The sequence below is a fragment of the Kitasatospora sp. NPDC088160 genome (assembly GCF_044741445.1).
In the GTDB taxonomy this organism is placed as follows: domain Bacteria; phylum Actinomycetota; class Actinomycetes; order Streptomycetales; family Streptomycetaceae; genus Kitasatospora.
Window position 1 is genome coordinate 1 of record NZ_JBIUSS010000035.1, and the last position, 57,671, is coordinate 57,671.

A 57,671-nucleotide genomic window follows, 5' to 3' on the forward strand; every position below is an offset into this window, starting at 1 on the left:
ACAGCACCGGGCGCTTGGCGCCCACCAGCATCTTCGCGGCCTCGCGGATCTGCTTGGCGTGCGGCTTGGTGACCGGCCGGTAGCCGGGCAGCGAGAGCTCGACCGGCCAGCGGAACGTGGTGGTGGCCTGGAGCGCGTCCTTGGCGATGTCGACGAGGACGGGGCCGGGGCGGCCGGTGGCGGCGATGTGGAACGCCTCGGCGATCACCCGGGGGATCTCGGAGGGGTCGGTGACCAGGTAGTTGTGCTTGGTGATCGGCATCGTGATGCCGCAGATGTCCGCCTCCTGGAAGGCGTCGGTGCCGATCGCCTTGGAGGAGACCTGGCCGGTGATCGCGACCATCGGCACGGAGTCCATGTAGGCGTCGGCGATCGGGGTCACCAGGTTGGTCGCGCCCGGGCCGGAGGTGGCCATGCAGACCCCGACCCGGCCGGTGGCCTGGGCGTAGCCGGTGGCGGCGTGGCCGGCGCCCTGCTCGTGCCGGACCAGGATGTGGCGCACCTTGGCCGAGTCCATCAGCGGGTCGTACGCGGGAAGGATGGCCCCGCCCGGGATGCCGAAGACGGTGTCCGCGCCCACGGCCTCCAGCGAGCGGATGAGCGACTGGGCGCCGGTCATGGTTTCGACGACGTGCTGGGGAGCGGGAGCGTGGGCGGCCGTGGTGTCCCCGCGGCGGGGGGATGCGGCGTGCTCAGTCATCTGCCTGTCTCTTCTCGGAATGTGCCGACCCGGTAATTACGGGCCCCGGTGGTGCGAGGGTGGGGTCCCGGTTGCGGGCCGATCGCTGGCTCTGCCCCAATCGTCCCGCTTCCTCCCCGGGAATCGGGGCGGATCGGGCGGTCGGAGCCAGGGGTCTTGCGGTGGTGGAACAGCGTCAGTGCAACAAAAAACCCCTCGTGCCAAGGGCATGCGAGGGGTGGCGCGTCGGTCTGTCACAAGCGGGGCGTGTGAGCCCGCTCAGCCGACGCGCCCGCCAAGTACGAGAATTCGGGTGCGCATGGCAACGACCCTCCTCCTGTCCGGGGGCGTGTGTCAAGCAGGTGGGATGACCGTCTCGCCATGCGGACCCGGCCCTGGACCGGTCACCGCGCGGCGTTCGGGCAGGTCGGGGGCACCGTGGTGATGCACGACACGCCCCCCGCCGCCCTCCCCGCGGCCACCCGTCCGGGCCTCCGCGGCCAGGTACGCGCGCCGGGCCGAGACCGAGCCGAGCGGCCTGGGCAGCGGGTAGCCCCGGCGCACCAGCGCCCGGCGCAGCCGGGTCTCGTCCAGCGGCGGCGCGAAGGCCGAACCCTGGCCCTGCCGGCAGCCCAGCTCCTGGAGCGCGGCGACCTGGCGGGGCAGGTCCACCCCCTCGGCGCCGGTGACCAGACCGAGGTCGTGGCCGAGCCGCAGGGCGTGCCCGGCGAGCGTGCGGCTGAGCGCGGACTCCCCGAGGTCCTGCACCAGTGTGCGGTCCAGCTTGAGGCCGTCCAGGGGCAGCCGGGCCAGCTCGCCGAGCGAGCCGCTGCCGGCGCCGTAGCCGGCCAGCACGGTGGTCACCCCGAGCCGGCGCAACGCGGCCAGCCGGCGGCCGAGTTCGTCGGCGAGCGAGTCCGGGCCCATCCGGGCCACCTCGATCACCAGCTCGCCGGCCGGCAGTCGGCTGTCGCGCAGCGCCGCAGCCACCGTCTCGTACAGACCGGGCGAGCACAGCCGCTCGGTGGAGAGCCGGACCGCGACCGGGACGGGCGCGGGGCCGCTGCGGCTGCGGCCGGACTGGCCGCGCCGGTTGGCCGCGGCCGTCACCGCCTCCTGGACCAGCCAGCGGGAGAACCGGGTGGCCGCGTCGCCGTGGTCGGCCGAGCGCAGGAACTCGGCCGGGGTGAGCAGCAGGCCGCCCGCCGAGCGCCAGCGGGCCTGCGCCTCGACGCCGGTCACCGCGCCGCTGGCGAGGTCCACCACGGGCTGGTGGAGCAGGGTGAAGCCGCCCTCGCGGACGGCGGCCCGCAGCCGCTCCTCCAGTTCGGTGCGGCGCTCCAGATCGGCCCGCATCGCGGGGTTGTAGAGCACCACCCGGCCCTTGCCCTCGGACTTGGCCCGGTACATCGCGAGGTCGGCGTTGCGCATCAGCTCGTCGGTGGCCGCCCTCGGGTCGGCGGCCGGGCCGCGTTCGGGGGTGCCGAAGGCGATGCCGATGCTGGCGGCGACACCGAGTTCGGCGCCGCCGATCCAGTACGGCTCGGAGAGCGCGACCCGCAGCCGCTCGGCGAGCTCCTGGACCTGGAGCCGGCCGAGCGGGCCGCAGACCAGCGCGGCGAACTCGTCGCCGCCGAACCGGGCGACGGTGTCCCCGCAGCGGACGGCCCCCTGGAGCCGGCGGGCCGCCTGCACCAGCAGTTCGTCGCCCACCTGGTGGCCGGCCGTGTCGTTGACCGCCTTGAAGCCGTCCAGGTCGAGGAAGAGCACCGCGACCCCGGCGCCGCCCTCGCCCTGCTGGCCGCGGGCGCCGAGGGCGGCCCGCAGCCGCTGGGCGAACAGCGCCCGGTTGGGCAGGTCGGTGAGCGGGTCGTGGAAGGCGTTGTGCTGCAACTGGGCCTGGAGTATCACGCGTTCGGTCACGTCCCGGCTGTTGAGGATGAGGCCGTCGCGGTGCCGGCTGACCGTCGACTCGACGTGCAGCCACTCGCCGCCGCCGGAGCTGATCCGGCACTCCACCCGGGCGGACGGCTCGGCGGTGCCCGGGGAGCGGTGGGCGGTGAGCCGGACCCTCGCCAGGTAGCGGCGGACCTCGGCGAGCACCCGGTCCACGTCCTCCGGGTGGACCAGGTCCAGCAGGTTGCCGCCGACCAGTTCCTCCGGGTCCCGCCCGTAGACGCCGAGCGCGGCCGGGGAGACGTAGGAGAGCACGCCGTTGGCACCGGCGATCATGATGACGTCGCTGGAGCCCTGCACCAGGGAGCGGAAGTGCGCCTCCTTGTGGGCGAGTTCCTGGGCGAGCGAGAGGTTGTCGAGCAGCATCACGCCCTGGCGCAGGATGAGCGCCAGGCCGACGGTGCAGGCCGCCGCGGCCACCACCCGGTCCAACTCCCGCCCGCCGAGGGCGTTGTAGAGGATCCCGGCGGTGCACACCGCGGCGGCCGCGTACGGGGTGAGCGCGCTGAAGGTGGTGGCCACCCGGCGGCGCGGCAGGCCTCCGGCCGAGGGGTGCTCGCGCAGCGGGCGGCGCCAGCGCGGCGACCACGGCGCCCAGGCCAGCAGCAGGCTGCCGGAGAACCAGCCGGCGTCCAGCAGTTCGCCCGAGCGGTAGCTGCTGCGCAGCTCCGGGGAGGTGAACAGGGCGTCGCACAGGACGGTGACGGCCAGCGCCACCATCGCGGTGTGCACGGCCGCCCGGTTGCCGTCCCGGCCGCCGAAGCGCAGCCCGACGACCAGGCTGACCAGCAGGATGTCCAGGACCGGGTAGGCCAGGTTGAGGGCCAGCCGCAGCGGCGAGCCGGCCTCGCCGGCGGCGATCCGGCCGAGCGCCAGGCTCCAGCTGAGGGTGAACAGCGAGCCGGCGATCAGCCAGCCGTCGAGCAGCAGGCAGAGCCAGCCGGCGGCCGAGCGCGGGCGCTGGGCGAGCACCAGCACACCGGTGATGGCGAGCGGGGAGAACAGCAGGAAGGCGTACTCGGCGAGCGAGTCCTGCGGCAGCGGGCTGCGGGCGACCAGTTCGTACCAGCCCCAGGTGCCGTTGCCGCAGGCCACCATGAGCGAGGAGAGGCCGAACAGCAGCCAGGCCGGGCGGGCGCGCCCGCCGGCCGTGCAGCCGTACACCAGGCAGGACAGCGCGGCCGCGAGCGCCGCCGCGGCCAGGCCGAAGTCGCCCATGAAGATGGAGAGTTGGAAAGAGCCCCAGCCGGTGGCGGCACCCAGGGCGTAGGCCAGGCAGAGCGCGCCGAGGACGAGGCCGGGCAGCGTCCGGCTCTCCCGGAGCCGGCACAGCGGGCCGCGCCGGCCGGGGGCGGACGCGCCGGCTGCGGCTGCGCCGGGCGTGGACGCGTCGGGCTCGGACGCGTCGGCGGGTGGCACGCCCGGCCGTCCGGCCCCGGGCAGCACCGTATCGGTGGAGCTCACTCGGCCTCTCCCCCTCCGGCCCGGGGCCTGGCGCCCCGGCCACGGGCCACCGGCCGCGCGCCTCTTGGCCGTACGCGGTGGCCTGGCGCCCCGTCAGGACGGAGGCCCAGGGGGTGGGCGGCCTTCCGGTCACCACACCGCACCGATGTTCCCGATCGGGACCCTACACCAAATCCGTCACTCAATGACACATGCACTCAACTTAGAGTAATGGCGACGGGGTGGGGAAATGCACCCGATTCCGGCGGATCGGCCCGGTTGGCGGCGGCGCGCGGCCGGGGGCTCACGCGGCGCGCACGGGAGCACGCGACGGCGCCCGGCCCCGGGCCACCCGGACCGGAGACGGTCGGGGGCCCGGCGCCGGGCGCACGGGTCATCGGGAGGCCCGGGCCGGACACGGCCCAGGTCCTGTCCGGCCTAAGCCGGATCGTCCGGGAACAGCCGCAACCGGTGCGCCAGCGCCGCCGCCTCACCCCGGCCGGTGACCGCGAGCTTGCCCAGGATGTTGGAAACGTGCACGCTCGCGGTCTTCGGAGAGATGTACAGCTCCTCCGCGATCTGCCGGTTGCTCCAGCCGCGCGCCAGCAACCGGAGCACGTCCCGCTCACGGGGGGTGAGGCCGAAGGACTCCCCGACGGGCGGGGTCGCGGCCGGCCCGGCGGCCGGGCGCGCGGCCGCCACCGGGGTCAGCGTCAGCCCGGCCCGGTCGGCCAGGCCCGCGACCTCCGCCAGCAGCGGACGGTCGCCCCGGACGGTGGCCAGTTCCCGAGCCTCGCGCAGCAGTTCGGCCCCGGCCTCGCGCCGCCCGGCCAGCACCTCGGCCTCGCCGGCCCGCAGCAGGGCGACCGCCAGCGGGTACGGCAGCCCGGTCGGGCGCAGCGCGGCGACCGCGGCGGCCCACTGCTCCGGGGTGTCGGCGGCCTCGGCGCGGGCCAGTTCGCCCTCCAGCAGCCGGGCCCAGCCGTGGTGCACCGGCGCCCGCGGCCGCAGCCGGGCCGCCCGCGCGGCGATCGCGGCCAGCGCCTCGGCCCGGCCCGCCGCGGCCTCCGGCAGGCCCCGGCTGTCCGCCTCCACCGTGGCGGCCTCGACCAGCAGCGGGTACACGTCGGACTCGTGGCCGAGCCGCCCCTCCTCCGCCAGCGCGGCGAGCAGTTCCTCCCGGGCCTCCATCGGCCGGCCGGCGAGCGCGGCGATCCGCACCGCCAGCCGACTGATCGGCACGCTGTGCTGGAGCTGGCCGACCCGGTTGGCCGACCGGGCCTGCGCCAGCATGGTCGCCGCGCCGGCCAGGTCCCCGCGCAGCAGCGCGAGGTCGCCGCGCATCCGGTCCAGGAACTCGGCGTGGGTGCCGGTCAGGCTGGTCAGCTCGCAGGCGTCGAGCACCTCGGCGGCCTCCCGGATCCGCCCCAGGTCGGTCAGCGCCTCGGCCAGGTTGCCGGTCAGGATGGTGCCGATGTTGCGCAGCAGGCCGTTGCCGTCCGCGTAGACCAGGCCCTCGCGGGCCAGCACCACCGCCTCCTCGGCCCGGCCCACCCCGCGCTGCATGCTGGCCAGGTTGTTGACGCCGCGCAGCAGCAGGTCGGGCACGCCCAGCCGGCGGGCCGCCTCGACCGCCCCGGCCAGTTCGGCCAGCCCGCCGTCGGCGTCGCCGTGCACGTCGTAGCGCAGGCCGCCGAGCGTCATCCGGGCGTGCACCTCGACGGAGTGCGCGCCGACCTCCTGGGCGATCCGGATCGCCCGCTCGGCCAGCTCGATGTGCTCGGGGCCGGGCTTCTTGAGCATCGCCACCCCGGCGCCGAGCGCGAACACCTCGGCCTGGACGGCGGACGGCGGCAGGTGGTCGACCAGCCGGTGCGCGTGGAGGATCTCCTCGTCGTCACCGGAGCGGCGCAGATTGCCCAGCATCCGGGCCCGGTTGATCCGGAACCAGGCCGCGCGCACCGGGTGCACGGCCTCGTCGACCAGCCGCAGCCCCCGCCTGGCGAGGCTCAGGCCGCGCTCGCGGTCGCCGCAGCGCCGGGCCGCGACCACTGCCTCGGCCAGCACGTCGACCAGCTGGATCCGGTCGCAGTCCCCGTCGGCGGTGCCGTGGTCGCAGGAGCCGGGCGGATAGGTCTCGGCCCAGTCGTACGGGCGCAGGGTGTGCGCCAGCACCTCCTCGGAGACCATGTCCCACAGCTCCAGGGCCCGTTCCAGCATGCCCAGTTGCTCGGCGAAGGCGTTGCGGCGGCGGGCCGCCCGGGCGGCGTCCAGGGCGGTCGGCAGGGCGCGGGCCGGGTCGTGCGCGTGGTACCAGTAGTTGGCCAGCCGGGCGGGCAGGGCGTCGCAGGAGACCAGCTGCGGCTTCGCCTCCACGGCGAGCGCGAACTTGCGGTTGATCCGGTGCCGTTCACCGGGCAGCAGGTCGTCCGAGACCGCCTCGCGGACCAGCGCGTGCCGGAAGCGGTAGCCCTCGCCCTCGCCGTCCGGGCGCAGGATGTTGGCGCCGACGGCCGCCCGCAGCGCCTCGATCAGCGCCTCCTCGTCGTCGTGCAGGACGGCCGCCAGCAGGGCGTGCTCGACGTGCGAGCCCCCCTCGGCGGCGATCCGCACCACTCGCTGGGCCTCCTCGTCCAGGCTCTCCACCCGGACCAGCAGGATGTCGCGCAGCGAGTCGGTGAGCCCGGCACCGCAGCCGTCCTCGAAGGCGGTGGCCAGCTCCTCGACGAAGAACGGATTCCCCTCGGAGCGGCGGTGGATGCGGTCCACCAGCTTCCGGTCGGGGTCGGCGGTGCCGAGGATGCCGGCCAGCTGGGCGGCGACCTCGCCGCGGCCGAACCGCTCCAGCTCCAGCCGCTGGACGGTGCGCAGTCGTTCGAGCTCGGCCAGGAAGGGGCGCAGCGGGTGGCGGCGGTGCAGGTCGTCGGAGCGGTAGGTGGCGACCAGCAGCACCCGGGACCGGTGCAGGGTGCGGACCAGGAAGGCGAGCAGTTCGCGGGTGGAGCGGTCGGACCAGTGCAGGTCCTCGACGGCGAACACGAGGGTACGCTCCGCGCCGAGCCGCTCGAACAGCCTCGCGGTGTGCTCGAACAGCCGGGCCCGGCCGTACTCGTCGTTGGGTTCGCCGTCGGCCTCGCCGAACTCGGGCAGCAGCCGGGCCAGGTGCCCCTCGCTGCCGGCCGCCGCGGCCTCCAGCTCGGCGCCCAGCGAGCGGTGCAGCCGGCGCAGCGCCGCGGCCAGCGGGGCGTACGGCAGGCCCTCGGCGCCGATCTCCAGGCAGCCGCCGAGCGTGGTGACCGCTCCCCCGGCGGCGGCCCGCTGCAGGAACTCCTCCAGCAGCCGGGTCTTGCCGACGCCCGCCTCGCCGCCGATCAGCACGGCCTGCGGGCTGCCGGAGCCCGCCCGGCGCAGCGCGTCGGTCAGTTCGGTGATCTCGCTGCCGCGGCCGACGAAGACGGGACTCACCGATATCTGCTGCATGGAGGCGAGCATGCCATAGCCGGAGGTGGCGGGCCGAGGGGTTATCTCCCCTGGCGAACGCCCGGAGGGGGAGGCGCTCCCCTGCTGCGCCTCCCCCTCCGAAACTCCCTCGGCACCGTCGTGGTGCCGGTCCGTCAGCATTCGCGCTGGCGCGCGGGGCGCCGCTGGAAGCGGGCGGCCACCGGACGCTGCCGCAGGCGGCGTCCCTCCTTGGCCTCCCGGACCAGGCGCTCGTGCTCGGCGCGGACGGCCAGCTCGTGGGCGTGCTGCTGGATGAGCTCGTACTCGATCACTTTCGGTTCCCCCTGTGGGTTTCACTGCGTTTCGCTGTCGAGTAAGAGCTTCCTCTCCCAGCGGGGGGTGCCGCATCGGAAGCCCTACCGATCTTCCGGGCCCCGGATGCCTTAGATCGGGGCCCCGGGAACGACAAAGGCCCGGTCTTACCTCGTTTTCGAGGTGAGACCGGGCCTTAGGCCTTACTTAGAGTGCCTTAGACGCCTTAGACGCCTTAGGACCTCAGGCAAAGACGCCCAGATTCTCTGGGTTGTGCTTACTGCCCCTCGACGGCGAGCCGCTCCAGGATCAGGTCCTTGACGCGGGCCGCGTCGGCCTGGCCGCGGGTGGCCTTCATGACCGCACCGACCAGCGCGCCGACCGCGGCGACCTTGCCGTCACGGATCTTGGCGGCGATCGCCTCGTTCTCGGCGATGGCCTGGTCGACGGCCGCACCGAGCGCGGAGTCGTCCGAGACGACGGCCAGGCCGCGCTTCTCGACGACCTCGTCCGGCTCGCCCTCGCCGGCCAGCACGGCCTCGATGACCTGGCGGGCCAGCTTGTCGTTCAGCTTGCCCTCGGCGACCAGCGCGGTGACCCGGGCGACCTGCGCCGGGGTGATCGGCTGCTCGCTCAGCTCGGTGCCGGTCTCGTTGGCCCGGCGGGCCAGCTCGCCCATCCACCACTTGCGGGCCTGGTCGGCCGGGGCGCCGGCGGCGATGGTCTCCTGGATCGGCTCGACGGCGCCGGCGTTCAGCACCGACTGCATGTCCTTGTCGGACAGGCCCCATTCGGCCTGCAGCCGGGCCCGGCGCACCCGCGGCAGCTCGGGCAGGCCTGCGCGCAGCTCCTCGACCCAGGCGCGGGCGGGGGCGATCGGCACCAGGTCCGGCTCGGGGAAGTAGCGGTAGTCCTCGGCGTTGTCCTTGATCCGGCCCGAGGTGGTGCTGCCGTCCTCCTCGTGGAAGTGCCGGGTCTCCTGGATGATCGTGCCGCCGTCGGTCAGCACCGTGGCGTGCCGCTGGATCTCGAACCGGGCGGCCCGCTCCACGCTGCGCAGCGAGTTGACGTTCTTGGTCTCCGAACGGGTGCCGAAGGTCTCGGTGCCGTTGGGGCGCAGCGACAGGTTGACGTCGCAGCGCATCTGGCCCTTGTCCATCCGCGCCTCGGAGACGCCCAGCGCCTTGATCAGCTCGCGCAGCTCGGCGACGTACGCCTTGGCGACCTCGGGGGCGCGCTCGCCGGCCCCGACGATCGGCTTGGTGACGATCTCGATCAGCGGGATGCCGGCCCGGTTGTAGTCGAGCAGCGAGTGAGTGGCCCCGTGGATGCGGCCGGTGGCGCCACCGACGTGGCTGGACTTGCCGGTGTCCTCCTCCATGTGGGCGCGCTCGATCTCCACGCGGAAGGTCGAGCCGTCCTCCAACTGCACGTCGAGGTAGCCGTTGAAGGCGATCGGCTCGTCGTACTGCGAGGTCTGGAAGTTCTTGGGCATGTCCGGGTAGAAGTAGTTCTTCCGCGCGAATCGGCACCACTCGGCGATCTCGCAGTTCAGCGCCAGGCCGATCTTGACGGCCGACTCCACGCCGATCTCGTTGACCACCGGCAGCGAGCCGGGCAGGCCCAGGCAGGTCGGGCAGGTCTGGCTGTTCGGCTCGGCACCCAACTCGGTCGAGCAACCGCAGAACATCTTGGTCTTGGTGCCCAGCTCGACGTGGACCTCAAGGCCCATCACCGGGTCGTACGACGCGAGAGCGTCCTCGTAGGAGACCAGGTTCATGACGCTCACAGCGTCCCCTTCACTAAAAGACTTGGGAGGTACGGGCCCGGCCGCCGCTCGCGCGGGGCCGGGCCGGGGCGCTCAGCTCAGCCCAGCAGGACGTCGTCGGAGCCGAGCTGGCGCAGCTCGCGCACCAGCAGGGCGGTACCGGTGATCAGCGCGGCGGCGCCGACCAGGGCGTTGACCAGCTTGAGGGTGTCGCTCTCCTCGCGGGCCTTCCGGACGTCCTTGACGACCGAGACCGCGCCGAAGGCGCTGGTGCCGATGGACAGCCACAGGCCCGGCTTGCTGTGCTTGAAGCCCTTCAGGGACGACGGTGCCTTGAGGGACGACGGGGCCTTGGCCTTCTCGATCCTGCTCACAGTGCCGGTGCCTCCTCCAGCAGGGTGTGCCCCCACTTGTCGTTGAGTGCGGCCTCGACGGCGCCGCCCACCCGGTACAGGCGGTCGTCCGCCATCGCGGGTGCGATGATCTGCAGGCCGACCGGGAGATTGTCCTCCGGGGCCAGACCGCAGGGCAGCGACATGGCCGCGTTGCCCGCGAGGTTCGACGGAATCGTGCAGAGGTCGGCCAGGTACATCGCCATCGGGTCGTCGGCGCGCTCGCCGATCGGGAAGGCGGTGGTCGGCGTGGTCGGCGAGACCAGCACGTCCACGCCCGCGAAGGCGGCGTCGAAGTCGCGCGAGATGAGCGTGCGGACCTTCTGGGCCGAGCCGTAGTAGGCGTCGTAGTAGCCCGAGGAGAGGGCGTAGGTGCCGAGGATGATGCGGCGCTTGACCTCGGGGCCGAAGCCGGCCTCGCGGGTCAGGGCGGTGACGTCCTCGGCCGAGCGGGAGCCGTCGTCGCCGACCCGCAGGCCGTAGCGCATCGCGTCGAAGCGGGCCAGGTTGGACGAGGCCTCGCTGGGCGCGATCAGGTAGTACGCGGGCAGCGCCAGGGTGAAGGACGGGCAGGAGACCTCGACGACCTCGGCGCCCAGCTCGCGCAGCAGCTCCACCGACTCGTTGAAGCGCTCCATCACGCCGGCCTGGTAGCCCTCGCCGGCGAACTCCTTGACCACGCCGATCCGCATGCCGCGCACGTCGCGCAGCTTGGCGGCCTCGACCACGGCCGGGACGGGCGCGTCGATCGAGGTGGAGTCCAGCGGGTCGTGCCCGGCGATGGCCTCGTGCAGCAGCGCCGCGTCCAGCACGGTGCGGGCGCACGGGCCGCCCTGGTCCAGCGAGGACGAGAAGGCGACCAGGCCGTAGCGGGAGACCGAGCCGTAGGTCGGCTTGACGCCGACGGTGCCGGTGACGGCGCCGGGCTGGCGGATCGAGCCGCCGGTGTCGGTGCCGATCGCCAGCGGGGCCTCGAAGGCGGCCAGCGCGGCGGCCGAACCGCCGCCGGAGCCGCCGGGGATGCGGGAGAGGTCCCACGGGTTGCCGGTCGTGCCGTAGGCGGAGTTCTCGGTGGAGGAGCCCATCGCGAACTCGTCCATGTTGGTCTTGCCGAGGATGACCACGCCGGCGTCCTTGAGACGGGTGGTCAGCGTGGCGTCGTACGGCGGGATCCAGCCTTCGAGGATCTTGGAGCCGCAGGTGGTCGGCACGCCCTTGGTGGTGAAGACGTCCTTCAGCGCGAGCGGGACACCGGCCAGCGGGCCCAGTTCCTCGCCCTTGGCACGCTTCTCGTCGACGGCCCTGGCGGCGTTCAGCGCGCCCTCGGTGTCGACGTGCAGGAAGGCGTTGACCTTCTTGTCGACGGCGCCGATGCGGTCCAGGTGCGCCTGCGCCACCTCGACGGCGGACACCTCGCCCCTGGCGATGGCGGAGGCCGTCTCAGCGGCGGTGTACTTGATCAACTCGGTCATCTCGGTCAGTCCTCCCCGAGGATCTGCGGCACACGGAAACGCTGCTCCTCGGCGGCGGGGGCGCCGGACAGCGCCTGCTCCGGGGTGAGCGACGGCCGCACCTCGTCCGCGCGCATCACGTTGGTCAGCGGGAGCGGGTGGGAGGTCGGCGGGACGTCCTGTCCGGCGACCTCGGAAACGCGGGCGACCGCGCCGATGATCACGTCGAGCTGCTCGGCGAAGTGGTCCAGCTCTTCGGGCTTCAGCTCAAGACGCGACAGCCGGGCGAGGTGGGCGACCTCCTCGCGCGTGATGCCAGGCATGCAGCGATCCTCAGGGTGAGTTCTGGTGAGGCCCGGCGCCGCGCGCAGGCGGTGCCGGGCCCGGGCAGGAGCAACCGGTCCGGTGCTCCGTCCTCGTGGTCTTTGGACCCCATCCTATGGGGCCCGGCCCGGCCACCGGCCAACGAGTGAGCGAGCGCGCCCGTCACTGCGGCCTGGTGCGGGCCCAACTCTGCGCGCCCGGCGCCTTGATCTCGATCTGCGCGGCCGACACGGGCTGGGGCGCGGGCACGGCCTGGACCGTCTGAACGGCCTGCACGGCCTGCGGGAGGGTCGGGGGCAGCACGGGGGGCAGCACCGACGGGAGGGTCGGGGGCAGCACCGGCGCGATGGCCTGCTGGACCACCGGCTGGACGGCCTGCGGCAGCACCGGCTGGACCGGCAGGCCCTGGCCCCCCTGCACCGCGTGGAGGGCCGACGGCAGCCGGCCCGGCGGGGGGACCAGCCGCTCCACCGGCGGGGCGCCGGTGCGGTGCACCCGCAGCCAGGCGGTGGCCTGCTCGGCCGGCAGCGCCGCCGACACCAGCCAGCCCTGGACGGCGTCCACCCCCATGCAGTGCAGCCGCTCCCAGGTCTCGTCGTCCTCGACGCCCTCGGCGACCACGGTCAGGCCCAGCGAGTGGGCGAGCTCCACCGAGCAGCGCACCACCGCCGCGTCGTGGTCGTCGGCGACCATCCGGGAGACGAAGGAACGGTCGATCTTCAGCTCGCCGACCGGCAGGCTGCGCAGCCGCACCAGCGAGGAGTGGCCGGTGCCGAAGTCGTCCAGGGACATCCCGACGCCGTAGCCGCGCAGTTCGGCGAGGGTGTCGGCGGCCCGGCGGGAGTCGTCCAGCAGCAGCCGTTCGGTGATCTCCAGCTGGAGCGCGTGGGCCGGCACCTGGTGGCGGACGAGGTGGCCGGCGACGCGCTGGGCGAAGCCGGGGTTGAGCACGTCGCGCGGGGAGACGTTGACCGCGACCTGCACCTGGAGGCCCTGTTCCCGCCAGTAGGCGAGCTGCCCGACGGCGGCCTCCAGCACGTAGTCGGTGAGCCGGGGCATCAGGCCGCTGGACTCGGCGAGCCCGACGAACTCGTCCGGCGAGACCCGGCCCTGGCCGGGGCGCTCCCAGCGCAGCAGCGCCTCCAGGCCGACCACCCGGCCGTCGAAGGCCACCTTGGGCTGGTAGTGCAGCTGCACCTCGCCGGTCTCCAGCGCCCGCCGCAGGTCGCCGAGCAGCCCTATCCGGTACGGCGTGTCGGCGTCCTGGGTCTCGTCGTACTGCGCGACGCCGCTGCAACCGCGCTGGGCGTGGCCCATCGCCACGTCGGCGCGGCGCAGCAGCGCCTCGGCGTCCTGGGCGTGCTGCGGGTAGACGCAGACGCCGGCGCTGGCCTCCAGCACGAGCAGCAGCCCGTCCAGCCGGATCGGCGCGGCGAGTTCGGCGATCAGCGCCTTGGCGACCCGCTCCAGGCTGTCCGGGCAGTTGATGCCGGGCAGCAGCACGGCGAACTCGTCGCCGCCCATCCGGGCCACCATCGGACGGCCGCGCCGGTAGTTCCGGGGCAGGCCGGCGAAGACGTCGTCGATGGACTCCCGGGTGGCGCTGCCGGCCGGGCCTCCGGAGCGCAGCGCGCGGTGCAGCCGGCGGGCGATGTGCACCAGCAGCCGGTCGCCGGCGGTGTGACCGAGGGTGTCGTTGAGCGATCGGAAGCGATCGAGATCGAGCAGGATGAGACCGACGCTGTAACCTTCCGCGCGCTCCGCGATCGCCTCCTGGGCGGCCATCAACAGGGCCTGACGGTTGGGCAGATCCGTCAGCGGGTCGGTCAGCTGGTCACGGGCGCGGTCGCGGGCGATCCGCCAGGCGGCGACCAGCACCGCCAGCGGCACCGCGAACAGCGGCAGCAGTTCGGGCTCGTACCGGTAGACCAGGACGGCCAGCGGGATGAGCGGCGCGGCGCCGGCCAGCAGCACGCCGAGCAGCAGGACCGCACCTGCCACCCCCTGCGGCGGGCGTGTGGGCGCACCGCCGGTCGTACGATCCATAAGCCCTGTCCTCCGTCGGGCCCGCCCCGTCAGGCCGCCTTACGGTGAGGCACCGTGCCGGTACCGACAGCTGCCGGGCATGGAGCGACCCCGCGGAGCACCGGCTCAGCCGGTGCCCCCACCCCTGCTGACACTCTGTTGCGCTCCAGGGTATGCCGGGGTCCACCCGGTGGGCAGACTTTCGGACAACCGGAAACGCGCCACCGCGCCCGGGTGTCGCACAGTGACACAATGCCCGCTTCCACGGCGCGACACCCGGTGACGTTGCATCAGGACGATAACAAGACGGGCTCGGTCACGCTCCGCTCGGGTCGGCCTCCGGAGCGGCCTCGGCGGGGGCCTCCCCGACCTCGGGCAGGCCGAGGTGGGCACGGGCCGCGGCCGGTCCGTCGGCGAGCAGCACGGCGAAGCCGGCGTCGTCCAGGACCGGCAGTCCGAGCTGAACGGCCTTGTCGTACTTGGACCCGGGGTTGTCACCGGCCACAACAAAATCTGTCTTCTTCGATACCGAACCGGTCACCTTCGCGCCGCGCGAGGTCAGCGCCTCCTTGGCCCCGTCCCGGGTGTGCCCGGCCAGGGTGCCGGTGACCACGACGGTCAGGCCCTCCAGCGGGCGCTCCGCCTCCTCCTCGTCGGCGGGCTCCTCGGTGAAGCGGACGCCGGCCGCGCGCCACTTCTCCAGGATCCCCCGGTGCCACTCCTCCTGGTACCACTCGACGACGGAGCGGGCGATGATCGGTCCGACCCCCTCGACGGCGGCCAGCTCCTCCTCGGTGGCCGAGAAGATCCGGTCGAGGTCCCGGAACTCCCGTGCCAGCTCCTGCGCCGCGACCGGCCCGACGTGCCGGATCGAGAGGCCGTTGAGGAAGCGCCACAGCGGACGTTCCTTCACCCTCTCCAGATTCTCCAGCAGCACGCCCGCCGTCTTCTTGGGCTCGCCCTTCTGGTTCGCGAAGAAGGTGGCCTTCTTCTCCTTGCCGGTGCGGTCGTCCAGCTTGGGCATGCCCGTCTTCTGGTCGCGGACCAGCACCTCGATCGGCAGCAACTGCTCCATCGTCAGGCCGAAGATGTCGCCCTCGTCCCGCACCGGCGCCTCTGCCGGCTCCAGCGGCTGGGTCAGCGCGGTCGCCGCGACATAGCCCAGGCCCTCGATGTCCAGCGAGGAACGGCCGCCCAGGAAGGCGATCCGCTCGCGGATCTGCGCCGGGCAGAACTGCGCGTTGGGGCAGCGCAGATCGATGTCCCCCTCGGACATCGGGCGCAGCTCGGCCCCGCACTCGTGGCAGTGCGAGGGCATCACGAACTCCTGCTCGGTGCCGTCCCGCAGGCTCTCCACCGGGCCGAGGATCTCCGGGATGACGTCACCGGCCTTGCGCAGCACGATGGTGTCGCCGAGCAGCACGCCCTTGGCCTTGACGACCTGCTGGTTGTGCAGCGTCGCGTACTGCACCATCGAGCCGGCCACCTTCACCGGCTCGGCCAGCACCGCGTACGGGGTGGCCCGGCCGGTGCGGCCGATGCCGACCTTGATCGCGGCCAGCTTGCCGGTGACCTCCTCCGGCGGGTACTTCCAGGCGATCGCCCAGCGCGGGGACTTGGAGGTGGAACCGAGCCGCCCCTGCAGGGCGATCTCGTCCACCTTGACCACGACGCCGTCGATCTCGTGCTCGACCGAGTGCCGCTGCTCGCCGAAGTGCTCGATGAACGCCCGCACCTCGTCGAGCGTCCCGACCACCTTGTTGTGCCGGGCCGTCGGCAGGCCCCACGCGCGCAGCAGGTCGTAGGCGTGCGACTGGCAGTCGATGTCGAAGCCGACCCGGGCGCCGATGCCGTGCACCACCATGTGCAGCGGACGGGACGCGGTGACCAGCGGGTCCTTCTGGCGCAGCGAACCGGCGGCGGCGTTGCGGGGGTTGGCGAACAGGTGGACCAGCGCCTGCGGACGCCTGCCCTCCTTCGCGCGCTCCTCGTTCTCCGCCCGGCGGCGCTCGTTCTCCGCCGCCAGCGAGGCGTTCAGCTCCTCGAAGGCCTCGGTCGGCAGGTAGACCTCGCCGCGGATCTCGACCAGCTCGGGCAGGTCGTCGCCGGTGAGCTGCTGCGGGATCTCCTTGATGGTGCGGACGTTGGCGGTGATGTCCTCGCCGACCCGGCCGGTGCCCCGGGTCGCGGCGAGGACCAACTGGCCGCGCTCGTAGGTGAGGTTGACGGCCAGGCCGTCCACCTTGAGCTCGCACAGGTAGTGGTAGTCGATGCCGTCCAGCTCGCGGGCGACCCGGTCCGCCCAGGCCGCCAGCTCCTCGTCGTCCATGGCGTTGTCGAGGCTGAGCAGCCGCTCGCGGTGCTCGACCTTGGTGAAGCCTTCCGCGACGTCGCCGCCGACCTCCTGCGTCGGCGAGTCCGGCGTCACCAGGGCCGGGTGCGCGGCCTCGATCGCCTCCAGCTCGCGCATCAGGACGTCGAACTCGGCGTCGCTGACGACCGGGGCGTCCTGCACGTAGTACCGGGCGCGGTGCTCGGTGATCTCCACGACCAGCTCGGCGTGCCGCCTGCGCACCTCCGCAGGGACGTCCTCCCAGCCCTCGACAGCCACCACCGCAAGCCCTCCTACGTTCTCATTCCGGGTTGTCCACCAGGCTCTGCGCCGCCCGCGCCGCAAGCGACAGCGCCTTGCGCGCGTACGCCGGGGACGCCCCGGCCAGCCCGCAGGTCGGCGTCACCAGCACGCGGCGGCCCAGCAGCTCCGGGGCGAACCCGAGCCTGCGCCACAAGGTCCTGACACCCTGGACACTACCGGCCGGGTCGGACACCGCCTGGTCAGTGGAGGGCACGACACCAGCGAGGATCGCCGTGCCCGCCTCGACCGCCTCGCCCAGGTCGTCGTCGTCCCGCTCGGTCAGCAGTGAGAAGTCCAGCGAGACCCCGGCCACACCGGCCCGGCGCAGCAGCGGGATCGGCACGTCCGGCGCGCAGCAGTGCACGACGACGGGCACGTCCAGGCCCCGGATGACCTCGCGCAGCACCTCCTCGGCGACCTGCCGGTCCACCGAGCGCAGCCGCTGGAAGCCGCTGGCGGTCTTCACCGAACCAGCCAGCACGGCGGGCAGCGAGGGCTCGTCGAGCTGGAGGACCAGCTGGGCGCCCGGGACCCGACTGCGGACGTCGGCGAGGTGGCGGCGCAGGCCCTCGGTGAGCGAACCGGCGATGTCCCGGCAGGCGCCGGGGTCGGAGAGCGCCTTCTCGCCGTACTTGAGCTCGATCGAGGCGGCCAGCGTCCACGGCCCGACGGCCTGCAGCTTGAGCGCGCCCTGGTAGCCCTGGGTGAACTCCTCCAGCGCGTCCAGGTCCTCGCGCAGCCAGGAGTGGGCGCGCCGGGTGTCCCGGCCGGGGCGGTCGGCGAAGCGCCAGCCGCTCGGCTCGGTCTGCGCGAACAGCTCGACCAGCAGGCCGGCGCCACGGCCGATCATGTCGGCACCCGGCCCGCGGGCGGGCAGTTCGGGCAGGAACGGCAACTGCTCCAACGCCCCGGTGGAGGTCTTGGCGGCCTCCCGGGCGTCGGTGCCGGGCAGCGAACCGACGCCGGTGGCGGCGCCGCGCAGGTCGGGGAAGGGCTGTGGGGTGCTCACCCGCCCGAGCCTAGTGCGCGGCGCCGCGCGCGTTTCAGCGCCCCGGGCGGACGGTGATGTCGGTGAGCTCCGCGTCACGGGAGGCGTCGAGGGCGGCGAGGATCGCCTTGGCCACCGACTCGGGGGCGATCCAGCGGTCCTCGTCGTAGGCCTTGCCCTCCTGCTGGTGCACCTTGGCCTGCATCGCGGTGGCGGTGCGGCCCGGGTAGACCGAGGTGACCCGGACGCCGTTCGGGTGCTCCTCCTGGCGCAGCGCGTCGGCCAGCGCCTTGAGGCCGTGCTTGCTCGCCGCGTAGGCCGACCACTCGGCATGGGCGGACAGCCCGGCACCGGAGTTGACGAACACCACGTGCCCCTTGACCAGGCGCAGCGAGGGCAGCAGGAGCCGGGTCAGCTCGGCGGGGGCGACCAGGTTGACGTTCAGCGTCTCCTGCCAGGCCTTGACCGACAGGTCGCCGACCGTGCCCAGCTCGACCATGCCCGCGACGTGCAGCACGGAGTCCAGCTCGACGGGCAGCGCCTGGTGGCCGAAGGCCCAGGAGAGCTTGGCCGGGTCGCCGAGGTCCCCGACCAGGGTCTTCGCCCCGGGGAAGCGCTCGCGCAGTTCGGCGGCGCGGCGGGCGTCGCGGGCCAGCAGCCAGAGGTCGTCCCCGCGCTCGGCGAGGCGTTCGGCGAGGACGGCGCCGATGCCGGAGCCGGCGCCGGTGATCAGATGAGTGGCCATGGTGGTGATCCTCTCAGGCCTTGAGCTGCGCGAAGACCTCGGCCGGGGTGTCGGCGAACCGGATCAGCTCGGCGAGCGGGCGGGGCAGGAAGCCCTCGGCGTCCATCCGCTCCATCTGCGTGCGCAGGCCCGTGTAGAAGCCCTCGGTGTCCAGGACGATCACCGGCTTGTCGAACATGCCGTGCTTCTTGAGCTCCAGCACCTCGGTCACCTCGTCGAGGGTGCCCAGCCCGCCCACGAGCACGACGATCGCGTCCGCCCGGGCCGCCAGCTCCGCCTTCCGCTCGGCCAGGTCACGGGTCATGACGAGCTCGTCGGCGCCGACGTACCCCTTGTGCTTGAGCATCTCGACCAGCACCCCGACCAGCTTCCCGCCGGCCGCCTTCACCTCGTCGGCCAGCAGCCCCATCAGCCCGGCGTTGGACCCGCCCCACACCAGGGTGTGGCCACCTTCGCCGAGGAGCCGCGCGAACTCGGCGGCGGGGGCGGTGTAGCGGTCGTCGAGCGAGTACGCGGAGCAGAAGACTGTGATGTTCATAGTGCCATCTGGTCTATCACGCCCCGGCGCACTCACTCACCGGCTTTAGGCCTCGGCCAGCCTCCTCCGAGCATCATGCCGTCCTCTCCGGAGGGTGTGCCGGCGGCCGCGGCGAGTTGCCGATTCGGCCTTCGGGCTGCTGAGAGCTGGTAGCAGTCCACCTCCCGGGCCCGGGCAGTCACGTTGTCCCGTGCGAGGAAGCCGCGCAGCCGACACTCCGAGTATGCCAGGAGCGTTCGATCCGGCCGGGTCGACAGGGTGATCGTCCCCCTTGGCCGGCACTGCTGCTCACGCGCAGGAGGGCAGGAGCCCCCGGCCCGGGTGGGCGTGTCGGTCCGAGAGGACACCCAGGACGGCGACCAGACCGGCTGCGAGACGGTCCGCGGGGTCGGCGCCGGGCGTGTTCTCGGGCCGGTGGGACGCCAGGCGGGCGGCCAGCCAACCCGGGGACGCCCAGCCCGCCCGGACGGCCATGGTGGTGAACCGGCGCAGCAGGTCGTCCTCCGGGACGGCGCGGGCAGGCTCCTGGAGGTCGGGCGGCAGGTGCTCGGTCATCCGCTCCCAGCCCGTGGGGTCGGGCGGCGGCGGCAGCGGTGCCGGTGCGGGCTGTTCGCTCGCGCGCGGAGTGGTACCCGTCACTACAACAGCAACCATCTTCTTGTCCTGGTAAGGGACTTCCTGGTTGCGTCCGCACGTGCGGAGCGACGAGCCCGCACGTGCGGATTTGTCCGGCTCCGCACGTGCGGACTTCCGTTCGCCGCAGCGCGGCCTCGGCAGCGCCGCAGGTGCGGACTTCACCGACTCCGCACGTGCGGACTTACCGGCGGCGCAGCGGAGTTGCTCCTGCTTGACGCGCCGGGCGTCGGCGCGCAGGACGGCGAGGGCGGCGTCCCAGTCGGGGACGCCGCCCAGGGGCACGGTGACGGCGTAGCCGCGAACCCGGGTGCCGGAGGGGCCGTGGACGAGGGCCATGACCCCGGCCGCCTCGGCGGCCCGGTAGAAGCCGGGGACGGAGTCCTTGGAGACCCGGCAGGCCCGGGAGAACCAGAGGTTGGACGGCGGGCAGTGGAGGTTGGTCCCGTCCGCGTCGGCCTTCTGCGCGGCGTGCATGAGGAAGAGGACGAAGGACGGCCCGAGGGACTTCCAGGGCCCACCGGTCGGGACGCTCTGCATCCACTGCCCGATGCGGACCCGGAACTCGTTGGCGGGCGGGGTGCCGGTGGGGCGGGAGAGGGCGAGGGCTTCGGTGGTGACGGCGACGGGCACGTTCGGCCTTTCGTGGCCGATATGCGAGCCGGAGCGCGTCCGGGCTGGCATACTGGCCGAGGTGTTATGCGCGTGCGCCGGAACCGCCAAGTTTACGGGCGTACGCGGGAATGGCCACCGCCCAACTGGGCGGTGGCCATTGCAGTTTACGCCGACAGATCAGCGGATTTGACGGACAGTCATGAATTCACTGCGGCGAGTGCTCGCGCATGAGTTCGGGATGCACGCTACGCGAGGTAGGCCTGCTGCCACTCCAGCGAGGTCATCGACAGTGCCGCCTCGGCGAGTTGGCGGGCGGACTCGGTCTTGAGGCTGCCGAGACTGCTGTCGATCCACAGGAGTGCTCCGCGATGGTCTCGGGATCCTTCACCCCGGCGATCCACCAGCCCGACCGCTTCGCCCGCTTGAGCATCCCCGCCTCGAAGAGGTACCCGCCGCGCCCTTTGCCTGCCGTTCTCAACCATGGCCGTCCTTCTCCTGTCCCGGATCCATCACCACGTCTCCACCCCGTCCCGCAGATACCGTGAGCCGCCATCCGCGATCGCTCTCACAGCCGCGTTCAGCCGGTTCCGCTGGCGGGTTCGCAGCCGGTCGGCGGCCTCCGGCGCGGACAGGAAGACGGCCTCGGACAGTTCGTCGTCGTGCGGCCGCACCCGCGCGGCCAGGTCGGACGAGAGGGTGCCCGCGTCGAAGATGAACGCGATCTGGTCGTCCCACGGGCCGTGCGGGGCAACCCAGTCCACGACCAGCAGGCGGTGGACCGTGATCTCCAGGCCCAGTTCCTCGCGCAGTTCCCGCACTGCGGCCTCGTCCGGCGACTCATTGGCCTCAGCCATCCCTCCGGGCAGGTCCCAACCCTCCTTGTAGGTCGGGTTGACGGTCAGGATGCGACCAGCCTGGTCGCGCAGGATCACGTCCGCAGAGACGCGCTTGCGAGCCTGCCGGGCATTGCCCTCGGCGAGGTAGGCGTGCCAGGCATCGGTGTCGGTGGGTGCGGGTCTCACGTTGAACCTCCCCGAGGCGACGGGATGATGTCGGCGAGCAGGAGCAGCCGGGCTCTGCGCGCCTCATCGAATCGTGCCAGGTATTCACGCACCGGGCCGTACTCGCGGTACCGCCCGAAGAGTTCACCGAGGCCATCCATCTGATGGACGACTCGGACGGACCCGAGGGTCGGGCTGGTGGTCAGAAGTTCTGTTCCGACGCCGATTGCGGCGTCCAAGTCTCCGCAATCGGCGTGGATGCGTGCGAGGGTGATGCGGCTGAATGTGAGCGAACGCGCGCGGCCTTCTTCCCGTAGGACCACAGCCTGCTCACCGCATCGAAGGGCAAGCTCGGAGCGGCCCAGGTCGCTGAACGCCAACGCGGACTCGCTGGCGAGGGTAGCGTCGTCGAAAGGGCTCAACCACGGATGCTCGTCATCAGCTCCAACCGCAAGTGCGGTGTGAGCGTGGTCGAGTGCCCGCGCCGCCGGACCGTGCTGCCGAGAGGCTGCCAACGCTCGGGCCATCATGGCGTTCAGCCGAGCCATGAGGCCTGGCAGATGCGGGCCCTGGCAGGCCATTTCGATGCCGACGGTAGCCCAGTGCACGGCCTCCGCCGAATCGCCGGCCTGGAGGGAAAGGTGGCTGGTGCTGGCTGCTACGTGTGCCATCAACGGCAGATCGCCGGAGGCGCGGGCGAGAGGGAGCGCGCGAGCGAAGTGCCGGGCAGCCAGGTCGTCACGGCCGGAGTCGTGGGCCATCCAGCCGGCCATCTCAGTGAGCGCAGCGGCGGCAGCGAACACCTGCGGGCCGCTCGCAACATCGACCAGACGCGGCGCAACCTTGCCGGAGAGATGGTGAACCACAGCCGAGTACAGGCGTCCACCTCCCGCCTGCCGATCCGCACGGCGAAAGGCATCCACGGTGGCCAGGTCGTCGCCGTCGGCTTCCGGTAAAGCCTGCGCAAGGGGCGAGGGTCCAGGAGTGGCGTCCGGCTCCCATGACCTGCGGGCAAGACCGAGCAGTTGCCCCGGAATGTGGAAGGCGTCGGCGATCTGCTCGAACAACGCCAACTTCTCGACCCTGGTCTTGCCGTTCATGTAGTCGTAAAGCCGTCCCTGGCTGATCTCCACAGCGGCTGCAATCCGCCGGGTACTGATGCCGCGCGCGTTGAGGAGCCGGAATACGGCGCCCATGTCGCGGGTCGCACACGCTCGCAGCAGACGCTCGTCCTGGAGTAGCCCAGCGGCCACTTCACGCACACTTGGCTGAACACCCATGGTCTCGCTCCCCTTACAGCGTGTACTGATCGTAGGTCCACGGTGCCAGCCCTGACTCCGATTTGGAGTCACCGGATCGGAGTCTCCTGCGACCGCAACGTGACCGTTGAATGAACATCAGCCGCCCTGATCCATCCACGGGAGCGAATCTTGATGTCTCCACTCACCGCTTTGCCGACCAACGTGATCGGCTGCACTGGGGAAACGCTGCTGACTGCCGTCGCTACACCGGATACCGCTCGCTTCACCACACCGGCGACCATCCGCCTGCCGTACCAGGCCGAGTCGGTGGGCGCCGCGCGTCGGTTCGTCGTGGCGAAGCTTCGGGAGTGGGGGTTGGACGATCTGGTGGACGATGCCTCCCTGATCGCCAGCGAGTTGGCCACCAACGCCGTCAGGACCGGCTGTCAGACACGCATGATTGTCGCCGTGCGCCGCCCGAGCGACCGAATCATCCGCATCCTCGTCGGTGACGGCTCTTGCTCGATGCCCGTGATGATCCAGGCCGGGCCCGACGCCACGTCGGGTCGAGGCTTGGCGATGGTCCACCGGCTCACCCAGGGCCGTTGGGGCGCCAGCCCCCGCCCGTTCGGGAAGGTCGTGCACGCCGACCTCCCGACGCCCAAGCCGACCTCTCCGTGAGCCGGCAGCCGCCGGACGACGGTTTCGATCCCGAAGACGCGCCGCCGTCCGTTTCCGACCCCGATCCCGATCCCGATCCCGATCCCGATCCCGATCCCGATCCCGATCCCGATCCCGACCGAGTCTGGGCTGCCCTGGGGGTGTCCGCCGCTGCCGGGCTGCACATCGTCGTTGCGGCCCTGATTCTGATCAACCGCTCCCACTGAAACCCCCGCCCGTGCCGCCGGGCCAGCGGCACGGGCGGCAGGCAGTAACCCCACCGGCTCCCGCCGTCCGGCGAAGTGGCAATCCACGGTCGACAGCGGAGGCATCCCCGAGGGCGGTCGCGCGCCCTCGGGGAGCTGCCGCCCGGTATACCCGAGGCGGCTGAGCATCACCCGGCAGGCATCCGCCTGTCGCAACCAACCAGCACACGGAGGTACAGAGATGGGTAAGCGCAGCGGCGGCTCCGGCGACGGCCAGGGCGGCAAGCAGCAGGACGACTCCAACAAGGGCGCCGGACACGGCGGCGGGGGCTCCGACGAAGGCGGCAACAGCAGCGACGGCAAGGCCCCGGCGGAGTGACCGGCGAAACGCACCAGGAGGCGGGCCCCCAGGGGCTCGCCTCCGCGCTGGTGGCCGGCGGCGCACTCTCCTCGGACTGGCTCCCCTCCTTCAACGCGGTACCCCGCGAGCTGTTCGTCCCGGACCGCATCTGGCCGGGCATCGCGGACGGCACCCGCCAGAACCCCGTGCTGTACCGGTCACAGGACCCCGAGGCGTGGCGCAGGGCCGTCTACTCGGACATCCCGCTGACCACCCAGTGGGACGACGGCAACCACCAGGGCGACGGGCTCGGCACCACCCCGAGTTCCTCCAACTCCATGCCGACCATGGTGTTCTCGATGCTCCAGGACCTCGACGTCCGCCCGGGCCACAAGGTGTTGGAGGTCGGAGCCGGCACCGGCTGGAACGCGGGCCTCCTCGCCCACCGCCTGGGCAACCACAACGTGGTGACCGTCGAGTACGACCCTCACGTCGCACGCGGCGCCCGCGAGAACCTGCACCGGGCCGGACTCGCACCGACCGTGATCGAGGGCGACGGACGCCACGGCTGGCCGGACGACACCCCCTACAGCCGGATCATCGCCACCTGCTCCCTGCTGGAGATCCCTCCCGCATGGCTGGAACAGACGGCCCCCGGCGGAATCATCGTCGCCCCGTTCGGCACCGAGTACGGCGGCGAGCAGATCATCCGTCTGACCGTGAACGACGACGGGACCAGCGCGAGCGGCAAGTTCACCCGAGGCTCCGCGTTCATGCGACTCCGCCACCAGCGCACGGACCGGCCGTCGTTCGACGCCTACCTGCACGGGAAGGAGTGGCCAGCACACGGGATGCGGAGCACCACCAGTCTGTCCCCTCGGGCCACGGGCGGGTGGTTCGAGCAGTTCGTCATCGGATCCGGCGTACCCGGTACGTTCTGGCGGACAGAGCGCTACGACAACGACGCCTACACACTGTGGCTCTACAGCCGCGACACCCTCTCCTGGGCCTCCGCCGACTACGAGCGCGACCGCACGAGGTACGAGGTGTACCAGTCCGGCCCCCGGAACCTCTGGGATGAGCTGGAAGCGGCCTACCGGTGGTGGGCGGACCAGGGCCGCCCCGGGTGCGGGCGGTTCGGCCTGACGGTCACCTTGGAGGGCCAGCACGTCTGGCTGGACTCCCCGGGCAACCCCGTCCCGCAGCACTGAACAGCCCGGCCGGCCGCACCGGACGGCCGGGCACTCAGAGCCGGACTACGCTCGGACAGCCGGGCGCTCGGTGCTGGCGATGGTGGCCGAGCCGACCACCCGGGTGCCGTCGTACAGCACCACGGCCTGGCCGGGGGCGATGCCGCGCACCGCACTGTCCAGCTGCACCCGCAGCTCGCCGTCCACGACCGACGCGCTCACCGGCACCTCCTCGCCGTGGGCGCGCAGTTGGGCGGTGTACCGGCCGTCGGCGAGCGGCTCGGTGCCGCACCAGCGCGGCCGGATCGCGGTGAGCCCGGTGACGTCCAGACCCTCCAGCGGGCCGACGGTGACGGTGTTGTTCACCGGCGAGATGTCGAGCACGTAGCGGGGCTTGCCGTCCGCCGCCGGGCGGCCGATCCGCAGGCCCTTGCGCTGGCCGATGGTGAAGCCGTACGCGCCGTCGTGCTCGCCGAGCTTGGTGCCGTCGGCGTCGAGGATGTCGCCGGTGGCGGTACCGAGGTGCTTGGCCAGGAAACCCTGGGTGTCGCCGTCGGCGATGAAGCAGATGTCGTGGCTGTCCGGCTTCTTGGCGACGGCCAGGCCGCGGCGCTCGGCCTCCTCGCGGATGACGTCCTTGGTGGTGTCGCCGAGCGGGAACAGCGAGTGGGCGAGCTGGTCGGCGTCGAGCACGCCGAGGACGTACGACTGGTCCTTCGCCGCGTCGACGGCGCGGTGCAGCTGGCGCTCCCCGGACGGCAGGTCGACGATCCGGGCGTAGTGGCCGGTGCAGACCGCGTCGAAGCCGAGCGCGATCGCCTTGTCGAGCAGCGCGGCGAACTTGATCTTCTCGTTGCAGCGCAGGCAGGGATTGGGGGTGCGGCCGGCCGCGTACTCGGCGACGAAGTCGTCGATGACGTCCTCGCGGAAGCGCTCGGCGAGGTCCCAGACGTAGAACGGGATGCCGATCACGTCGGCCGCCCGCCACGCGTCCCGGGAGTCCTCGATGGTGCAGCAGCCGCGGGCCCCGGTACGGAACGACTGCGGATTGGCGGACAGCGCCAGGTGGACGCCCGTCACCTCGTGCCCCGCTTCGACGGCGCGGGCGGCGGCGACGGCGGAGTCGACGCCGCCGGACATCGCCGCGAGCACGCGCAGACGGCCGGTGGACGGAGTGGTCGGGGCACCCGGGAAGTCAGTCATGGTGACTACAAGAGTACGGGGCCACCGTCCATGCCCGGCCGCGCCAAGGAACTATCGCCGCACCGAGGCCAGCCCCGCGTTGTGGGCGCGCTGGACGGCCGGGGCGAGCGCCTCGACCAGCGCCGTCACGTCCTCGCGCACCGAGGTATGCCCGAGCGAGAACCGCAGCGAGGCCCGGGCCAGCGCCGGGTCGACGCCCATCGCGAGCAGCACGTGGCTGGGCTGCGGCACCCCGGCCGAGCAGGCCGAGCCGGTGGAGCACTCGATGCCCTGGGCGTCGAGCAGCATCAGCAGCGCGTCGCCCTCGCAGCCGGGGAAGGAGAAGTGCGCGTTGGCGGGCAGCCGCCCCTCGGCGGCCGGGTCGCCGTTGAGCACCGCGGCGGGGACGGTGGCCAGCACGGCGGCGATCAGCTCGTCGCGCAGCGCGCCGAGCACGACCGCGTGCTCCGGTTGGCGCTCGACCGCGAGGGCCGCGGCGGCGGCGAAGCCGGCGGCGGCCGGCGCGTCCAGGGTGCCGGAGCGGACGTCGCGTTCCTGGCCGCCGCCGTGCAGCAGCGGGACGGGCGCGGCGCCGCGCGAGAGCAGCAGCGCGCCGATGCCGAACGGGCCGCCGATCTTGTGTCCGGTGACGGTGAGCGCGGTGAGCCCCGACTCGGCGAAGGAGACCGGGACCTGCCCGAGCGCCTGCACCGCGTCGGCGTGCATCGGGATGCCGTACTCGGCCGCGACGGCGGCGAGTTCGCGCACCGGCTGGACGGTGCCGACCTCGTTGTTGGCCCACATCACGGTGACCAGCGCGACCGAGTACGGGTCCCGCTCGATCGCCTCGCGCAGCGCCTGCGGGTGCACCCGGCCGAGCGGGTCGACCGGCAGGTACTCGACGTCGGCGCCCTCGTGCTCGGAGAGCCAGTGCACCGCGTCCAGCACCGCGTGGTGTTCGACCGGGCTGCACAGCACCCGGGTGCGGGCCGGGTCGGCGTCCCGGCGGGCCCAGTACAGGCCCTTGACGGCGAGGTTGTCGGACTCGGTGCCCCCGCCGGTGAGCACGATCTCGCTCGGGCGGGCGCCCAGCGAGTCGGCCAGCGACTCGCGGGCCTCCTCGACCACCCGGCGGGCCCGGCGGCCGGCCGCGTGCAGGGACGAGGCGTTGCCGACCACCCCCAGGTGCGCCGACATCGCGGCGATCGCCTCGGGCAGCATCGGCGTGGTCGCCGCATGGTCCAGGTATGGCATAACCATCCGATTGTAGAGGGCACTCCCCGGGCCCCGTCCCGGTGTGCGCACCGATCCGGCCACCGGGCGTCCACCGGACGACTCCCGGGTGTCGCCCGGGCGGTTCCCGGACCGCGCGCCCACCGGACACCGGTGTCCGGCACCCGTTTGACCCACCGCGCGGGCGAGCGGTTAGCCTGACGAACGCTTCCCGCGGACGGGCCCCGGCCCGGCCCGCGGGCACGGCCCGGGATCACGTCCCACTCTCACTTCCCATCGGCGCGGACAGGAGCGGTGCGCCATGTCGCAGTCGGTCGACCGCGCCCTGACCCTGCTCGGGTCGCTCGGCGACGGGCCGGTCTCCCTGGAGCAGGCCGCGACCAGCATCGGGGTGCACAAGTCCACCGCGCTGCGGCTGCTGCGCACCCTGGAGGAGCACGGCTTCGCGCAGCGCCAGCCCGATCTGCGCTACCGCCTCGGCGGCCGGGTGCTCTCACTGGCCCACCGGGCGCTGGAGGAGATCGACGTCCGGCAGGTCGCCGCGCCGTACCTGGCGGCGCTCAACGCGCGCTGCGGCTACACCGTCCAGCTGGCCGTGCTCCAGGACGGCGAGGTGCTGTACCTGGACGAGGTGGCCGGGAGCTGGGCCGGGCCGGGCACCGCCCGGGCGTCCCGGATCGGGCGGCGGGCGCCGGCCGGCGGGACGGCGATCGGCCGGGTGCTGCTGGCCGGGCTGCCCGAGGACGGCACCCCCGACGAGGAGTTGCCGGCCGAACTGGCGGCGGTGCGGCTGCGGGGCTGGGCGGCGGAGTCGGCCGAGCACCGGGAGCCGGTGACGTGCGTGGCCGCGCCGGTGGCGGGCAGCGGCGGCCGGACGGTCGCGGCCTGCGCGCTGAGCGCCCCGGCGAGCCAGGTGCCGCCGGCCGAACTCGCCCGGATGGTGCCGGAACTGCTCTGCACGGCGGAGGCGATCTCGCTCGCGTACGGCGGCTCGCCTACTCCTCGCTGGTGCGAGAACCGTTGCGGTGCCAGGCCCTCGGGGCGCGCCAGCCGTACTTCAGCGCGAGCATCCGCAGCCCGAAGGCGGTGAGCGCGGCGGCGGTGCCGGTGGCGCCGGTCAGCCGGTCGACGCCGATCAGCACCGCCACCAGGGCGGCGCCGACCAGGGCCGGGACGGCGTAGATCTCCCGGTCCCAGCGCAGCAGCGAGGGGATCTCGCCGGCCAGCACGTCGCGGATCACCCCGCCGCCGGCCGCGGTGACCATGCCGAGTGCGACGGCCGACACCGCGCCGAGCCCGTAGTCGTGCGCCTTGGCGGTGCCGGTGACGCAGAACAGGCCGAGGCCGAGGGCGTCCAGGGTCTGCACCGCCCGGTTGATCCGCTCGACCTCGGGGTGCAGGAAGAACACCACCAGCGCGGCGACCAGCGGGGTGATGAAGTACCCGAGGTTGCTGAACGCCGCGACGGGCGTCGCCCCGATCACCAGGTCCCGGATCACGCCGCCCCCGAGCGCGGTGACCTCGGCCAGCACCGCGATGCCGAAGATGTCCATGTTCTTGCGGACGGCGAGCAGCCCCCCGGAGAGGGCGAAGACGAAGATGCCGACGAGGTCCAGCGACTGCTGCACGTCGGAGGGGAAGATCTGCGAGGTCACCGAACAACTATGCCCCGTACGAAACCCTTCCCCCCTCCGCGTACGGCCGCGGTCCGTGGCCCCGCCTCGGACGCGCGGGCCCGGGCGACGACCGCCGCCGGTCCGGACACTCTGCGCAGAGTTGACGTGAACACCAAATTTCGACATATTCGCGAAATACTGCGGGTCGTACGGTATGGAGAATACAATTCGCATTTCCCTCCCGAATTCGATGCACCCTTTGCCCGGGTTGGCTGGTTTGGGAAATTGATCCCGGAAATAACTCATGGACGGGGCCGAATGCCGGTGGTAGTTTCATTTCCATCGAGAGAAGCACTGGGGCTTCGAACATGAACAACCGGATAGGAGACTTCCGTGCGCTACAACGACTGAAATCCCTGATGCCGATTGCACCGGCATCCCCGATGTCCGAACGTCGACAGTCCGCGCCAATGGCCGGGACATTTAGCTCGGGTAGGTGAATTTCCATGCGTTACAACGACTAATTATATTGCCCGAACCGCGGCAGAGCCCGGTATCGTCGGCGAGAATTGGCGCCGGACCCGGATGCGTCCGGGTCCGGCGCACGCTCTTGGCCCAGCGGGAACATGGGCCTCATAGGCCGTTCAAGAATCCTAGGAATTGTCCATGAAACTCCCGGTCCGCTATGACCCCCTCGACAGCTCCACTCTCGCCGATCCCTATTCGGTCTACGCGGAGCTGCGCGCGTCGGAGCCTGTGCACTGGCACGAGAAGATGCAGAGCTGGGTGCTGACCCGGTACCGCGACTGCCAGATGGTGCTGCAGGACCCCGCGGTGTTCGCGACGGACTGGCGGCGTGCCGGCGAGTCGGTCTCCGAGCCGTGGCTGAGCCTCCAGACCCTCGACCCGCCGGACCACGGCCCGCTCCGCAGCCTCTTCATGAACGCCCTGCGCGCCCAGGACCTGGAGGCCGTCGGCGAGCAGGGCGAGGCCCTCGTCGGGTCGCTGCTCGACGGCCTGGAGGGCAGGGCGGAGTTCGATCTCATGTCGGAGGTCGTCGAGCCGCTCGCCCTGGCGACCATCTCGGAGCTCATGGGCATCGAGCAGCCGGACGTCAGGACCTTCGCCGCGATATCGGATGCCATCGTGCGGAGCATGGACGCCGGATTGGCGCCCGAAACCGCCGGGGACGGAATCGAGACCGGTACGGAACTCAGGAAACTCGGCATCGAGGCGCGCGGCCGACTGAGCGAAATGGTCGAGTCCTGGTTCACGGCCAATCCGCGCCCCGGACTGCTGGCCCATGTCGCCGGCAACCGTGCCGAGGTGGATGTCGCCGATTCCTTCGTCCGGAACACGGTGCGGGTCGTCTTCCAGTCCGGCTACAGCTCGATCGTCGCCGGTGCCGGAAATGCCATGCTGGCGCTGCTGGAGAACCCCGACAAATTCGAGGCGATGCGCGACCCGGCGCTGCTGTCGAGTGGTTTCGACGAACTCATGCGCTACGACGCGTCGGTTCAGGGGACCAGCCGCATCGTCACCGAGCCCGTCGTCGTCGGATCCGTCCAGCTCAAGCGCGGAGACGTCGTCGTGGTGCTTTTCGGCGCGGCAAACCGCGATCCCGAAAAATTCACCCGTCCCGACGAAATCATTCTGGACCGGACACCGAATCAGCACATGGCATTCGGCCGGGGCCCGCACACCTGCGTCGGAAACCTGTTCACCCAGGTGACGCTGCAGGCGCTGATCAAGGCCATTCTGAGGCGCCCCACACGCCTGCGGATGACCGGGGAGCCACTGCGCCAGCGCACCGCGACCATGCGCTACCTGGCGACGTTGCCGGTCACCTTCCAGGCGGCTGCCGCCACGTGACGAAAACGGATACGACGGCTCCCCCGACCCGGACGAGCGCTGCCCGGCTGGCCCTCGCCAGGGCGGTCCCGCCGGCCGGGCCGGTGCGCGGACTGACGCTGTCCACGTTCCTGACCACCCTCGGGGACGGGCTGTTCGCCACCGTCAGCGTTCTGTTCTTCACCCGGGTGGTGGGTCTGCGGATGGTGGACGTGGGCATCGGGCTCACGGTTGCCAGCCTGGCCGGCCTGCTGGCGGCCCTGCCGATCGGACACCTCTCCGACCGCATCGGGCCGCGGCGGGTCCTGCTCGTCCTCACCGTCGCCGCGGGGCCGGCGGTGCTGTGCTACCTGGCCGTCGGCTCCTTCTGGCCGTTCGCCGTCACGGCGTGCGCGGTGGGCGTCGTGCAGCGGGGCTGCCGCACGGTCCTGCCCGCCCTGGTGTCCCTGATCGCCTCGGCCGAGGAGCGGGTGACCGCGCGCGCGCACCAGCAGGTCGTGAGCAACATCGGGATCTCACTCGGCGCGGGAGCCGCCGGCCTGGCCCTGTACCTGGACACCCGGGCCGCGTACGAGGCGATGGTGGTCGTCGCGGCGCTGGCCTACGCGGGGTCGGCCCTCGTGCTGAACCGGATGCCCGTACGGCATCCGCCTCCCGCGCACATCGAGAAGCAGCCGCTGGGAGCAGCGCTCAAGGACCTCCGGTACCTGCGGTTCACCGGGCTGAACGCCGTGCTGTCGCTGAACGGCGCCCTCATGGAGATCGCCGTTCCGCTGTGGCTGGTCACCCACACCAAGGCACCCGCCTGGCTGTTCAGCGCCCTGATCGTCCTGAACACGGTCCTGGTGGTGATCTTCCAGGTCCAGGTGAGCTCCAAGGGCAACGACACCACCCCGGGCCTGTGGGGGCGGATCTCCCGCCTCGGCGGGTTCTTCCTCGGCTGCGCCTGCCTGCTGTACGGCGTCGCAGGCTGGGGGAACGCCCTGGTCGCGACCGGCATCCTCGGCCTGGGGATGATCGCCCACACGTGGGGGGAGATGTACCAGGTCTCCGGCGAATGGGGGCTCAGCTTCCAGCTCGCTCCCGAGCACGCCACCGGCCAGTACCAGGGCGTCCTGGCCATCGGCCGCGGAGCCGCCAATGTGGCCGCGCCGGTCGCCCTGGTCGCGGTCGTCGGGGCCGGTCAGTACGGGTGGGTGGCGCTGGCGGCCGTCTTCCTCGCGGCCGGGCTCGCGATGCCTGCGGCGACCCGGCTGCCCACCGGCAAGGGCCCCGACCCTGACGCGTGATCAACACCGCACCGCCCCAACCGGGATGAGGGCCCCGGACGCCACGATGCGCCGCACCGGAACGACCGGCTGATCAAAGCCGGTGTTCCGGTGCGGCGCATCGTTCGCGTGGGCCCACGCCCTACTTCCCCTCGCCCAGCTCGGGGAAGTGGCACGCCACCTCGTGCCCGGTCTTCAGCGCCGTCAGCGGCGGCTCCTGGCCGGCGCAGACGTCCTGGGCCTTCCAGCAGCGGGTGCGGAAGCGGCAGCCGCTGGGCGGGTTGATCGGCGAGGGGACGTCGCCCGTGAGCAGGATCCGCTCGCGGCCGGCCCGCTGGCGCCGGCGCGGGTCGGGCACCGGCACCGCGGACATCAGCGCGTTGGTGTACGGGTGCAGCGGGCTCGCGTAGAGGGAGTCGCGGTCGGCGATCTCGACGATCTTGCCGAGGTACATCACCGCGACCCGGTCCGAGACGTGCCGGACCACCGAGAGGTCGTGCGCGATGATCAGGTAGGTCAGGCCGAGTTCGCGCTGGAGGTCGTCCAGCAGGTTGACCACCTGGGCCTGGATGGAGACGTCCAGGGCGGAGACCGGCTCGTCCGCGATGATCATCTTCGGCCGGAGGGCGAGTGCCCGGGCGATGCCGATGCGCTGGCGCTGGCCGCCGGAGAACTCGTGCGGGTAGCGGTTGTAGTGCTCGGGGCTGAGCCCGCACAGTTCCAGCAGTTCCTGGACGGCCTTCTTGGTGCCACCCTCGGGCTCCACCTTCTGCAACCGGAACGGCGCGCCGACGATGGTGCCGACGGTGTGCCGCGGGTTGAGCGAGGAGTACGGGTCCTGGAAGATCATCTGGATGTCGCGGCGCAGCGGCCGCATCGCGCCGACGCCCAGGTGGGTGATGTCGGTGCCCTCGAACTCGACCTTCCCGCCGGTCGGTTCGTCGAGCCGGGTGACCAGTCGGCCCATCGTCGACTTGCCGCAGCCGGACTCGCCGACGACCCCGAGCGTCTCACCGGCGTTGACGGTGAAGTCGATGCCGTCGACGGCCCGCACCGCACCGGTCTGGCGGCGCAGCAGTCCGCCTCGGATCGGGAAGTGCCGGGTCAGGCCGGTCACCCGGAGCAGCGGCTCGCGGTCGGGGGCGGGCGCGGGCGCGGTGGCCGTGGCTGCCTGAGTGTCCGTCATCGGTTCTCTCCAGAAAGGTGGTACGAGGCCGGGCTCACAGCCGGGGCGCGATCTCTTCGGCGAAGATGCGGTGCCGTTCGGCGGCCGGGAGGTGGCAGGCCGCGTAGTGGCCGGGCGAGGCTTCGGCCAGCACCGGGAGCTCGCTCGCGGAGCGCCCGCCGGTCCGGTCGGCGTACGGGCAGCGCGGGTGGAAGGCGCAGCCGGACGGCACGTTGATCAGGCTGGGCGGGGTGCCCTTGACCGGGACGAGGCGGTCCTGGAGTTCGCGGTCCAGGCGCGGCATGGAGCCCAGCAGGCCCCAGGTGTAGGGGTGTTCGGGCGCGTCGAAGAGGGTCTCGGCGGGGCCGCGCTCGATGCACTTGCCGCCGTACATGACCAGGATGTCGTCGGCCAGTTCGGCGACCACCCCGAGGTCGTGGGTGATGATGATGACGGCCGAGCCGAACTCGTCCTGGAGGTCGCGGATGAGGTCCAGGATCTGCGCCTGGACGGTGACGTCCAGGGCGGTGGTGGGCTCGTCGGCGATCAGCAGCGAGGGGTCGTTGACCAGCGCCATGGCGATCATGGCGCGCTGGCGCATGCCGCCGGAGAACTGGTGCGGGTAGTCGTCCACCCGGCGGTCGGGCTGCGGGATGCCGACCCGGTCGAGCATCTCGACCGCGCGGGCCCGGGCCTGCTTCTTGGACGCCTGGGGGTGGTGCACCCGGTACGCCTCGACGATCTGCGCGCCGACGGTGTAGTAGGGGTGCATCGCGGTCAGCGGGTCCTGGAAGATCATCGCCATCTCGCGGCCGCGCAGTTGGCGCACCCGTTCGGGGCCGGCCGCGATCAGGTCCTCGCCGTCCAGCCGGATCTCGCCGGTGATCCGGGCCCGCTTGGTGCGGTGCAGGCCCATGATGCCGAGCGAGGTGACGGACTTGCCGGAGCCGGACTCGCCGACGATGCCGAGGGTGCGGCCCTTGTGCAGGTCGAAGCTGACCCCGTCCACCGAGCGGACCAGGCCGTCGTCGGTGTCGAAGTGGATCCGCAGGTCGCGGACGGAGAGGAAGGGGTCGCCGGACGGGGCCTGGGCGGCGACCGCCTCGGTCTTCTGGAGCTCGGTCACGAGAGCCTCACCCGGGGGTCGACGAGTGCGTACAGGAGGTCGACCACGAGGTTGCAGGCGACGATGAAGAAGGCGGCGAGCAGGGTGACGCCGAGGATCTTGGGCAGGTCGTTGTCGGCGATCGCCTGGACGGCGAAGGCGCCGACGCCCTGGAGCGAGAAGACCTGCTCGGTGATGAGGGCGCCGCCGAGGAGCAGTCCGAGGTCCATGCCGAAGATGGTGATGACGGGTGTCAGCGCGGCGCGCAGTCCGTGCCGGGCGACGACCTTGCGCTCGACCAGGCCCTTGGCCCGGGCGGTGCGGATGTAGTCCTCGCTCATGGTCTCCAGCATTCCGGCGCGGGTGAGCCGGGCGTAGAGCGCGGAGTAGAGGAAGGCCAGCGAGATCCACGGGAGGATCAGGTTGCGGGCCCACATCAGCGGGTCGTCGGCGAAGTCGACGTACTGGAGGTTGTCCAGGATCGGCCACTCGTAGCTGAACAGGGTGAGCAGCACCGCGCCGGTGAAGAAGACCGGCAGCGAGACGCCGGCGAGGGAGATGCCCATGGCGATCCGGTCGAAGACCGAGCGCGGCTTGAGCGCGGAGACGACGCCGGTGGCGACGCCGGAGACCAGCCAGAGCACGGCCGCGCCGACGGCGAGCGAGAGGGTGATCGGGACGCGCTTGATCAGCTCGGGCCAGACCTCCAGGTGGTTCTTGAAGGAGTAGCCGAAGCACGGTACGTGGCAGGTGACCGGGTCCGGGCCGAACTTGTACTCGGCGCCGCTGACCAGGCCCTTGAGGAAGTTCCAGTACTGGGTGTACAGCGGCTGGTCGAACCCGAGGTTCTTCTTGACCGCGGCGATCGCCTCGGGGGAGGGGTTCTTCCCGACGTACTGCGTGGCCAGTTGGTCGGTGGTCTCGCCGGCGATGCGCGGGAGCAGGAAGAAGATCGCGAAGGTGACAGCGCTGACCACCAGCAGCAGCACGACGGCCGCGAAGATCCTGCGGATGATGTAGGCAAACACAGTTGGGCGGCTCCGGCGGCCCGCCGCCGTCCGGGGTCTTCCGGACGGCGGCGGGCGGCCGCTGCCTTCACCTGCCTTCAGGGATGTGGAGCCAGGCTCTTTACTTGGTGGTGCCGATGTTCAGGTAGTCGTACTCACCCGAGAAGCCCGAGGTGGACACCAGGTTGGTGGCGCTGTCCGGGCGGTACAGGAAGACCTTGAAGTAGGTCAGCGGGACGTAGACCGCCTGGTCCATGATCTTCTTGTCGATCTGGCCGTAGATCTTCTCGCGCGCCGACTGGTCGGTGTTGGTGATGGCGTCGTCGAGCAGCTTGTTGACCTCGGGGTCGTTGAGCTGGGCCAGGTTGCTGTTGCCGGAGGCCTTGATGGCGCGGCCGTCGGAGATCTGCTGCAGGAAGCCGTAGCCGGTCGGCCAGTCGGCGCTCCACTGCATCATCATCAGACCGATGTTGTGGTCCTGGGTGAACTGCGGGACACCGGCGGCGTCCGAGAAGTACTTGCCCTGCGCGTACTTCTGGATCTCGACGTTGATGTTGATCTTCTTCAGCGCGGCCTGGATCGCAGTCGCAGCCTGGACCTCCGGGTCGCGCTCGGTGCGGGCGGTGATCACCGTGCTGAACCCGTCGGACTTGCCGCAGGCCTTGAGGGCGTCCTTGGCCTTGGCCTCGTCACCCTTGTTGCCGTTGGTCGCCCAGGTGTTGAAGTCCTGGTGGCCCGGGACGTCCGGCGGGATCACCGTGTTGGCGATCTGGCCGCGGATCGGGCCGCCGAGCGTGGTCTGCACGGAGACCTTGTCGATCGCGTACTGGACGGCCTTGCGGCACTCCAGGTTGTCGAACGGCGCGACCTTGGTGTTGATCGCGACGTACGCCAGGCGACCGCCGTAGGCGTTGTCGGTGTTCGCCTTGAGCTTCTGGTTCTGCAGGATCTGCGCCTGGGTCTGCGGGTCGACGCCGCTGCCGACCAGGTCCACCTGGGCGTTGCCCGCGATCAGGTCCTTGTCGATGGTGGACTGCTCCATGCCCATCCGGACCACGATCTTGTCCGCGAGCTGCTTGCGGATCGGGTCGGTGCTCGGGTCCCAGTTGGTGTTCGGCACCAGGGTGAGCTGCTTGCCGTCCTCGTAGGACTCGAACTTGTAGGCACCCGAGGCGACCACGTGCTTCACGTAGCCGGCGCCGTCGTCCTTGGCCTGCGGGACCGGGACGGTCTGCGGGGAGCCGACCAGGTAGTCGAAGTCCGCGAACGGCTGCTTCAGGTGGAAGACGATGGTCTGGTCGTCCGGCGTCTCGATCGAGTTCAGGCCGCCGGTCTTGTCCTTGTACGGGCCCTGGTACGGGGTCTCGTTGTCGACCAGCAGGTCGTGGAAGTAGGTGGGGCCGTTGGAGTTCACGTCCGGCGCGAAGTTGGAGCGCTCGACGGCGTACTTGACGTCCTTCGAGCTGATCGGGGTGCCGTCGTCGAACTTCAGGCCCGCGCGCAGCTTGTACGTCCAGGTCAGGCCGTCCGCGCTGACCTTGCCCAGGCTCTCGGCGAGGTCCGGGACCAGCTTGTTGCCGTTCGAGCCGGCGCCCGGGGCGAAGGTGGTCAGCGGACGCCCGTACAGGCGCGAGAAGTTGTAGATGTAGGCGTAGTACGTGTTGCCCGGGTCGAAGGAGTCCGGGGCGCCCTTCATCTCGTAGGTGACCGTCCCGCCCTTCTTGTCCGAGGCGTTGACGATGCCCTTGGTGGCGGCGTCGGCACCGCCGCCACCGGCGCTGCTGCCGCTGGCGGAGGAGGACGAGCCGGAGCCCTTGCTGCCGGAGGTGCAGCCGGTCACGATCAGGACCGCGGCGGCTGCCGCCGCGGTCAGGGCGACGGTACGGGACCTGCGCATGGGTGAGATCAACCCCTTGAGGATGGGAAGGAGGGAGGGCCTGACGTTGCGTCAGTTGCTCTTGGGATCGAGGGCGTCACGCAGCCCGTCGCCGAGCAGGTTGAAGGCGAGCACGGTGAGGAAGATCGCCAGACCGGGGACCACCATGTACTGGGGGTCCACCTGGTAGTACTTGATCGCGTCCTGGAGGATCCCGCCCCAGGAGGCCTGCGGCGGCTGGATGCCGACGCCGAGGAAGCTGAGGCCCGCCTCGAAGAGGATGTTGGTCGGGATCAGCAGGGTCGAGTAGACCAGGATCGGACCGACCAGGTTCGGCAGCAGTTCCTTGAACAGGATGAACGGGCCGCGGGCGCCCAGGCTGCGGGCCGCGTGGACGAACTCCCGCTCGCGCAGCGACAGCGTCTGTCCGCGCACGATCCGGCCCATGTAGGGCCAGTTGAAGAAGCCGATCACGAAGATCAGCACCATGATGTGCAGCGGGAGGCCGTGCAGGCCGAACGCGCCGCCCTGCAGCGAGGTCGAGATCGCGATGGCGAAGAGCAGCAGCGGGAAGGCGAGGAAGACGTCCATGACGCGGCTGATCACGGTGTCCACCCAGCCGCCGTAGTAGCCGGCCATGACACCGAGCACGGTGCCGATCGTGTTCGACAACAGGGTCGCGCCGAAGGCGACCAGCAGGGAGACCCAGGAGCCCTCGATCACGCGGGAGAGCAGGTCGCGGCCCTGGAGCGGGTCGACGCCGAGCGGGTGGTCCCAGCTCATCCCGCCCCAGTCACCGAGCGGGATGCCGCCCAGGTTGGCGTCGAGCAGGTCCTGGTTCAGGGCGTCGGGGTCGAGGCCGAACAGGGCCTCGATGGGCTTGGCCAGTACGGCCAGCAGGATCAGCAGGATCACCACGACGCCGCCGGCGACGGCGAGTTTGTCGCGCTTGAAGCGGGTCCAGGCGATCTGGCCGAGGGAGCGGCCCTCGATCTTCTTGGCCGGGCTCGCGGGGGCGGGTGCCTCCGGTTCGTTCCCGGTGGTTGCGATGGGTGCGGTCATGGTCAGTTGGTCCCCTCGCCGACGGTGGCCGGCCCACGGGCGCCGGTCACCGGTTCGGCGGTACGGCTGCGGACGTGCGGAGGTGCTTGGAACGGGTGTTCGCGGCAGTACGTCGTGCACGGGTACTGCCCCAACGCGGGATGGGCTTCGCGTGGTTCTGGCGGTCGGCGTGCGCGTTCACCTTCGTGGGGTTCCCAGTACGCGCGGTGCGTTGCGCAGAACTCTCTGCCATCCGAACTGGCTTGCGCCAGCCCTGACAACCGACAGATGCCCAACTGTGATCTGTGCGCATGCACCTCCTCCGTCTTCGGCATATCCCTCTTCACACGGCTGTAACTGGCATGTCAAGATGATCGACGGTAACGGCCGGAAGTTCGTCTGGAAAGCACCGAAGCCGACCTGATGCAAGATCAAGTCGGCTTCTGGAAAAAGGTTTTGGTTGTCAGCGCCCCGGGTATCCGGGCCACGGCTGCTGCGGCTGCCCGGTCCAGCCCTGCGCGGGCTGCTGCGTGCCGTAGCCGTAGCCCGGCCCCTGCTGCGCGGGGTACGGCGGAGGCGGCACCGGCGGGTACGGGCCGGTCGGCGGCCGCCCCGCCTCCCGGTCGAAGAACGGGCGCGCATGGGCCCGCATCCACAGCGCCACCGGGTCGTACTCGTCCGCCATCGCCACCGTGGACACCGCCAGCCCCTCCGGGGCCACCGCGATCGCCCGCTGCATCAGCGCCCGCACGGCCTCCACCGCCGGCGGTGAACTCTCGTACAGCTCCAGGCCGATCGCCAGGTACGGCTCCCCCACGGCCGGCTGCACCCAGGCCCGGCGCAGCGCCCGCACCGCGCGCACCTCACCGGCCTGCCGCTCCAGGAGCGCGAAGAACGGCTGGGCGTTCAGCTGCGGCTCGCTCAGCTTCAACGGCCCGGCCGGCAGCCGCTCCAGGCCCGCGGCGATCCGCCGCAGGTCCGCCCAGGGCACCCCGACCCCGCCGCCGGGCGCGTGCGGGTTGAGCCACAGGCCCCAGCGGGTCCGGTACAGCGAAGCGGCGATCTCCCGCCCGGAGATGACCTCGTGGGCCCGCGCCCAGCCGGACGACGCCAACTGCTCGGACGAGGTGACGGCCGGCGCGTAGCCGTGGCCGCTGATCTCCATGTTCCCGTACTGGGCGTCAGCGCTGCCCGGCGCACCGTGCCACAGCAGCATCCAGACCTGGCCGTCGGCCAGTGCGTGCAGCAGTTGCTCGTACGCCTCGTAGCGCTCCGGCGCGACCTCGCGCAGGGCGCGCTCCAGCGCGCCCGGATCCGCTCCGGGGCGCCCGGCGGGTGCCTGGCCCCAGGGCCCCGGTGCACCGCCCGCTACCGCTCCCGCACTCATGCGCCCACCTCGCCGCGCCTCATTCCTCAAGCCTGCCGACCCGTCGGCCGTCTGCACGCACCCTATGGCGCGGCACCGGCCACCGCCACGGCGACGTGCCTCCGATACGAACCCCGCTCAACCCCGCGCGTAGAAAGGGAGTACCCGGGTGAGCAGCCACTCGACCACCGGGTCATCGGCGAGATCGAGCAGTACGAGGTGGACGCCCCCCGGCAGCGGCGCGGTTCCCAGCGCGCGGCCGAGCGCCTCGTTCACCGCACCCGGGTCGGCCGGGGCCGTCTGGTCCAGCTGGACGCCCACGAACATCACGGTCGGCTCGCCCTCGATGCTGGCGAGCGCCCGGCGCGCGGTCAACACTCCGGGCAGGGCGGACAGTTCGGCCCGGCAGGCGGCCAGGAAGTGCTCCGGGTCCTCCCCCGGCACCGGCTCGCGCAGCGCCACCCGGCCACCGGTCGGCGCCTCCGGGCCCTGTCCCTGGTTCTGGTTCTGGTTCTGACTCTGGCTCTGCTCCTGGTCGGCCAGGCGCTCCTCGCGCGGGCCGCGCCGCAGCTCCGCCACACCCTGCGGCGGCACCGGGATGCCCACCGCCGCCTCCGGGTTGACCGCGATGCCCACGCCCAGCGGCAGCCCGCGGGCGAACTCCCAGACCGGCGCCACCGCGAAGGCCATCCCCGGCGCCTGCCGCAGGAACACCTCCTGCGAGGAGAACACCGGCACGTACGGCTCGCCGGCCAGCTCGATGGTCGGCAGGTCCAGCGCGGGCCCCCGCGGGTCGCCGCCGGCCGGCAGCGGGATCCACACCTGGCTGCGGGCCAGCACCTCGATCACCCGCGGCGTCGCACCCGGATCGCCCAGCGCGGCGGTCAGCACCTGCTCCAGCTCGTTGGCCGGCCACCCGCCGCCCGGCGGCGCCGACTCCGGCCCGCCCCACCCCTGCTGCTGCTCCACCGGGTACCCCATGCGCGCCTGATCCGCCCTCTGCCGGTCGGCCGCCCTCTGCTGCGCCGACGCGCAGCAGTCTAGGGCGCACGCCCCGGGGGCGCCGGTTCGCGGTGGCGCGGTGTGACCGGGTCCCCTCTCCCGTCGTCGGCGCGGACGTGCCATGATGTGCGCGTTCGACGGCGCGGCGCGCCGGCGGACCGACAACTCCATACCGGCCGCTCGAACCCGCGCGGGAGAGCCCGGAGTGCCCCGTCAGGCGGCACAGCCGGCGCCGAAGGAGCAACTCCTCCCCGGAATCTCTCAGGCCCCCTTACCGCACGGGTTAGGCACATCTGGAAAGTGGCGCACGGCCCTGTCGCGCGCCCACCCACGGTGCAAGCCACCATGCTGTCCTGGATGCTGGAAACAGCTGCGGGCAGGTGGGCGGTGAAGCTCTCAGGTTCGACGACAGATGGGGAGACCCACGCCGCCGCATGCCCGCGCGCAGGGTCGGCCCCCGAGCGGGTCCGGTTCCGGCGCGTGCACCCATGAGTGCCCAGACCGAGGAGTTCCAGGCCATGTCGTCCCTCCGCCTCACCGCGCTCGACGCGCTGCACCGCGCCCTCGGCGCGACCATGACCGACTTCGCCGGCTGGGACATGCCGCTGCGCTACGGCAGCGAGCGCGAGGAACACCTCGCCGTCCGCACCCGGGCCGGACTGTTCGACCTCTCCCACATGGGCGAGATCACCGTCACCGGCCAGCAGGCCGGCGAGATGCTGGACCACGCGCTGGTCGGCTTCGTCTCCGCGCTGGGCGTGCTGCGCGCCCGCTACACCATGATCTGCGCCGAGGACGGCGGCATCCTGGACGACCTGATCGTCTACCGCCTGCGCGAGGACGCCTTCCTGGTCGTCGCCAACGCCTCCAACGCCCAGCTGGTGCTGGACGAGCTGATCGCCCGCGCCAAGGGCTTCGACGCCGTCGTCACGGACGACCGCGACACCTACGCGCTGATCGCCGTCCAGGGCCCGGAGGCCACCGCGATCCTGGCCGGGACCACCGACGCCGACCTGCCCGGCCTGAAGTACTACGCGATCCTCCCGGCCCAGGTCGCCGGCCGCGACGTGCTGCTCGCCCGGACCGGCTACACCGGCGAGGACGGCTTCGAGATCTTCTGCAACCCGGGCGACGCCGAGGGGGTCTGGCAGGCGCTGACCGCCGCCGGCGAGGGCCGCGGCCTGGTCCCGTGCGGCCTGTCGTGCCGCGACACGCTGCGCCTGGAGGCCGGCATGCCGCTGTACGGGCACGAGCTCTCCACCGACCTGACCCCGTTCGACGCGGGCCTGGGCCGGGTCGTGCGCTTCGACAAGACCACCAACGAGGGCACCTTCGTCGGCCGCAAGGCGCTGGAGAAGGCCGCCGCCGAGGCCGAGGCCAACCCGCCGCGGGTGCTGGTCGGCCTGGTCTCCGAGGGCAAGCGCGTCCCGCGCGCCGAGTACACCGTGGTCTCCGCCGACGGCGCCCCGATCGGCCGGATCACCTCGGGCGCCCCGTCCCCGACCCTGGGCCGGCCGATCGCGATCGCCTACGTGGACGCGGCCCACGCCGCCCCCGGCACCGCCGTCGCGGTGGACGTGCGCGGCAAGCACGAGCCGGTCGAGGTCGTGGCGCTGCCGTTCTACAAGCGCGGCCGCTGAGGCCCCGCCCTCCCCGTAGACCCCGTAGACCCCGTGGACCCGGGCCTGCACCATGCCCGACCCGGGCTTGAGCCACGCCTGATCCAGGTCTGACCCAGGCCTGGCCCAGGCCCGAACCACGCCTGATCCGCGTCGAAGCCGTCCGTGCGGCGGCCCGCTTCGTCGTACCCGCTTCCCATCCTGGAGAATGACGCCATGAGCAACCCCCAGCACCTGCAGTACACCAAGGAGCACGAGTGGCTGACCGCCGTCGAGGGCGGTGTCTCCACGGTCGGCATCACCGCCCACGCGGCCGACGCGCTCGGTGACATCGTCTACGTGCAGCTGCCCGAGGTCGGCGCCGACGTGACCGCGGGCGAGTCCTGTGGCGAGCTGGAGTCCACCAAGTCGGTCAGCGACCTGTTCTCCCCGGTGACCGGGAAGATCGTCGAGATCAACCAGGACGTCCTGGACGACAACAGCCTGGTCAACAGCGCCCCGTTCGAGGGCGGCTGGCTGTTCAAGGTCCAGGTGGAGTCCACCGACGAGCTGCTCAGCGCGGACGAGTACACCGCCTTCATCGGCGGCTGACCCGCTCGTGACGGGGCGGTCGCAGCGCGGCGGCCGCCCCGCCAGGCTCCCCCCTTCTCCGCTCCCGTCTCTCTCCTCCCGGGAAGACCACACCATGACGGTTCTGAACCAGTCCCTGCACTCCCTCGACCCGGAGATCGCCGCCGCGGTCGACGCCGAGCTGCACCGCCAGCAGACCACCCTGGAGATGATCGCCTCCGAGAACTTCGCCCCGGTGGCGGTCATGGAGGCCCAGGGCTCGGTGCTCACCAACAAGTACGCCGAGGGCTACCCCGGCCGCCGCTACTACGGCGGCTGCGAGCACGTCGACGTGGTCGAGCAGATCGCGATCGACCGCATCAAGGCCCTGTTCGGCGCCGAGCACGCCAACGTCCAGCCGCACTCGGGCGCGCAGGCCAACGCCGCCGCGATGTTCGCGCTGATCAAGCCGGGCGACACCATCCTGGGCCTGGACCTGGCCCACGGCGGTCACCTGACCCACGGCATGAAGATCAACTTCTCCGGCAAGCTCTACAACGTGGCCGCGTACCACGTGGACGAGAAGACCGGCCAGGTCGACATGGCCGAGGTCGAGCGCCTGGCCAAGGAGCACCAGCCGAAGCTGATCATCGCCGGCTGGTCCGCCTACCCGCGCCAGCTGGACTTCGCCGCGTTCCGCCGGGTCGCCGACGAGGTCGGCGCGCTGCTGATGGTGGACATGGCGCACTTCGCCGGCCTGGTCGCCGCCGGCCTGCACCCCAACCCGGTGCCGTACGCGGACGTGGTCACCACCACCACCCACAAGACCCTGGGCGGCCCGCGCGGCGGTGTCATCCTGTCCAAGGCCGAGTACGCCAAGAAGATCAACTCCGCGGTGTTCCCCGGCCAGCAGGGCGGCCCGCTGGAGCACGTGATCGCCGGCAAGGCCGTCGCCTTCAAGGTCGCCGCGTCCGAGGAGTTCAAGGAGCGCCAGCAGCGCACCCTGGAGGGCGCCAAGATCCTCGCCGAGCGCCTGCTCCAGGCCGACGTCGCCGAGGCCGGCGCCTCGGTGCTGTCCGGCGGCACCGACGTGCACCTGGTCCTGGTCGACCTGCGCAACAGCCAGCTCGACGGCCAGCAGGCCGAGGACCGCCTGCACGAGGTCGGCATCACGGTCAACCGCAACGCCGTCCCGAACGACCCGCGGCCGCCGATGGTCACCTCCGGCCTGCGCATCGGCACCCCCGCGCTCGCCACCCGCGGCTTCCAGGCCGAGGACTTCCGCGAGGTCGCCGACATCATCGCCGAGGCGCTCAAGCCCGCCTTCGACGAGGACGCCGCCACCGCGCTCAAGGCCCGCGTCACCGCGCTGGCCGAGAAGTACCCGCTCTACCCGAACCTCTGATCACCGCGGTGATCGTTCGGGCGGGGTGACCGGCCTCACCCCGCCACGGCACCTGGGATCCCGGGGCACCGCGCACACTGGACAGTGCGCGCGGTGCCCCGACCCGTGTCGTCCCCCGCCCGCCAGTCCTTCCACGAGACAGACAAGGACGTCCCCCGTGGCCCTCAGCGTCTTCGACCTCTTCTCCATCGGCATCGGCCCGTCGAGCTCCCACACCGTCGGCCCGATGCGTGCCGCCCGGATGTTCGCCCGGCGCCTGCGGTCCGAGGACCTGCTCGCCGAGGTGGCGAGCGTGCGCGCCGAGCTGTACGGCTCGCTGGGCGCCACCGGCCACGGCCACGGCACCCCGAAGGCCGTCCTGCTCGGCCTGGAGAACAACTCCCCCCGCACGGTCGACGTCGACCAGGCGGACAAGGACGTCGAGCGGATCACCACCGAGAAGCGGCTCAACCTCCTCGGCACCCACCCCATCGACTTCGACCCGGGCACCCAGGTGGTCCTGCACCGCCGCCGCTCGCTGCCGTACCACGCCAACGGCATGACCATCTGGGCGTACGCGGCGGACGGCTCCACGCTGCTGGAGAAGACCTACTACTCGGTCGGCGGCGGCTTCGTCGTCGACGAGGACGCCATCGGCGCGGACCGGGTCAAGCCCGACGACACCGCGCTGCGCTACCCCTTCCGCACCGGCGAGGAGCTGCTGCGGCTCACCCGGGAGACCGGGCTGTCGATCTCCGGCCTGATGCTGGAGAACGAGAAGGCCTGGCGCTCCGAGGAGGAGATCCGGACCGGGCTGCTGGAGATCTGGCAGGTCATGCAGGAGTGCGTGCGGGCCGGAATGTCCCGCGAGGGGATCCTGCCCGGTGGCCTCAAGGTCCGCCGCCGCGCCGCCGCCGCCGCCCGCGCGATGCGCGCCGAGGGCATCGGCCCGGCCAACGCGATGGAGTGGGTGACCCTCTACGCGATGGCGGTCAACGAGGAGAACGCCTCCGGCCGCCGGGTGGTCACCGCTCCGACCAACGGCGCGGCCGGGATCATCCCCGCCGTCCTGCACTACTACCTGAACTTCATCCCGGGCGCCGACGAGGACGGCATCGTCCGCTTCCTCCTCGCGGCCGGCGCCATCGGCATGCTCTTCAAGGAGAACGCCTCCATCTCCGGCGCCGAGGTCGGCTGCCAGGGCGAGGTCGGCTCCGCCTGCTCGATGGCCGCCGGCGGCCTCGCCGAGGTCCTCGGCGGCACCCCCGAACAGGTCGAGAACGCCGCCGAGATCGGCATCGAGCACAACCTCGGCCTCACCTGCGACCCGGTCGGCGGGCTCGTCCAGATCCCCTGCATCGAGCGCAACGGCATGGCCTCCGTCAAGGCCGTCACCGCCGCCCGGATGGCCCTGCGCGGCGACGGCCGGCACCACGTCTCGCTCGACAAGGCGATCAAGACGATGAAGGAGACCGGCGCCGACATGAAGATCAAGTACAAGGAGACCTCGCGCGGCGGCCTCGCCGTCAACGTCATCGAGTGCTGATCACACCCGCTGTCGCCTGAGCCCCCGGACCCGTCCGGGGGCTCTCGGCGTTCCGGGGCGTCCCGAGTCGCCCCGAGCACCCCGAGGCGTCCCGAGGCGTCCCGAGGCGCGTGCTCAGGCCGCGAACGGGCGGACGCGCCGGGCGTCCCGCAACGCCTCCGCCCACCAGGCGAGTTGGTCGAGCATGGCCTTGGCGGCGGCGTCGGCGGCCGGGTCGAGCGGCTTGCCGTCGACGCCGAAGCACTGGGCGGCGCCGTGGAAGCTGACCGTGTTGCGAATCGTCATGGCGTTCAACTCGGCGAGCACCACTCGCAGTTGCTCGACGGCGCGCAGACCGCCGGAGAGGCCGCCGTAGGAGACGAAGCCGACCGGCTTGCCGTGCCACTGGCTGTTGTGCCAGTCGATGGCGTTCTTCAGCGGGGCCGGGAAGCTGTGGTTGTACTCGGGCGTGACGACCACGAAGGCGTCGGCAGCCTCCAGCCGGGGCGTGACGGCAGCGAGCAACTCGGCTGCGCCCGGCTCCAGTTCACCACCGAAGGACGGGAAGGTGGTCGGCAGCGGGGTCTCGACCAGATCGATCAGGTCGGCGGTCATGTCGCCGCGCGCGCCGAGGTGGCCGAGCAGCCAGTCGGCGACGACGGGCGCGAACCGGCCGCTCCGAGTGCTGCCGACGACGACCGCGACCTTCAGGCTCTTCTCCGAAACGTCCTTGGCCATGAACATCCCCCTCCGGGACGATGTGTACAACGTATCTTCCGGATGCAACGTACACATCGGCGCGTACGCCGTCTACTCCCGATACGCCGTACACGCCGGTGGTACGGTGGGAACCCCAGCCGGAAGGAGCCCGCCGTCATGCCCGCCCAGCAGGCCCCCACCGGGGACGACGACCAGACCAAGCCCCAGGCCTCGCTCTGGGAGCGCCTCGCCCGCCCGGCCCCCGCGCCGCGCACCACCCTCACCCCGCAGCGGATCGCCGAGGCCGCGATCGCGATCGCCGACGCCGAAGGCCTCGACGCCGTCACCATGCGCCGACTCGCCACCACCCTCGGCGTCGCCCCGATGGCCGCCTACCGGTACGTCTCCGGCAAGGACGAACTCATCGACCTGATGGTCGACTTCGTCTACGGCGAACTCTCCCTGGACACTCCCTCCAGCGGCTGGCGCGACACCATGCGCACCCTGGCGCTCCACCTGCGCGCCATGAACCTGGCCCACCCGTGGGTCGTCCGCGCCGGCGCCGTCCCCCTCACCCCCAACCAGCTCGCCATCCCCGAACGCGCCTTCGCCGCCCTCGCCGACCACGGCCTGGACGCCGACACCACCATGGCGGTCTTCCGCACCGTCACCGGCTACGTCCACGGCTCCGTCGCCGCCGAGCTCGCCCTGCGCATCCTCCAGCGCGAGCACGGCTGGTCCGACGGTGACGAGACCCGCGCCGGCCTCGCCCCCCGGATGTCCTTCCTGATGGACACCGGCCGCTACCCCACCTACCAGCGCTACCTCCACGAGGCCACCCGCAAGGACGACCCCACCTGGCAGTTCGAGACCGGCCTCGACTGCGTCCTCACCGGCATCGCCACCCACCTCGGCATCTGAGCGCGCCTGGGCATCCGAGCGCGACCCGGCCCCCAGGTGGAGGAAATTATGTAGACCGGTCTACATTCCAGGTGCGGAATATGCAGACCGGTCTATCTCTTCGGTGCACCCCCACGCACCTCCTGCGCAGGAAGTCGGCCCCGCCGACTTCCTGCGCACCCCAACCCTCCACGAACGCACCCTATGTAGACCGGTCGATATATTTTCTCCGGCCCCGCGCGAACGCGCTATCCAGCCTCGCGCGCAGAAAGTCGGCCCGTCCGACTTCCTACTCCGAGGAGAGCACCCCCACGATGAGCAGCCGGTACCCGTAGTCCATGTGCTCCTGGTCGAGGAGCTCGGCATGGCGGCGGTGCCAGGCGCCGGATTCGAGGTCGGCGCGCAAGCGGGCGATCGCCGGCCGCACCACCGCGGGCGGCAACTGGGCGAAGGTCGAGCCGGCCGGCCGGACGGCCGGACGACCGGGTCGAGGTAGAACTCGGGCCGCCGCCAGTAGGCGATCTGGTAACCGTCCGTGAAATCGTGCGGGACGGGGAAGGGCAGCACCGTGTGCGCGTCCAGCGCGTCGACGACCTGGGCCAGCGGCGTGAAGCGGCTCTCCTCCAGCTCCCGGATCTCGGGCAGGTACTCCTCCAGCAGCCACAGTTGCGGACGGTGGGCCGGGTCCCAGGTGAAGACGACCTGCCGCCGGGCGACCCGCCGCGGCTCCGCGAGGCCCCGTTCGGGATCCGGCCAGTGGTGGACGGTCATGACGGCCATCGCCGCATCGAAGGAGCCGTCCGGGAAGGGCAGTCGCTCGGCTCCGGCCTTGACCTTCCGGTGCCCCGGGTGCTGGTCGAGCATGACCTGGGAGGGGTCGACTGCGGTGACGGTGGCGCCCTCGGGCTCGTAGGATCCGGCGCCCGCACCGACGTTCACCACCGACCGGGCCCTCTGGAGGGCGGCACCGATCGGGGCGTGCAGTCGGGGATCGGGCCGGCGGATGGCGCGGTAGCCGACCCCGATGCGGTCGTACGTCGCCTGCGGTCGTACGTCGCCTGCGGTCGGCCGTCCGTGGTCTCCTCCACGCGGTCAAGCCCACCAAGCGGGGCGCCCGGCGGCAAGCGGTTCGACGCAAGAGCGGGTGAAGCACGGCGTGCTGGCCCGCCGACCGCCGAACGGCATCGGCGATCAGAGGGCGGCGCCGGAGGGCCGCACCGGAGGGCCGGGTGGCCGGTCACTAGGCACCGCCGACCAGCGGCACCCGCGCAGGAAGTCGGCCCGTCCGACTTCCTGCGCGTGGGGGCACCCGCAGGTCAGCGGCGGCGGGTGCCCACGGGCACGGTGAGGACGGCGAGGCCCGCGGCGAGGATGGCGAGGCCGCACCAGGAGGCGGCGGGGAGGCGTTCGCCGAGGACGGCGACGCCGAGGAGGGCGGCGACGGCGGGTTCGGCGAGGGTGAGGGTGGTGGCGGTCTGGGCGGAGGTGCGGCGCAGCCCGTGGCCGAAGAGGCGGTAGGCGAGGAAGGTGGTGATCACCGCGAGGTGGAGCACCACCGCCGCGCCGCGCGGCGAGGCGAGCCACCGCAGGTCGCCGAGGAACAGCACCGGCAGGACGAGCAGCGCGGCCGCGCCGAACATCGCCCCCATCACCCCGGCGGACGGGTGCCCGCGCGAGATGAGCCTCCCGCCGACGAGCGAGTACACGGCGTACGAGAGGCCGGAGAGCGCGGCCAGCGCCACCCCCACGGCGTCCACCGCCGCGCCGTCGCCGGTGAGTTCGGGGCCCAGCACCAGGACGGCGCAGCCGACGACCGCCGTCACCGTGGCACCGGCCCACCGGCCGCTCGGCCGCCCCTGCCGGGTGAGCCAGCCGAGCAGGCCGGCGAAGACGGGGGCACTGCCCAGTGCGATCACGGTGGCCACCGCCACCCCGGCGCGGGTCACCGCCGGGTAGAAGGTGACCGGGTAGCCGACCACCGCGACGGCGCCGACGGCGAGTTGCCACCGCTCCCGGCGGCCGCAGGCCCGGGGCAGCGCGCGGGCGCTGCGGGTGGAGAGGAAGAGGAGGAGTCCGCCGAGGACCAGCGCGGCGGCGCCGATGCCCGCCGAAGGGGCGCCGTCGGGTGCGAGGGAGCTGGCCGTCCCGGTGGTGCCCCACAGCAGTGCGGCGACCAGGATCGGGACCGGCCCGCCGAGCGGGCTGGTGCGGCGGGCGGTGGGGGTGGTGGTGGGCCGGGTGGGCGCGGGCGTGGAGGTGCGGTTCGGCACAGTCGTGAACTTCCGTCGTCGAAGACCGTCAGGGGAGTTGGTTTCGCACCGGGCGCACACGGCGGCCCCCTGACGGCCGAAGGGGCCGCAGCAGGGAGCGCGGGGCTCGAGCCACCGGCGTGTGCGCCCGATCAGGCGCTGAGCGGTGGCAGTACGACGTGCCAGTACAGGTCCACGGGCCTGATGCTACCCGGCAGTTCCGGCGTGGTGAGGTGCACGGAGGAATTGGCGGCCGGGCGACGAAGCACCGGAGGCCCGACGGCAAGGATGGTGAATATTCACAGGCAACAGCGTGAACCTATGCAAAATCCAAAGGTGAACTAGGTTACAAACCTTTCAATCCAAGTCACCTGGTTTGCCCACATGCTGAGATCCGTGCGATAGTCGAAGCAGCCCAACGGCGGGCGGCACAGCACGCCGGCCTGGGCGTGGAGACTTCGGCTGGCCCGACCTGGCACGGCCGACGCCCATCGCGCGGCACGCACCCCCTTGGCCGGCGCGATGACTTGCAGGGGCCCCCATCCGCCGGACCACGGCGACTTCGGGGGCCCTGCGCGTTTTCCCGGGAAGACCCGGAAGACCCGGACAGCCGGAAAAGACCCGGACGGCCCGGAAGGCCGAGAAAGACCCGGGAAAGCCCGAAACGGTCAGTGCCGCTCGCGGACCTTCAGCTCGAACCAGACGCCCTTGCCGCGCGGCAGCAGGTCGGCGCCCCAGCGGTCGGCCAGGTCGTCGATGACCCGCAGGCCCCGCCCCCGCTCGGTCACCGGCTTCGGCTCGGCGAGGATCATGCAGGGCAGCGCCCGGGAGGAGTCGCGGACCTCGACGCGGAGCCAGCCCGGCTTGCGGATCACCTGGAGTCCGATGGTGCGTCCGGCGGCGTGCCGGACGGCGTTGGAGACCAGCTCGCTGGTGAGTAACTCACCGGCCTCCAGGTGCTGGTGGAGGTCCCAGGACTCCAGGACCGACAGCACCAGTCGGCGGGCCACCGGGCCGGTCTCCGGCCGGGACGGCAGTCGCACCTCGTTCGGCACGGACTGATCGCTCAGCCTGCCGCAATACATCTCCTCCAGTTCCTCCGAGCTGAGCCGCTCCAGCGCCGCCAGCGCGCCCTGGACATCGATCCACGACGCCTCGGCGACCAATCCGGCCCCGGGAACTGATGACTGATCTGTTTCGCCCCAACCCGCCATGCGGTCCATCATTGCGGAACGCAAGCGGCCGCGTACGGACAATGAGCAAACGATCTCCTCCGAGTCGGCATATGCCGCGTGCAAGGAGACCCCGCGGAGAGTGCCAGGCGGGGGCCTGGAGGGGGCCCGGAAGGGGTCGGGAGAGGGTGGGGAGAGGGTGGGGAGCAGGCAACCCGGGGCGCGTCCGCCGTCAATCCCGGGTTGCCACGGAACCGCCCCGACCAGGGCGGCTACCGGTCGGCCTACCAGGCGCTCCAGGGCACGTTCCAGCCACTCAGGCCGTTCGCCGGGTCGAGGGTCTCCTTCTTGGTGGAGTTCTTCACGACCACCACGTCGCCGACGAGCGAGCCGGCGTAGAACTTGCCCATCGAGGTGGATTCGCCGCCGCCCTCGACGTCCTTGAGGGCGACGCAGCCGTGGCTGACGTTGTCCTCACCGATGAGCTTGCTCCAGTAATTGCCGTGCAGGTAGGTGCCGCTGTCGGTGAGCCGCATCGAGTGCGGCACCTGGAGGTCGTACGGGGAGCCGCTCATGCCGGGGAGGGTGCTGGACTGCATCCGCACCACGCCCTCCTTGGACATGACGACCATCGTGCCGTTCCAGGTCGGGTGTTCGGGCGAGCCGGAGGTGATGTCGATGTCCGACGGTTTGCCGTCGAGTTCGACGGTCATCCTGTGCGCGGCGGCGTCAACCGTCGAAATCTGAGATCGCCCGATCGTGAAGGGCTCGTCCCGGTCGGTGCCGTACACCCCAGGGGCGATCTCGACGCTCTTGAGGCGGTAGTGCACGGTCACCTTGGTGCCGGACTTCCAGTACTGCTCGGGGCGGAAGTCCAGCCGGCGGTTGCCGAACCAGTGGCCCTTGACCACGGTGCCGTTGTCGGTCTCGAAGGTGATGCCCTTCGCGACGACGTCCTTGTTCTTGACGTCCTTGCTGAAGTTCACCGAGACGATCATGCCGACGCCGTACGTCGCGTTGTTGTCCACGTTGTCGGCGGCCTTGGCGAGGGCCGTCGGCGTCAGCGTGGAGAAGTTGCTGTCCGCGCTGGCGACCACGCCGTTGGCGTCCGCGGCCATCGCGCTGACCTGGTAGGTGCTGCCCACGGCGAGGCCGGCCGACGGGGTCCAGCTGGAGCCGTCGGCGGCGATGGTGCCGGGCACCTCCGCGCCGGTCTTGTCACTGACCTTGACGGTGGTGAGCTTGCCGCCGGTCGCGCCGACCTTGAGCGCGTCGGGCGCGACGTCCACCGTGCCGGGCTTGGGCTCGATGTTCACCACGGCCTGCGACACCTTCGGCGCCGCGCTGCTCGCCGCCGCGGCGCCCGGGGAGGCCGTTCCGGCGGCCGCTCCGGCCCCCAGGTCCGCCTTGGCCGCGTTCCCGCCCCCGCTACCGCTCCCGCCACTCCCGCCGCCGCACGCGGCCGTCAGCGCCATCGCGCCGCCCACCAGACCGACGGCCACCACTCTGCGTATCGACCTCAACGTCGATCCCTCCCTCAGAAACCCCACGAACCGAACCCCACGAACCGAAACCCGCGGGCCGAAACCCCACGACCCGGAACCCCACGACCCGGAACCCCGCACAGAACCCCGCGCACACGACGGGCTCGACCACTACACGCGCCGGCCTCCGGAAAGGTTGCGCCATTCGGGGCCCGGTGCGCTCCGAGAACGCGAACGGCCCGACCCCAACGGGTGAGGATCGGGCCGCTCGTCCGCACCGCGCCGACGAACCGGGACTATCCGGTCAGTCGGCGGGCAGGATCTACCAGTTCGCCCAGGCGATGTTCCAGCCGCCCAGCCCGTTGGAGGGCGCGACGGTCTTCTCCTTGCTGTTCACGACCTTGACCACGTCGCCGATCATCGAGTCGTTGAAGAACTTGCCCGCGACGGAGGTGTCGCTGCCGCCCTTCTCGTCCACCATCGCGACGCAGCCGTGGCTGGCGTTGGTCCTGCCGAACGGATTGGTCGCGTTGGACCAGTAGTTGCCGTGCACGAAGGTGCCGGAGGTGGTCAGCCGCATCGCGTGCGGCACGTCCTGGATGTCGTACTCGCCGCCGAGGCCGACGGTCTGCGAGTTCATCCGGGTGACCTTCTCCTTGGACATGATCACCATCGTCCCGCTCCAGGACGGCGTCGCCTCCGCGCCCATGGTGACCGGCACGGTGGTGCTCTTGCCGCCCCGCTCGATCGTCATCTGGTGCGCCTTGGCGTCGGCGGTGGCGATCTGGGAGCGGCCGATGGTGAACGGCTCGTCCTTGTCCACGTCGCCGTAGACGCCCGGGGCGACCTCGACGCTCTTCAGCCGGTACTTGATGGTGACCTTGGTGTCCGGCTTCCAGTACTCGGCCGGGCGGAAGTCCAGCCGGTTGTCGCCGAACCAGTGGCCCTTCACCTCGGTGCCGTTGTTCGTCTCGAAGGTGATGCCCTTGAGGACGGCGTCCTTGTTCTTGACGGTCTTGCTGAAGTTCACCGAGACGATCATGCCGACGCCGTAGGTGGCGCCGTCGCTGATGTTGTCGTTGGTGGAGACCTTCTTGTCCGGCGTCAGCGTGGTGAACGTCGTGGTGGACGCGGTCACCAGGCCGTCGGCGTCCTTGGCCTGCGCGTTCACCTTGTACGCCATGCCGACGGTGAGCGCGGCGGCGGGCTTCCAGCCGATGCCGTCCGGAGTGATCGCCCCGTCGACCGGCTTGCCGTTCTTGTCGGTCACCTCGACCGTGGTGAGCTTGCCGTTCGAGACGGACACCTGCAACGCGTTGCTCGGTGCGACGTCCTGGGCGCCGTCCTTCGGCTCGACGGCCAGCACCGCGGCGGAGGCCTTCGGCTCGCCCGACGCGCCCGCCGGGGCCGCCGTCCCGCCCGCACCCGCCGTCGCCGCGGGCGCCGCGTTGTCGCCCCCGCCGCCCGTTCCGCCCTTGTCGTCGCCGCAGGCCGCGGTGAGCAGCAGCACCCCGCCCATGACCAACGCCATCGCACCCCTGCGCCCGTAACGGCTGGTGGTACGTATCGCGGCGTCGGCCGTCTTCCCCGTCTTCACGGTTTCTCCCCTCCCGGTATTCACTCTCTCGACGCGTTGAGTGCCCCCATGAGTTGCACCGGACGCCGATCTTTCGCGCCGGACCAGGGCGCACGCCGGAGCAGGATAGCCGGGCCGTCTGAGCGGGTCCCGGGGGGAGGTGGGTGGATCGGGGGTGAATCGGCGGTGAAGATCGACTACTGCGCGACGGGGCTGGAGGCGGGCCCGGTCGTGGGCCCGGCCGTGGGCCCGGCAACCGGCCCGAGGGCGCTGCCCGCCACCCACTGCTCCCACGGCATGTTCCAGCCGTTGAGGCCGTTCTGTGGCGGCACGAAGTCCCCCGCGGAGGCCTTCGCCTCCAGCACGTCCCCCGGGATGGTGTGCTCGAACAGCCAGCCCGCCGGGGAGTCCTTGCTCGCTCCGCCCTTGGCGTCGGCCAGGCCGATGCAGCCGTGGCTGGTGTTGGCGGCGCCGAACACCCCGGGGTCCGCCCAGTAGTTGCCGTGCACGAAGGTGCCGGAGTTGGTCAGCCGCATCGCGTGCGGCACGTCCTTGATGTCGTACTCGTCGCCCATCCCGACGGTCTGCGAGTTCATCCGGGTCACCTTGTACTTCTCCGACACCACCATGACGCCCCGGTAGGTGGAGTGGTCACGGCTGCCGCCGGACACCTTGAGCACCCGCACCACCTTGCCGCCCTGCCCGGCCCGGACGGTCAGGGTGTGCGCGTCCAGGTCGACGGTGGAGACCTGGGCCCGGCCGACGGTGAAGTGCAGGTCCTTGGTCTGGGTCCCGAACTCGCCCGGCGCGCCCTGCACGTCCTTCAGCCGCAGCGCCACCGTCACCTTGGTGCCCGCCGCCCAGTACTGCTGCGGGCGGACGTCCAGCCGCTGGTTGCCGAACCAGTGCGCGGCCACCGGGACGGGCGGGTCGGCGCTCACCTGGACGGCCTTCTCCACCGCCGCCCGGTCCGTGATCGGCCGGCTGAAGCGCAACGACACCGGCATGCCGACACCGACGGTGGAGCCGTCCTCCGGGGTGAAGAAGGCGACGAAGGTGTGCGCCCGGGCCATCGTGGAGAACGCCGAGTGCTGGGCCGCCCGTTGGCCCTGGTCGTCCTCGGCGACGGCGTCCAGGGTGTACGCGGTGCCCAGCGGCAGCGGGCCGTCGGGCGTCCAGGCGGCGCCGTCCGGGGCGATCGTGCCGGGAACCTCGGTGCCCTTGGTGTCGGCCAGCCGGACGGTGACCAGCCGGCCCTGCGCCGCCGTCACCCGGACCGGGCCCTCCGGCGGCACGTCCTGGGCGCCGTCGGCGGGCAGCGCCGTGACGACCGCCCGGGACGGCGGCGGGGGCGGGGTGTGCGCCCCGGGCCCGGCGGCGTCCTGCGCGGGGGCCGCCGGGGAGCCGCCGCACCCCGTCAGGACGGCGAGGCCCCAGGCCACCGCCGCCGCCCGCCGCGCCCACACCCGTCCTCGGCGCCGCATTCCGGGGCCTCCCACTGTCCACGTCCGGTACCGGGAAGGTCCGGTACCGGGAGCCTCCGCCACCGGGGACGCCCGATGCCAGGAACGTCCGGTGGCGGGAACGCCCGATACCGGGAACAACGAGGGCAATCGCGGCGGGGACACGCGCAGCCGCGCGAAATCCCCCCATCCATCGGCCGCCATCCGCCGGTAAGCCCCCGTTCAGCCGCTTCCGATCTGCGCAATCCGGGAAAGAGGAAGTGAACGGGGTCCGGGACACCCCGTCCAGGGAGGGTGCGGCCATGGCGTCAGGGCAGGAGCTGGAAGCCGGAGTGCGGCCGCCCGGCGGGGACACCGCCGAGCCACCGTGGCCCGGCAGCTGGCAGCCGCTCGGCGCCCGCTTCCGGACCGACCAACAGGGCCGCCAGGGAACCAACTTCGCGCTCTGGGCGGCCGGCGCCGAGGCGGTCGACCTCTGCCTGTTCGACGAGGACGGCCGGGAGGCCCGGCACCGCCTCACCGAGCAGGACTTCCAGACCTGGCACGGCTTCCTGCCCGGCGTCCGCCCCGGCAGCCGGTACGGCTTCCGCGTGCACGGCCGGTGGGACCCGTGGACCGGCGCCCGCTGGAACCCGGCGAAGCTGCTGCTCGACCCGTACGCCCGTGCCGTGGACGGCTGTTACACCAGCCACGACGCGGTCTGCGCCGCCGTCCGCAACTGGCCGGAGGCGGACGTCGCCGACACCGTCCGGGACAACCGCGACTCCGCCCGCTATGTGCCCAGATCCGTGGTCGTCCACGATGACGACGACTGGTACGACGACCACCGCCCGAAGACCCCGTGGGCCGAGACGGTGCTCTACGAACTGCACGTGCGCGGCTTCACCATGCGCCACCCCGACGTCCCGCCGGAGCTCCGCGGCACCTACGCGGGCCTGGCCCACCCGGCCGCCGTCGCCCACCTGACCCGCCTCGGCGTGACCGCCGTCGAGCTGCTGCCGGTGCACCAGTACGCCAGCGAGGACCACCTCCAGTCGCGCGGCCTGGTCAACTACTGGGGCTACAACACGATCGGCTACTTCGCCCCGCACGCCGGCTACTCGGCGGCCGGCTCGCGCGGCGGCCAGGTCGGCGAGTTCAAGCGGATGGTCCGCGCCCTGCACGCCGCCGGGATCGAGGTGATCCTCGACGTGGTGTTCAACCACACCGCGGAGGGCGCCGAACTCGGCCCGATGCTCTCGCTGCGCGGCATCGACAACACCGCCTACTACCGCCCGGCCCCGCACCGCCCGCGCGGCTACGCCGACTTCACCGGCTGCGGCAACACCCTGGACACCCGCCGCCCGCAGGTGGTCCGGCTGGTCACCGACTCGCTGCGGTACTGGGTCACCGAGATGGGCGTGGACGGCTTCCGCTTCGACCTCGCCGCCGCCCTCGCCCGCGGCACCGACGGGGTCGACATGGACCACCCCTTCCTCGCTGCCGTCTCCCAGGACCCGCTGCTCAGCCGGGTGAAGCTGATCGCCGAGCCCTGGGACGTCGGCCCGGGCGGCTACCAGGTCGGCGGCTTCCCCCCGCTGTGGGCCGAGTGGAACGACAAGTACCGGGACACCGTGCGGGACTTCTGGCGCGGCGCCCGCCCGGACGTGCGCGAGCTGGGCTACCGGCTGTCCGGCTCCTCCGACCTCTACCAGCGCGGCGGCCGCCGCCCGTACGCCTCCGTCAACTACGTGACCGCGCACGACGGTTTCACGCTGCGCGACCTGGTCAGCTACGACCGCAAGCACAACGAGGCCAACGGCGAGGCCAACCGGGACGGCACCGACGACAACCGGTCCTGGAACCACGGCGTCGAGGGCGAGACCACCGACCCGGAGGTGAACGCCCTGCGGCTGCGCCAACTGCGCAACCTGCTGGCCACGCTGCTGCTCTCCACCGGCGTCCCCATGCTCACCGCCGGGGACGAGCTGGGCCGCACCCAGGGCGGCAACAACAACGCCTACTGCCAGGACAACGAGCTCGGCTGGCTGGACTGGTCGCTCCTGGCGGATCCCCGCTGGCGCGGGCTGTGCGAGCTGACCGCCCGGCTGATCCGGCTGCGCCGGGCCCACCCGGTGCTGCGGCAGCGGGCGTTCTTCTCCGGCCGGGCCGCCGCTCCGGGCGGCCAGCCGGACCTCGCCTGGTTCACGCCGCTGGGCAAGGAGATGACCGAGGCCGACTGGTTCGCCCCGACCGCCTGCCTGGGCATGCTGCTGTCCGGCACCGCGATGTCCGAACGGGACGAGGCCGGGCGGCCGACGCTGGACGACAGCTTCCTGCTGCTGCTCAACGCCGGTCACGAACCGGTGTTGTTCACCCTCCCCGGCGAGCCCTGGGCCGCGCCGGAGGAGGCGTACGAGACGGTGGTCGACACCGCCGTCGAGGGCGGCGGCGAGCCCTGTCCGCAGGGCGCGACGCTGCTGGCCGGGCGCTCGCTGCGGCTGCTGCGCGCGCCCGCCGCCACGGCCTGAGCGGCGTCGGCCGCGCGTGCGGCGCACTCCGGCCCGTACGGCCGGCCCCACGCGCCCCGCCGTTCACCCGCGCCCCACCCGTACGGGTGGCCGGTTCTCGCCGAAGGGTTCTGTCAGGGGTGAAAAACCTGATGAGAAATGACGCGACCTCGTCCTACCCTCACGACGATGGCCGAGAACCGACAACACGACGACACCGCGACCGGGCACCGCTCCACGGTCCGCTCCCTCCTGCGCCTGTGGCCC

At 71.9% G+C, this 57,671-nt stretch carries 46 protein-coding genes, 3 pseudogenes and 1 riboswitch (1 of these 50 running past the window's edge); of the genes and pseudogenes, 14 read left to right on the plus strand and 35 right to left on the minus strand.

Features of this window, described 5'->3' with window-relative positions; genetic code table 11:
• The 17 genes and pseudogenes from ACIOGZ_RS37665 to ACIOGZ_RS37745 form a co-directional block, all read right to left on the minus strand.
• Window positions 1-700 (minus strand): thiamine pyrophosphate-binding protein (locus ACIOGZ_RS37665; RefSeq protein ID WP_363633227.1); only part of this gene is annotated, 700 nt, incomplete at its 3' end.
• Window positions 701-1,033: 333 nt separating this feature from the next.
• Entirely contained in the window at window positions 1,034-3,967 is a 2,934-nt protein-coding gene (locus ACIOGZ_RS37670; RefSeq protein WP_363633249.1) for an EAL domain-containing protein, read from the minus strand.
• A gap of 549 nt (window positions 3,968-4,516) precedes the next feature.
• Window positions 4,517-7,558: an AAA family ATPase gene (locus tag ACIOGZ_RS37675; protein WP_363633229.1), complete on the minus strand. Its 3,042-nt coding sequence runs from the start codon at window positions 7,556-7,558 to the stop codon at window positions 4,517-4,519.
• A gap of 134 nt (window positions 7,559-7,692) precedes the next feature.
• The gene (locus ACIOGZ_RS37680; RefSeq protein WP_159398431.1) at window positions 7,693-7,851 is read right to left on the minus strand and encodes a hypothetical protein; all 159 of its coding nucleotides are present in this window, start codon (window positions 7,849-7,851) and stop codon (window positions 7,693-7,695) included.
• A gap of 257 nt (window positions 7,852-8,108) precedes the next feature.
• Complete coding sequence (gatB, locus tag ACIOGZ_RS37685; protein ID WP_363582140.1) at window positions 8,109-9,620, minus strand: Asp-tRNA(Asn)/Glu-tRNA(Gln) amidotransferase subunit GatB; 1,512 nt, start codon at window positions 9,618-9,620, stop codon at window positions 8,109-8,111.
• A 77-nt stretch (window positions 9,621-9,697) separates the two neighbouring features.
• On the minus strand, window positions 9,698-9,973 hold the full coding sequence (locus tag ACIOGZ_RS37690; protein ID WP_363582138.1) for a hypothetical protein: 276 nt from the start codon (window positions 9,971-9,973) through the stop codon (window positions 9,698-9,700).
• Window positions 9,970-11,463: an Asp-tRNA(Asn)/Glu-tRNA(Gln) amidotransferase subunit GatA gene (gene gatA / locus ACIOGZ_RS37695; protein WP_363633231.1), complete on the minus strand. Its 1,494-nt coding sequence runs from the start codon at window positions 11,461-11,463 to the stop codon at window positions 9,970-9,972. The genes ACIOGZ_RS37690 and gatA overlap by 4 nt, the downstream gene beginning before the upstream one ends.
• Window positions 11,464-11,468: 5 nt before the next feature.
• A complete protein-coding gene (gene gatC, locus ACIOGZ_RS37700; RefSeq protein ID WP_030057414.1) occupies window positions 11,469-11,765 on the minus strand; it encodes an Asp-tRNA(Asn)/Glu-tRNA(Gln) amidotransferase subunit GatC in 297 nt (98 codons plus the stop codon).
• A gap of 496 nt (window positions 11,766-12,261) precedes the next feature.
• Window positions 12,262-13,749: pseudogene (locus tag ACIOGZ_RS37705) on the minus strand (putative bifunctional diguanylate cyclase/phosphodiesterase); the annotation flags it as partial.
• A 358-nt stretch (window positions 13,750-14,107) separates the two neighbouring features.
• Window positions 14,108-16,402 carry an NAD-dependent DNA ligase LigA gene (ligA, locus tag ACIOGZ_RS37710; RefSeq protein ID WP_400989271.1) on the minus strand — a complete coding sequence of 765 codons (2,295 nt, stop codon included), beginning with the start codon at window positions 16,400-16,402 and terminating at the stop codon, window positions 14,108-14,110.
• Window positions 16,403-16,424: 22 nt separating this feature from the next.
• Window positions 16,425-17,435, minus strand: coding sequence for a methionine synthase (locus ACIOGZ_RS37715; protein ID WP_363582132.1), 1,011 nt, complete (start codon window positions 17,433-17,435; stop codon window positions 16,425-16,427).
• 34 nt (window positions 17,436-17,469) lie between these two features.
• Window positions 17,470-18,159, minus strand: a complete 690-nt coding sequence (locus ACIOGZ_RS37720) for an SDR family oxidoreductase (RefSeq protein ID WP_363582130.1) — start codon at window positions 18,157-18,159, stop codon at window positions 17,470-17,472.
• Between the two features lie 13 nt (window positions 18,160-18,172).
• A complete protein-coding gene (locus ACIOGZ_RS37725) occupies window positions 18,173-18,697 on the minus strand; it encodes a TIGR00730 family Rossman fold protein (protein WP_400989252.1) in 525 nt (174 codons plus the stop codon).
• Window positions 18,698-18,985: 288 nt separating this feature from the next.
• On the minus strand, window positions 18,986-19,963 hold the full coding sequence (locus tag ACIOGZ_RS37730; RefSeq protein ID WP_400471428.1) for a hypothetical protein: 978 nt from the start codon (window positions 19,961-19,963) through the stop codon (window positions 18,986-18,988).
• A 337-nt stretch (window positions 19,964-20,300) separates the two neighbouring features.
• Window positions 20,301-20,375, minus strand: a pseudogene (locus ACIOGZ_RS37735) (HAD family hydrolase); the annotation flags it as partial.
• A 79-nt stretch (window positions 20,376-20,454) separates the two neighbouring features.
• Entirely contained in the window at window positions 20,455-20,967 is a 513-nt protein-coding gene (locus ACIOGZ_RS37740) for an NUDIX hydrolase (RefSeq protein WP_363633237.1), read from the minus strand.
• A complete protein-coding gene (locus ACIOGZ_RS37745) occupies window positions 20,964-22,226 on the minus strand; it encodes a helix-turn-helix domain-containing protein (RefSeq protein WP_400989255.1) in 1,263 nt (420 codons plus the stop codon). The genes ACIOGZ_RS37740 and ACIOGZ_RS37745 overlap by 4 nt, the downstream gene beginning before the upstream one ends.
• A 153-nt stretch (window positions 22,227-22,379) precedes the next feature.
• Between ACIOGZ_RS37745 and ACIOGZ_RS37750 the strand changes: the two genes are divergently transcribed.
• From ACIOGZ_RS37750 to ACIOGZ_RS37765, 4 genes are all read left to right on the plus strand, one after another.
• Entirely contained in the window at window positions 22,380-22,868 is a 489-nt protein-coding gene (locus tag ACIOGZ_RS37750) for an ATP-binding protein (RefSeq protein ID WP_400806285.1), read from the plus strand.
• Window positions 22,865-23,074 carry a hypothetical protein gene (locus tag ACIOGZ_RS37755; RefSeq protein WP_400989258.1) on the plus strand — a complete coding sequence of 70 codons (210 nt, stop codon included), beginning with the start codon at window positions 22,865-22,867 and terminating at the stop codon, window positions 23,072-23,074. The genes ACIOGZ_RS37750 and ACIOGZ_RS37755 overlap by 4 nt, the downstream gene beginning before the upstream one ends.
• Before the next feature lie 220 nt (window positions 23,075-23,294).
• Window positions 23,295-23,432 carry a hypothetical protein gene (locus tag ACIOGZ_RS37760; RefSeq protein WP_400471434.1) on the plus strand — a complete coding sequence of 46 codons (138 nt, stop codon included), beginning with the start codon at window positions 23,295-23,297 and terminating at the stop codon, window positions 23,430-23,432.
• The gene (locus tag ACIOGZ_RS37765; protein WP_400989259.1) at window positions 23,429-24,604 is read left to right on the plus strand and encodes a methyltransferase domain-containing protein; all 1,176 of its coding nucleotides are present in this window, start codon (window positions 23,429-23,431) and stop codon (window positions 24,602-24,604) included. The genes ACIOGZ_RS37760 and ACIOGZ_RS37765 overlap by 4 nt, the downstream gene beginning before the upstream one ends.
• A 45-nt stretch (window positions 24,605-24,649) precedes the next feature.
• On the opposite strand, the gene mnmA is transcribed toward ACIOGZ_RS37765, so the two are convergent.
• Together mnmA and ACIOGZ_RS37775 are read right to left on the minus strand one after the other, a co-directional pair.
• Window positions 24,650-25,786 (minus strand): tRNA 2-thiouridine(34) synthase MnmA, encoded by a 1,137-nt coding sequence (gene mnmA / locus ACIOGZ_RS37770; RefSeq protein ID WP_400989260.1) that lies wholly within the window; start codon window positions 25,784-25,786, stop codon window positions 24,650-24,652.
• 51 nt (window positions 25,787-25,837) lie between these two features.
• Window positions 25,838-27,019, minus strand: coding sequence for a cysteine desulfurase family protein (locus ACIOGZ_RS37775; RefSeq protein ID WP_363619263.1), 1,182 nt, complete (start codon window positions 27,017-27,019; stop codon window positions 25,838-25,840).
• A gap of 280 nt (window positions 27,020-27,299) precedes the next feature.
• On the opposite strand from ACIOGZ_RS37775, the gene ACIOGZ_RS37780 reads away from it, so the two are divergent.
• On the plus strand, window positions 27,300-28,088 hold the full coding sequence (locus tag ACIOGZ_RS37780) for an IclR family transcriptional regulator (RefSeq protein WP_363619264.1): 789 nt from the start codon (window positions 27,300-27,302) through the stop codon (window positions 28,086-28,088).
• Here the strand turns inward: ACIOGZ_RS37780 and ACIOGZ_RS37785 are convergent.
• Window positions 27,994-28,653, minus strand: a complete 660-nt coding sequence (locus tag ACIOGZ_RS37785; RefSeq protein ID WP_363582106.1) for a trimeric intracellular cation channel family protein — start codon at window positions 28,651-28,653, stop codon at window positions 27,994-27,996. The genes ACIOGZ_RS37780 and ACIOGZ_RS37785 overlap by 95 nt on opposite strands.
• Window positions 28,654-29,280: 627 nt before the next feature.
• Between ACIOGZ_RS37785 and ACIOGZ_RS37790 the strand changes: the two genes are divergently transcribed.
• Together ACIOGZ_RS37790 and ACIOGZ_RS37795 are read left to right on the plus strand one after the other, a co-directional pair.
• Entirely contained in the window at window positions 29,281-30,486 is a 1,206-nt protein-coding gene (locus ACIOGZ_RS37790; protein ID WP_363633243.1) for a cytochrome P450, read from the plus strand.
• Complete coding sequence (locus ACIOGZ_RS37795) at window positions 30,483-31,754, plus strand: MFS transporter (protein WP_363633245.1); 1,272 nt, start codon at window positions 30,483-30,485, stop codon at window positions 31,752-31,754. Before ACIOGZ_RS37790 ends, ACIOGZ_RS37795 begins: the two co-directional genes overlap by 4 nt.
• Window positions 31,755-31,875: 121 nt before the next feature.
• Here ACIOGZ_RS37795 and ACIOGZ_RS37800 read toward each other — a convergent pair whose 3' ends face one another.
• The 7 genes from ACIOGZ_RS37800 to ACIOGZ_RS37830 form a co-directional block, all read right to left on the minus strand.
• Window positions 31,876-32,919, minus strand: coding sequence for a dipeptide ABC transporter ATP-binding protein (locus tag ACIOGZ_RS37800; RefSeq protein WP_363619267.1), 1,044 nt, complete (start codon window positions 32,917-32,919; stop codon window positions 31,876-31,878).
• A gap of 34 nt (window positions 32,920-32,953) precedes the next feature.
• On the minus strand, window positions 32,954-34,024 hold the full coding sequence (locus ACIOGZ_RS37805; protein WP_363582098.1) for an ABC transporter ATP-binding protein: 1,071 nt from the start codon (window positions 34,022-34,024) through the stop codon (window positions 32,954-32,956).
• Window positions 34,021-35,031 carry an ABC transporter permease gene (locus tag ACIOGZ_RS37810; RefSeq protein WP_350884652.1) on the minus strand — a complete coding sequence of 337 codons (1,011 nt, stop codon included), beginning with the start codon at window positions 35,029-35,031 and terminating at the stop codon, window positions 34,021-34,023. The genes ACIOGZ_RS37805 and ACIOGZ_RS37810 overlap by 4 nt, the downstream gene beginning before the upstream one ends.
• Before the next feature lie 100 nt (window positions 35,032-35,131).
• The gene (locus tag ACIOGZ_RS37815; RefSeq protein WP_363582094.1) at window positions 35,132-36,907 is read right to left on the minus strand and encodes an ABC transporter substrate-binding protein; all 1,776 of its coding nucleotides are present in this window, start codon (window positions 36,905-36,907) and stop codon (window positions 35,132-35,134) included.
• A 51-nt stretch (window positions 36,908-36,958) separates the two neighbouring features.
• Window positions 36,959-37,948 carry an ABC transporter permease gene (locus ACIOGZ_RS37820; RefSeq protein WP_363582092.1) on the minus strand — a complete coding sequence of 330 codons (990 nt, stop codon included), beginning with the start codon at window positions 37,946-37,948 and terminating at the stop codon, window positions 36,959-36,961.
• Between the two features lie 442 nt (window positions 37,949-38,390).
• Window positions 38,391-39,314 (minus strand): enhanced serine sensitivity protein SseB C-terminal domain-containing protein, encoded by a 924-nt coding sequence (locus ACIOGZ_RS37825; RefSeq protein ID WP_363582090.1) that lies wholly within the window; start codon window positions 39,312-39,314, stop codon window positions 38,391-38,393.
• 117 nt (window positions 39,315-39,431) lie between these two features.
• Window positions 39,432-40,274: an enhanced serine sensitivity protein SseB C-terminal domain-containing protein gene (locus ACIOGZ_RS37830; protein WP_363582088.1), complete on the minus strand. Its 843-nt coding sequence runs from the start codon at window positions 40,272-40,274 to the stop codon at window positions 39,432-39,434.
• A 202-nt stretch (window positions 40,275-40,476) separates the two neighbouring features.
• Window positions 40,477-40,582: riboswitch (glycine riboswitch) on the plus strand.
• 201 nt (window positions 40,583-40,783) lie between these two features.
• Here ACIOGZ_RS37830 and gcvT point away from each other — a divergent pair.
• From gcvT to ACIOGZ_RS37850, 4 genes are all read left to right on the plus strand, one after another.
• Window positions 40,784-41,935, plus strand: a complete 1,152-nt coding sequence (gene gcvT / locus ACIOGZ_RS37835) for a glycine cleavage system aminomethyltransferase GcvT (RefSeq protein ID WP_400806309.1) — start codon at window positions 40,784-40,786, stop codon at window positions 41,933-41,935.
• A gap of 195 nt (window positions 41,936-42,130) precedes the next feature.
• On the plus strand, window positions 42,131-42,505 hold the full coding sequence (gcvH, locus tag ACIOGZ_RS37840) for a glycine cleavage system protein GcvH (RefSeq protein WP_350884663.1): 375 nt from the start codon (window positions 42,131-42,133) through the stop codon (window positions 42,503-42,505).
• A gap of 94 nt (window positions 42,506-42,599) precedes the next feature.
• Window positions 42,600-43,868, plus strand: coding sequence for a serine hydroxymethyltransferase (gene glyA, locus ACIOGZ_RS37845; protein ID WP_363582085.1), 1,269 nt, complete (start codon window positions 42,600-42,602; stop codon window positions 43,866-43,868).
• 157 nt (window positions 43,869-44,025) lie between these two features.
• Window positions 44,026-45,393 carry an L-serine ammonia-lyase gene (locus tag ACIOGZ_RS37850; protein WP_363582083.1) on the plus strand — a complete coding sequence of 456 codons (1,368 nt, stop codon included), beginning with the start codon at window positions 44,026-44,028 and terminating at the stop codon, window positions 45,391-45,393.
• A 114-nt stretch (window positions 45,394-45,507) separates the two neighbouring features.
• Here the strand turns inward: ACIOGZ_RS37850 and ACIOGZ_RS37855 are convergent, their stop codons facing one another.
• Window positions 45,508-46,110, minus strand: coding sequence for an NAD(P)H-dependent oxidoreductase (locus ACIOGZ_RS37855; protein ID WP_363582081.1), 603 nt, complete (start codon window positions 46,108-46,110; stop codon window positions 45,508-45,510).
• Between the two features lie 138 nt (window positions 46,111-46,248).
• Here ACIOGZ_RS37855 and ACIOGZ_RS37860 point away from each other — a divergent pair, with 138 nt between their 5' ends.
• Window positions 46,249-46,992, plus strand: a complete 744-nt coding sequence (locus ACIOGZ_RS37860) for a TetR/AcrR family transcriptional regulator C-terminal domain-containing protein (protein ID WP_400989262.1) — start codon at window positions 46,249-46,251, stop codon at window positions 46,990-46,992.
• Between the two features lie 268 nt (window positions 46,993-47,260).
• Here ACIOGZ_RS37860 and ACIOGZ_RS37865 read toward each other — a convergent pair whose 3' ends face one another.
• The 7 genes and pseudogenes from ACIOGZ_RS37865 to ACIOGZ_RS37895 all read right to left on the minus strand — a co-directional run bounded on the left by ACIOGZ_RS37865 (window position 47,261) and on the right by ACIOGZ_RS37895 (window position 54,936).
• Window positions 47,261-47,413: a hypothetical protein gene (locus ACIOGZ_RS37865; RefSeq protein ID WP_400989274.1), complete on the minus strand. Its 153-nt coding sequence runs from the start codon at window positions 47,411-47,413 to the stop codon at window positions 47,261-47,263.
• 320 nt (window positions 47,414-47,733) lie between these two features.
• Window positions 47,734-47,913 (minus strand): annotated as a pseudogene (locus tag ACIOGZ_RS37870) (methyltransferase domain-containing protein); the annotation flags it as partial.
• Window positions 47,914-48,287: 374 nt separating this feature from the next.
• Window positions 48,288-49,241, minus strand: coding sequence for an EamA family transporter (locus ACIOGZ_RS37875; protein WP_363582077.1), 954 nt, complete (start codon window positions 49,239-49,241; stop codon window positions 48,288-48,290).
• Window positions 49,242-49,888: 647 nt separating this feature from the next.
• The gene (locus ACIOGZ_RS37880) at window positions 49,889-50,386 is read right to left on the minus strand and encodes an ATP-binding protein (protein ID WP_244293363.1); all 498 of its coding nucleotides are present in this window, start codon (window positions 50,384-50,386) and stop codon (window positions 49,889-49,891) included.
• Between the two features lie 290 nt (window positions 50,387-50,676).
• Window positions 50,677-51,915 (minus strand): Ig-like domain-containing protein, encoded by a 1,239-nt coding sequence (locus tag ACIOGZ_RS37885; protein ID WP_400989264.1) that lies wholly within the window; start codon window positions 51,913-51,915, stop codon window positions 50,677-50,679.
• Window positions 51,916-52,198: 283 nt separating this feature from the next.
• Window positions 52,199-53,473, minus strand: coding sequence for an Ig-like domain-containing protein (locus ACIOGZ_RS37890; RefSeq protein ID WP_363582073.1), 1,275 nt, complete (start codon window positions 53,471-53,473; stop codon window positions 52,199-52,201).
• Window positions 53,474-53,649: 176 nt separating this feature from the next.
• Window positions 53,650-54,936: an Ig-like domain-containing protein gene (locus tag ACIOGZ_RS37895; protein WP_400989266.1), complete on the minus strand. Its 1,287-nt coding sequence runs from the start codon at window positions 54,934-54,936 to the stop codon at window positions 53,650-53,652.
• Between the two features lie 281 nt (window positions 54,937-55,217).
• Between ACIOGZ_RS37895 and glgX the strand changes: the two genes are divergently transcribed.
• Both glgX and ACIOGZ_RS37905 read left to right on the plus strand, forming a co-directional pair.
• Window positions 55,218-57,425, plus strand: coding sequence for a glycogen debranching protein GlgX (gene glgX, locus ACIOGZ_RS37900; RefSeq protein WP_363582069.1), 2,208 nt, complete (start codon window positions 55,218-55,220; stop codon window positions 57,423-57,425).
• A 168-nt stretch (window positions 57,426-57,593) separates the two neighbouring features.
• Window positions 57,594-57,671, plus strand: partial view of an ABC transporter ATP-binding protein gene (locus ACIOGZ_RS37905; protein WP_363582067.1) — the beginning only. Its footprint extends 1,743 nt past the window's final position; 78 of the gene's 1,821 nt are visible here — the first part of the coding sequence; the start codon lies at window positions 57,594-57,596; the stop codon falls past the right edge of the window.

Excerpts from the sequence above, each read along its gene's own strand:
- ACIOGZ_RS37675 (WP_363633229.1), bottom strand. The coding sequence starts at position 7,558 with ATGCAGCAGATATCGGTGAGTCCCGTCTTCGTCGGCCGCGGCAGCGAG.
- gatA (WP_363633231.1), bottom strand. The coding sequence starts at position 11,463 with ATGACCGAGTTGATCAAGTACACCGCCGCTGAGACGGCCTCCGCCATC.
- gatC (WP_030057414.1), bottom strand. The coding sequence starts at position 11,765 with ATGCCTGGCATCACGCGCGAGGAGGTCGCCCACCTCGCCCGGCTGTCG.
- ACIOGZ_RS37720 (WP_363582130.1), bottom strand. The coding sequence starts at position 18,159 with ATGGCCACTCATCTGATCACCGGCGCCGGCTCCGGCATCGGCGCCGTC.
- ACIOGZ_RS37725 (WP_400989252.1), bottom strand. The coding sequence starts at position 18,697 with ATGAACATCACAGTCTTCTGCTCCGCGTACTCGCTCGACGACCGCTAC.
- ACIOGZ_RS37745 (WP_400989255.1), bottom strand. The coding sequence starts at position 22,226 with ATGGGTGTTCAGCCAAGTGTGCGTGAAGTGGCCGCTGGGCTACTCCAG.
- ACIOGZ_RS37750 (WP_400806285.1), top strand. The coding sequence starts at position 22,380 with ATGTCTCCACTCACCGCTTTGCCGACCAACGTGATCGGCTGCACTGGG.
- ACIOGZ_RS37760 (WP_400471434.1), top strand. The coding sequence starts at position 23,295 with ATGGGTAAGCGCAGCGGCGGCTCCGGCGACGGCCAGGGCGGCAAGCAG.
- mnmA (WP_400989260.1), bottom strand. The coding sequence starts at position 25,786 with ATGACTGACTTCCCGGGTGCCCCGACCACTCCGTCCACCGGCCGTCTG.
- ACIOGZ_RS37775 (WP_363619263.1), bottom strand. The coding sequence starts at position 27,019 with ATGCCATACCTGGACCATGCGGCGACCACGCCGATGCTGCCCGAGGCG.
- ACIOGZ_RS37780 (WP_363619264.1), top strand. The coding sequence starts at position 27,300 with ATGTCGCAGTCGGTCGACCGCGCCCTGACCCTGCTCGGGTCGCTCGGC.
- ACIOGZ_RS37790 (WP_363633243.1), top strand. The coding sequence starts at position 29,281 with ATGAAACTCCCGGTCCGCTATGACCCCCTCGACAGCTCCACTCTCGCC.
- ACIOGZ_RS37800 (WP_363619267.1), bottom strand. The coding sequence starts at position 32,919 with ATGACGGACACTCAGGCAGCCACGGCCACCGCGCCCGCGCCCGCCCCC.
- ACIOGZ_RS37815 (WP_363582094.1), bottom strand. The coding sequence starts at position 36,907 with ATGCGCAGGTCCCGTACCGTCGCCCTGACCGCGGCGGCAGCCGCCGCG.
- ACIOGZ_RS37820 (WP_363582092.1), bottom strand. The coding sequence starts at position 37,948 with ATGACCGCACCCATCGCAACCACCGGGAACGAACCGGAGGCACCCGCC.
- ACIOGZ_RS37825 (WP_363582090.1), bottom strand. The coding sequence starts at position 39,314 with ATGAGTGCGGGAGCGGTAGCGGGCGGTGCACCGGGGCCCTGGGGCCAG.
- ACIOGZ_RS37830 (WP_363582088.1), bottom strand. The coding sequence starts at position 40,274 with ATGGGGTACCCGGTGGAGCAGCAGCAGGGGTGGGGCGGGCCGGAGTCG.
- gcvT (WP_400806309.1), top strand. The coding sequence starts at position 40,784 with ATGAGTGCCCAGACCGAGGAGTTCCAGGCCATGTCGTCCCTCCGCCTC.
- gcvH (WP_350884663.1), top strand. The coding sequence starts at position 42,131 with ATGAGCAACCCCCAGCACCTGCAGTACACCAAGGAGCACGAGTGGCTG.
- glyA (WP_363582085.1), top strand. The coding sequence starts at position 42,600 with ATGACGGTTCTGAACCAGTCCCTGCACTCCCTCGACCCGGAGATCGCC.
- ACIOGZ_RS37855 (WP_363582081.1), bottom strand. The coding sequence starts at position 46,110 with ATGGCCAAGGACGTTTCGGAGAAGAGCCTGAAGGTCGCGGTCGTCGTC.
- ACIOGZ_RS37860 (WP_400989262.1), top strand. The coding sequence starts at position 46,249 with ATGCCCGCCCAGCAGGCCCCCACCGGGGACGACGACCAGACCAAGCCC.
- ACIOGZ_RS37895 (WP_400989266.1), bottom strand. The coding sequence starts at position 54,936 with ATGCGGCGCCGAGGACGGGTGTGGGCGCGGCGGGCGGCGGCGGTGGCC.
- glgX (WP_363582069.1), top strand. The coding sequence starts at position 55,218 with ATGGCGTCAGGGCAGGAGCTGGAAGCCGGAGTGCGGCCGCCCGGCGGG.